The 50,795-nt window shown below is 31.0% G+C and carries 43 protein-coding genes and 4 other annotated features; of the genes, 39 read left to right on the top strand and 4 right to left on the bottom strand.

The window, feature by feature from the left end:
- Positions 1-67 precede the first annotated feature (67 nt).
- The 8 genes from BFN48_RS11040 (at position 68) to BFN48_RS11005 (ending at position 8,271) form a co-directional block, all read left to right on the top strand.
- Entirely contained in the window at positions 68-1,414 is a 1,347-nt protein-coding gene (locus BFN48_RS11040; protein WP_069650966.1) for a hypothetical protein, read from the top strand.
- A gap of 86 nt (positions 1,415-1,500) precedes the next feature.
- Positions 1,501-2,001, top strand: coding sequence for a hypothetical protein (locus tag BFN48_RS11035; protein ID WP_069650965.1), 501 nt, complete (start codon positions 1,501-1,503; stop codon positions 1,999-2,001).
- Positions 2,002-2,182: 181 nt separating this feature from the next.
- Positions 2,183-2,599 (top strand): hypothetical protein, encoded by a 417-nt coding sequence (locus BFN48_RS11030; protein WP_069650964.1) that lies wholly within the window; start codon positions 2,183-2,185, stop codon positions 2,597-2,599.
- A gap of 69 nt (positions 2,600-2,668) precedes the next feature.
- Positions 2,669-2,878 carry a hypothetical protein gene (locus BFN48_RS11025; protein ID WP_069650963.1) on the top strand — a complete coding sequence of 70 codons (210 nt, stop codon included), beginning with the start codon at positions 2,669-2,671 and terminating at the stop codon, positions 2,876-2,878.
- 138 nt (positions 2,879-3,016) lie between these two features.
- Positions 3,017-3,234, top strand: a binding site (T-box leader).
- A 112-nt stretch (positions 3,235-3,346) separates the two neighbouring features.
- Positions 3,347-5,257, top strand: coding sequence for a threonine--tRNA ligase (gene thrS / locus BFN48_RS11020; protein WP_069650962.1), 1,911 nt, complete (start codon positions 3,347-3,349; stop codon positions 5,255-5,257).
- 293 nt (positions 5,258-5,550) lie between these two features.
- A complete protein-coding gene (locus BFN48_RS11015) occupies positions 5,551-7,500 on the top strand; it encodes an OPT family oligopeptide transporter (RefSeq protein ID WP_069650961.1) in 1,950 nt (649 codons plus the stop codon).
- 59 nt (positions 7,501-7,559) lie between these two features.
- A complete protein-coding gene (locus BFN48_RS11010; protein ID WP_069650960.1) occupies positions 7,560-7,907 on the top strand; it encodes a PqqD family protein in 348 nt (115 codons plus the stop codon).
- A gap of 1 nt (position 7,908) precedes the next feature.
- Positions 7,909-8,271, top strand: coding sequence for a hypothetical protein (locus BFN48_RS11005; RefSeq protein ID WP_069650959.1), 363 nt, complete (start codon positions 7,909-7,911; stop codon positions 8,269-8,271).
- Between the two features lie 5 nt (positions 8,272-8,276).
- Here the strand turns inward: BFN48_RS11005 and ftsH are convergent, their stop codons facing one another.
- Complete coding sequence (gene ftsH, locus BFN48_RS11000; protein ID WP_069650958.1) at positions 8,277-9,836, bottom strand: ATP-dependent zinc metalloprotease FtsH; 1,560 nt, start codon at positions 9,834-9,836, stop codon at positions 8,277-8,279.
- 202 nt (positions 9,837-10,038) lie between these two features.
- Between ftsH and pepV the strand changes: the two genes are divergently transcribed.
- From pepV to BFN48_RS10885, 23 genes are all read left to right on the top strand, one after another.
- Complete coding sequence (pepV, locus tag BFN48_RS10995; protein WP_069650957.1) at positions 10,039-11,439, top strand: dipeptidase PepV; 1,401 nt, start codon at positions 10,039-10,041, stop codon at positions 11,437-11,439.
- 622 nt (positions 11,440-12,061) lie between these two features.
- Positions 12,062-12,652 (top strand): TetR/AcrR family transcriptional regulator, encoded by a 591-nt coding sequence (locus BFN48_RS10990; RefSeq protein ID WP_069650956.1) that lies wholly within the window; start codon positions 12,062-12,064, stop codon positions 12,650-12,652.
- 244 nt (positions 12,653-12,896) lie between these two features.
- Positions 12,897-15,581, top strand: a complete 2,685-nt coding sequence (gene ppsA / locus BFN48_RS10985) for a phosphoenolpyruvate synthase (RefSeq protein ID WP_069650955.1) — start codon at positions 12,897-12,899, stop codon at positions 15,579-15,581.
- Entirely contained in the window at positions 15,574-16,962 is a 1,389-nt protein-coding gene (locus BFN48_RS10980; protein WP_069650954.1) for an MFS transporter, read from the top strand. The genes ppsA and BFN48_RS10980 overlap by 8 nt, the downstream gene beginning before the upstream one ends.
- Before the next feature lie 825 nt (positions 16,963-17,787).
- Positions 17,788-17,919: a sequence feature (ribosomal protein L20 leader region), on the top strand.
- Between the two features lie 28 nt (positions 17,920-17,947).
- Positions 17,948-18,454, top strand: coding sequence for a translation initiation factor IF-3 (infC, locus tag BFN48_RS10975; protein ID WP_069650953.1), 507 nt, complete (start codon positions 17,948-17,950; stop codon positions 18,452-18,454).
- Positions 18,455-18,476: 22 nt separating this feature from the next.
- A complete protein-coding gene (gene rpmI, locus BFN48_RS10970) occupies positions 18,477-18,671 on the top strand; it encodes a 50S ribosomal protein L35 (protein WP_069650952.1) in 195 nt (64 codons plus the stop codon).
- A 32-nt stretch (positions 18,672-18,703) separates the two neighbouring features.
- Positions 18,704-19,060, top strand: coding sequence for a 50S ribosomal protein L20 (rplT, locus tag BFN48_RS10965; RefSeq protein ID WP_069650951.1), 357 nt, complete (start codon positions 18,704-18,706; stop codon positions 19,058-19,060).
- A 167-nt stretch (positions 19,061-19,227) separates the two neighbouring features.
- On the top strand, positions 19,228-20,544 hold the full coding sequence (locus BFN48_RS10960) for a TrkH family potassium uptake protein (RefSeq protein ID WP_278287342.1): 1,317 nt from the start codon (positions 19,228-19,230) through the stop codon (positions 20,542-20,544).
- Positions 20,545-20,557: 13 nt separating this feature from the next.
- Positions 20,558-21,208 (top strand): potassium channel family protein, encoded by a 651-nt coding sequence (locus BFN48_RS10955; protein WP_069650949.1) that lies wholly within the window; start codon positions 20,558-20,560, stop codon positions 21,206-21,208.
- A 13-nt stretch (positions 21,209-21,221) separates the two neighbouring features.
- Positions 21,222-22,034, top strand: coding sequence for a 23S rRNA (guanosine(2251)-2'-O)-methyltransferase RlmB (rlmB, locus tag BFN48_RS10950; protein ID WP_069650948.1), 813 nt, complete (start codon positions 21,222-21,224; stop codon positions 22,032-22,034).
- 253 nt (positions 22,035-22,287) lie between these two features.
- Positions 22,288-22,502: a binding site (T-box leader), on the top strand.
- Positions 22,503-22,558: 56 nt separating this feature from the next.
- Positions 22,559-22,738 carry a hypothetical protein gene (locus BFN48_RS10945; protein ID WP_069650947.1) on the top strand — a complete coding sequence of 60 codons (180 nt, stop codon included), beginning with the start codon at positions 22,559-22,561 and terminating at the stop codon, positions 22,736-22,738.
- Between the two features lie 16 nt (positions 22,739-22,754).
- A complete protein-coding gene (gene pheS / locus BFN48_RS10940) occupies positions 22,755-23,777 on the top strand; it encodes a phenylalanine--tRNA ligase subunit alpha (RefSeq protein WP_069650946.1) in 1,023 nt (340 codons plus the stop codon).
- A gap of 58 nt (positions 23,778-23,835) precedes the next feature.
- On the top strand, positions 23,836-26,229 hold the full coding sequence (gene pheT / locus BFN48_RS10935) for a phenylalanine--tRNA ligase subunit beta (RefSeq protein WP_069650945.1): 2,394 nt from the start codon (positions 23,836-23,838) through the stop codon (positions 26,227-26,229).
- Between the two features lie 164 nt (positions 26,230-26,393).
- Positions 26,394-26,936, top strand: coding sequence for a cell division protein ZapA (locus BFN48_RS10930; RefSeq protein ID WP_069650944.1), 543 nt, complete (start codon positions 26,394-26,396; stop codon positions 26,934-26,936).
- A gap of 67 nt (positions 26,937-27,003) precedes the next feature.
- Positions 27,004-27,630, top strand: coding sequence for a DUF421 domain-containing protein (locus BFN48_RS10925; RefSeq protein ID WP_069650943.1), 627 nt, complete (start codon positions 27,004-27,006; stop codon positions 27,628-27,630).
- A 59-nt stretch (positions 27,631-27,689) separates the two neighbouring features.
- The gene (locus BFN48_RS10920) at positions 27,690-30,161 is read left to right on the top strand and encodes a U32 family peptidase (RefSeq protein WP_242863269.1); all 2,472 of its coding nucleotides are present in this window, start codon (positions 27,690-27,692) and stop codon (positions 30,159-30,161) included.
- A 53-nt stretch (positions 30,162-30,214) separates the two neighbouring features.
- On the top strand, positions 30,215-32,593 hold the full coding sequence (locus BFN48_RS10915) for an endonuclease MutS2 (RefSeq protein ID WP_069650941.1): 2,379 nt from the start codon (positions 30,215-30,217) through the stop codon (positions 32,591-32,593).
- A gap of 9 nt (positions 32,594-32,602) precedes the next feature.
- Entirely contained in the window at positions 32,603-33,046 is a 444-nt protein-coding gene (locus tag BFN48_RS10910) for a 2-thiouracil desulfurase family protein (protein ID WP_069650940.1), read from the top strand.
- 32 nt (positions 33,047-33,078) lie between these two features.
- Positions 33,079-33,666 carry a GerMN domain-containing protein gene (locus BFN48_RS10905; protein WP_069650939.1) on the top strand — a complete coding sequence of 196 codons (588 nt, stop codon included), beginning with the start codon at positions 33,079-33,081 and terminating at the stop codon, positions 33,664-33,666.
- Positions 33,667-33,707: 41 nt separating this feature from the next.
- Positions 33,708-34,724 (top strand): alpha-hydroxy-acid oxidizing protein, encoded by a 1,017-nt coding sequence (locus BFN48_RS10900; RefSeq protein ID WP_069650938.1) that lies wholly within the window; start codon positions 33,708-33,710, stop codon positions 34,722-34,724.
- A 163-nt stretch (positions 34,725-34,887) separates the two neighbouring features.
- Positions 34,888-35,096: a binding site (T-box leader), on the top strand.
- A gap of 63 nt (positions 35,097-35,159) precedes the next feature.
- Positions 35,160-36,860, top strand: coding sequence for an arginine--tRNA ligase (gene argS / locus BFN48_RS10895; RefSeq protein WP_069650937.1), 1,701 nt, complete (start codon positions 35,160-35,162; stop codon positions 36,858-36,860).
- A 470-nt stretch (positions 36,861-37,330) separates the two neighbouring features.
- Positions 37,331-37,969: a lytic transglycosylase domain-containing protein gene (locus BFN48_RS10890; RefSeq protein WP_069650936.1), complete on the top strand. Its 639-nt coding sequence runs from the start codon at positions 37,331-37,333 to the stop codon at positions 37,967-37,969.
- Positions 37,970-38,066: 97 nt separating this feature from the next.
- Entirely contained in the window at positions 38,067-39,116 is a 1,050-nt protein-coding gene (locus tag BFN48_RS10885; protein ID WP_069650935.1) for a hypothetical protein, read from the top strand.
- Positions 39,117-39,130: 14 nt separating this feature from the next.
- Here BFN48_RS10885 and BFN48_RS10880 read toward each other — a convergent pair whose 3' ends face one another.
- Together BFN48_RS10880 and BFN48_RS10875 are read right to left on the bottom strand one after the other, a co-directional pair.
- Positions 39,131-39,394, bottom strand: a complete 264-nt coding sequence (locus BFN48_RS10880) for a hypothetical protein (RefSeq protein WP_242863268.1) — start codon at positions 39,392-39,394, stop codon at positions 39,131-39,133.
- A gap of 40 nt (positions 39,395-39,434) precedes the next feature.
- Positions 39,435-39,920 carry a hypothetical protein gene (locus BFN48_RS10875; protein WP_069650934.1) on the bottom strand — a complete coding sequence of 162 codons (486 nt, stop codon included), beginning with the start codon at positions 39,918-39,920 and terminating at the stop codon, positions 39,435-39,437.
- Between the two features lie 115 nt (positions 39,921-40,035).
- Here BFN48_RS10875 and BFN48_RS10870 point away from each other — a divergent pair, with 115 nt between their 5' ends.
- On the top strand, positions 40,036-41,379 hold the full coding sequence (locus tag BFN48_RS10870; protein ID WP_069650933.1) for an MATE family efflux transporter: 1,344 nt from the start codon (positions 40,036-40,038) through the stop codon (positions 41,377-41,379).
- 50 nt (positions 41,380-41,429) lie between these two features.
- Here the strand turns inward: BFN48_RS10870 and BFN48_RS10865 are convergent, their stop codons facing one another.
- Entirely contained in the window at positions 41,430-42,290 is an 861-nt protein-coding gene (locus BFN48_RS10865) for a hypothetical protein (protein WP_069650932.1), read from the bottom strand.
- 118 nt (positions 42,291-42,408) lie between these two features.
- Here BFN48_RS10865 and BFN48_RS10860 point away from each other — a divergent pair, with 118 nt between their 5' ends.
- From BFN48_RS10860 to BFN48_RS10830, 7 genes are all read left to right on the top strand, one after another.
- Positions 42,409-43,140 (top strand): GNAT family N-acetyltransferase, encoded by a 732-nt coding sequence (locus tag BFN48_RS10860; protein ID WP_069650931.1) that lies wholly within the window; start codon positions 42,409-42,411, stop codon positions 43,138-43,140.
- 149 nt (positions 43,141-43,289) lie between these two features.
- Positions 43,290-45,095: a B12-binding domain-containing radical SAM protein gene (locus BFN48_RS10855; RefSeq protein ID WP_069650930.1), complete on the top strand. Its 1,806-nt coding sequence runs from the start codon at positions 43,290-43,292 to the stop codon at positions 45,093-45,095.
- Positions 45,079-45,843 (top strand): hypothetical protein, encoded by a 765-nt coding sequence (locus BFN48_RS10850; protein ID WP_069650929.1) that lies wholly within the window; start codon positions 45,079-45,081, stop codon positions 45,841-45,843. Before BFN48_RS10855 ends, BFN48_RS10850 begins: the two co-directional genes overlap by 17 nt.
- Positions 45,844-45,868: 25 nt before the next feature.
- Entirely contained in the window at positions 45,869-47,008 is a 1,140-nt protein-coding gene (locus BFN48_RS10845) for a tetratricopeptide repeat protein (RefSeq protein WP_069650928.1), read from the top strand.
- A gap of 268 nt (positions 47,009-47,276) precedes the next feature.
- Complete coding sequence (locus tag BFN48_RS10840; RefSeq protein WP_069650927.1) at positions 47,277-48,185, top strand: bifunctional enoyl-CoA hydratase/phosphate acetyltransferase; 909 nt, start codon at positions 47,277-47,279, stop codon at positions 48,183-48,185.
- A gap of 22 nt (positions 48,186-48,207) precedes the next feature.
- Positions 48,208-49,983 (top strand): indolepyruvate ferredoxin oxidoreductase subunit alpha, encoded by a 1,776-nt coding sequence (gene iorA / locus BFN48_RS10835; protein WP_069650926.1) that lies wholly within the window; start codon positions 48,208-48,210, stop codon positions 49,981-49,983.
- A gap of 1 nt (position 49,984) precedes the next feature.
- The gene (locus BFN48_RS10830; protein WP_069650925.1) at positions 49,985-50,560 is read left to right on the top strand and encodes an indolepyruvate oxidoreductase subunit beta; all 576 of its coding nucleotides are present in this window, start codon (positions 49,985-49,987) and stop codon (positions 50,558-50,560) included.
- Positions 50,561-50,795 lie beyond the last annotated feature (235 nt).

Genomic DNA, 50,795 nt, shown 5'->3' with positions numbered 1-50,795 from the left:
TCAATGTTTGGGTGTCAAATTTGCTCTAAACTTTTGACACTACGTACAAGGAAGAAGAGGGTGTTATATGAAAAAAATACTTACAACAATATTAGTAATATTACTATCAATTACAAATTTTCAAGTTTTAGTTTGTGCAGATAACAATATAGAAAAATATCATATTAATTTAAAAATAGATAATACAGAAAGAGCAAAAGAAATTTATTCAAATCCTAATTTTAAAAAAGGAAATAAGTTCTTTTTAGACTATTATATTGATAAGAGTAAAAATGTTTTTCTAAATATAAATGTGTTTTTTAATAAAAGTACTTTGAAATCTAATGGCGAAGGAGTATTAAAAGTTGAAGGTAGAACATTTCCTTTAAAGTTTGAAGGGAAGTTATATAAATATAAACTTAAGAATGGGAAAGAGATATACTATGGGCCTCAAAATGTAGATATAAAGATAAGGGGTAAAAAAGAAAAATCAGCTATTGCATTATTTATAAATCCTCAAGACAATGATTATTTAGCTAGTATATCTATAGGTGAAATATATGGAAAAAACGGAACTGGATTTTTATTCTTTGGGAAACCAACAGAAGAATACATTGAATTGATAAATATGTTCAAAAACGAAGTTGAAAAAATAGAAGATAAAAACTTAAATAACTCAAGCGATACAAATAGAGTTACTGTACAAGCAGAAACTAACTATAAATATGTAGGAGAGTCATATTCAACTCAGTTATATCATGATATATATGGTCAAGAACAAAGAGAATATACTGAAAATTGGGTAGGTTATATTCATGTTCATGACAGAGGACCTGAATTAAATGTAAATGGTTCAGGTACTACACAAGTTAGAGTTTTTTCAAATACAAATGAAGTAGAATATTTTGCGTCTTCAAAAAGCGGTAATCCTGCTACTTCAATTGTAGAATCAATAACTGTTAGATTTGGCTTTAATGACTCACAACCTACTGGTGCTATTAATATTACTAATAATTCTCCAAAAGATGATGGAAAAATCGAATCGTGGGGTTATTTGTCTTATATGCCTAAAATTGGAGATTTGATTCAGTTATGGGCTAATATGTCTGCAGATTTAAAAAATTCTAACCCTGATATATCAAGTACTAACTTAAGAACTGAGTTAGGAAGAGTTGTTGAAATAGAAAAAGTAGTAGATCATATTTGGAATACTTCAACAGATTACGATAGTAGTAGATACACTATTCCTCAAGCAGAAGATGATTCAGGTAAAGGTTTAACATTCCAATTTGATTGGTCAGAGTATGCTGATGGATATGGTTATATGTATGCCGAAACAGAAATATTATATTATGTAAGTGCTGGGGATTCTATTTACACAGGGTATTTTTGGACACATCCGATAGTAGTTATATGGCAAGAGAATTTTTTATAATTAGTTTAATAAAACAAAAAAAGTATAAAGGGGTGTTTCCCCTTTGTACTTTTTATTTAGTAAAACTTTTAAGAGGGGGATTTGTGTTGAAAAAAATAGTTTTTTTTCTTATTTTTATTATGATTAGTTCATTAGTTTTAAATATATATTTTTATATGCAAATTAAAGAATTACATTCAATTACTTATAATCTGTTAACAAGAAGTTTTGATATAATAGGTCCGTTTCTTAAACCTGATAAAATGCCTTCTAAATTATGTTTAATTGGCATATCATACATAGATTTTTTGATGAGTAATAATAATACTTATAGTCTAATTAAAGAATTATATCCCGGACCTAATTGGAGTTTAGTTGCTGAAAGTATATATGAATTTAATTTGAACAAAAATAAGATGACAAATATGGATATAAACTATTTGAAAAAGCAAAGTGAAATTTTTGATAAATTGCATAAACTTTTCATTAGCAACAATTATAAAACAATTAACAAATCTGAAGCTAAGGAATTATTCAAGAATCTGGTAGAAAATGCAAGAGAATATTTTTATAATAAATATTTTTATAATAAAATGAATAAACATTAATTTCTATAACAAACAAGGGCACACGTACTTTGTCTATTAGAGAATGATGTGACCAGGCTTCAAATATTTCCTTTCCTAAATAGAAAATTAAACATGAAAATATTAACTACAGAATAAAGATAAGAAGGTAATGAAAGATAAAAAAGTAGAAAAGTAATAATGAAGATTTTGGAGGGGTGGTATGCGCAGAATTTTTTTAAATGAACAAGACTTTTACATAAAGTTAGAAGATGTAATTAGTGAGCATAAATGTTTGAGGTTAAAGCGAGATGGGAATGAGTATGAAATAATGACTGTACGCAAGCTAGGATTCTCAAAAAATAGATTATTGCATCCGATTTTAATTTATGCTGATTCATGCAAATTAAAAACTGAAAAAACATCAGAAGGAGTTATTGTGAATTTCAGTTTAAGTTTTAGACGTTTAAAAGTTTTCTATGTTATTTTGGGAATAATTTTATCTACGATTTTTTTAACTTTTAATAAATCATTTGTTGCTCCTTTAGTTTTAGTCGGTATTTTGCTGATTAATTATGCTGTTATTAGAAATAAATCTATTAGAACATTTGAACAGTTTTTATTAAATAAATTTATGTAATCTAATATAGATGACAAAGTAGTAACAGGACATTTTGTTTGTTACCTAAAATATACAGAGGTGATATTAATGGAAATTAAAAATATATTAAAGAAATTAGCCTATATATGTATTTTTTTAGCTGTTATTACTTTGATTTATGGTTTTGTAGAATTATCAATATTTAAGCATTATTTAATATTGATACTAATAGTTACTCTTTTTATTGCTGTTTCGTTTATATTATTAGCTCTTAGTGAAATATTAGAGTGGTTACATTTTTTGACAAAGCAAAAATAATTCTGATAGAGAATATTAATTAAGTTTTGAAATAAGAGATTTTTATTGATGTGACATTATCATAAAAAAATCACATAAAATACATATTTTTCTTGACAAAACTATAAAATATATTTATAATTTATTAAAAATTCATATGCTAAAGCTGTGAAGGGAAGAGTAAACTAGAAACAGTCTTAAAGAGAGGGGAGTACCGTAGGCTGAGAGTCTCCCTAAGATATGACTAGTTGAAAACTACCCCTGAGTTGTATCCGAAACCTAATTTTAGGGTAAGGATTTCCGTTGACTGCGTTAAAGTCCTTAAGAGGGTTTGTACCAATTAGGGTGGAACCGCGGGAATATCTCCCGTCCCTAGCTATATGCTGGGGATGGGAGTTTTTATTTTTCTTAAATGACATAGTAAAATGACACTAAATATCTAGTACCAAGTATCCAGCACCAAGTACTAAAAAATTAGGAGGGATGTAGATGGCTAAAATTAAAATTACTTTACCAGATGGTTCTGTAAGAGAGTATGAAAAAGGTGTTAGTGTATTTGATGTGGCTAATGATATAAGTAGTGGATTAGCTAGAGCGGCTGTAGGAGCTAAAATAAATGGAAAGGTAGTAGGATTAAATCATATAATTGAAGAAGATGCTTCTATGAGTATATTGAAATTTAGTGATGATGAAGGAGCAGATATTTTTAGGCATACAAGTGCTCATATTCTTGCACAAGCTGTTAAAAGATTATATCCGAATACTAAATTAGCAATAGGACCTGCCATCGAAAATGGTTTTTACTATGATTTTGATTCAGAGCATAAATTCACACCAGAAGATTTAGAGAAGATTGAAGCAGAGATGAAAAAGATTGTTAAGGAACAACTTGATATAGAAAGGTTTGAACTACCAAGAGAAGAAGCGATAAAATTCTTAAAAGATAAAGGTGAAGATTATAAAGTTGAATTAGTAATGGATTTACCTGAGGATGCAGTAATATCTTTTTACAAACAAGGTGAATTTGTTGATTTATGTGCCGGGCCACACTTGCCAAATACAAAAAAGGTTAAAGCAATAAAATTATTAAGTATAGCCGGGGCATATTGGCGTGGTGATGAAAACAATAAGATGCTTCAGAGAATATATGGAACTTCTTTTGAAAAGAAAAAGGATTTAGATGAATATCTGCATAGACTTGAAGAAGCTAAGAAAAGAGATCATAGGAAGTTAGGTAAGGAATTAGATTTATTTAGTATACAAGAAGAAGGTCCAGGCTTCCCGTTCTTCCATCCGAAAGGAATGGTTATCAGAAATATTTTAGAAGATTTTTGGAGAAAAGAACATATTAAAAGAGGTTATGGAGAGGTAAAAACACCTATTATATTAAATGAAGAATTATGGCATAGATCTGGACACTGGGATCATTATAAAGAAAATATGTATTTTACAAATATTGATTCTGTTGACTATGCTATAAAGCCAATGAACTGCCCAGGAGCAATGCTGCTTTATAAGAGAAAGATGTACAGTTATAGAGATTTCCCTATTAGAATGTGTGAATTAGGCTTAGTGCACAGACATGAATTATCTGGAGTATTGCATGGGCTTATGAGAGTTAGATCATTTACTCAAGATGATGCTCATATTTTCATGCTACCAGAACAAGTAAAAGACGAGATAAAGGGTGTAATTGATTTTGTTGACTATGTTTATAATATATTTGGTTTCAAGTATCATATAGAGCTTTCAACAAGACCAGAAAATTCGATGGGAACTGATGAAGAATGGGAATTAGCGACAAATGCGCTTAGAGAAGCTTTAGAAGAAAAAGGGCTTGAGTTTAAGGTTAATGAAGGAGATGGAGCTTTTTACGGTCCGAAAATAGATATTCACCTAGAGGATGCTATAGGCAGGACATGGCAGTGCGGAACAATACAGTTAGATTTCCAAATGCCACAGAGATTTGATCTAACATACGTAGGAAGTGATGGTAATAAGCATAGACCAATAATGCTTCATAGAGTTATTTTCGGAAGTATTGAAAGATTTATTGGAATTTTAATAGAACATTATGCAGGTAAATTCCCTGTTTGGTTAGCGCCTGTACAAGTAAGCATATTGCCTATTTCTGACAAATTTAATGAATATGCATTTGAAGTTAAGAAAATATTAGAAGAAAAAGATATAAGAGTTGAAGTTGATACAAGAGCAGAAAAAATAGGATATAAAATCAGAGAAGCACAGCTTAATAAAGTTCCTTATATGCTTATTGTAGGAGAAAAAGAAGCAGAAAATAAAACAGTTTCTGTGAGAGCAAGAGGCGAAGGAGATATAGGAGCATTTGATATTGAAGGATTTCTTAATAGAATATTGGATGAAATAAAGAATAAGAAGTAATTAATAGCACCTATCGAAAGATAGGTGTTATTTTTTTTGAAAAATATTTTTTAAAAAAATAATTTGAGAAGGAATTTTGTGAGAAATATAGAATATATTCTTAATAGTGATAATTGGCAACATTCTGAAAATTCCCAAGAATCAAACATATTCAAGTGGGAGAGTTTTGCAATCTCTAAAATCTCCATAAATTAATTGGGGATTTTATGGAAATAAAACAAAGTAGGAAGGGGGGAGAATGGAGAAATTAGCTTATTATTTAATAAAAAATTATATAAAAGGGGGAAATATTAATGTCAGAAGTAAAAAGAGGTTTGTCTGACGCTGCTTATAATCCAAAGGCAGGAGAAGAGTATGTTCCATTTATACCTGCCAACAAAGTGATGCCTGAATTTACAGCTACAGCAATCATCATAGGTATTCTTATGGCTATTGTGTTTGGTGCAGCAAATGCTTACCTAGGATTAAGAGTAGGTATGACTATTAGTGCATCAATACCAGCAGCAGTTATTTCAATGGGTATCATAAGAGGTATAATGAAAAAAGAATCAATACTTGAAAACAACATGGTTCAAACTATAGGATCAGCCGGTGAATCACTTGCAGCAGGTGCTATATTTACATTACCAGCACTTTTCATTTGGTCTCAAGAATTAGGAATGGATGCTCCAAGTTTATTTAGAATAATAGTTGTATCACTTATAGGTGGTATACTAGGTGTATTATTAATGGTTCCTTTAAGAAAAGCGCTTATTGTTAACGAGCATGGTAAACTTCCATATCCTGAAGGAACTGCTTGTGCTGAGGTTCTTGTAGCAGGGGAAGTTGGAGGAGCTAAAGCAAAAACTGTATTTATGGGATTAGGAGTAGGTGCACTTTATAAGTTTATAGCTGACGGAATTAAGTTGTTCCCAAGCGAAATTGAATGGGAAATAACAGGATATAAAGGTGCAGCAATAGGTGGAGACGTACTACCTGCACTATTAGGTGTTGGTTTCATTATAGGACCTAGAATTTCTGCTTATATGCTAGGTGGTGCTGTTCTAGGTTGGTTAGCTATAATACCTTTGATCTCACATCTTGGCGAATTTATAACAACACCTATATATCCAGCACCTGTGCCAATTAAAGAATTAGGATATTGGGGAATTTGGAATTTCTATATCCGTTATGTAGGTGCAGGAGCTGTTGCATTTGGTGGTATTATTAGCTTGATTAAATCTTTACCACTTATAGCTAGAACATTTAAAGAAGCTCTTGGTGGATTTAAAGCAGGCTTTGAAAATGAAGGCAGCTTAAGAACTGATCAAGATATGTCTATGACATTAGTTGTTGTAGGAGTAGTTGTATTAGTACTTATAATGATGTTTACAGATATTGTTCCAGTAGGCATTACAGGAGCTATATTAATAGCAATATTTGGTTTCTTCTTTGCAACAGTTTCATCAAGATTAGTAGGTTTGGTTGGAAGTTCATCAAACCCAGTATCAGGTATGACAATTGCTACATTATTAATTACATCTATCATATTCAAAGCTATAGGTTTTGATGGACCTGCAGGAATGATAGGTGCACTTTCTGTTGGTGCTGTAATTTGTATAGTTGCAGCAATAGCAGGTGACACATCTCAGGACTTAAAAACTGGTTTCTTAGTAGGTGCAACTCCTAAGAAGCAACAGTATGGTGAGCTTATTGGTGTTATCGCTTCAGGTTTAGTAATAGGTTTTGTATTGTTATTATTAAATAATGCTTGGGGATTCGGTTCAGCTGAATTACCAGCTCCACAAGCTACATTGATGAGATTAGTTATTGAAGGTGTTATGCAAGGTAACTTACCATGGGCACTTGTATTTACAGGTGTAGGTATTGGTATAGTTATAGAATTAATGGGTATTCCAGTATTACCAGTTGCAGTTGGTTTGTACTTACCTATCCACTTAAGTACACCAATTATGGTTGGTGGTTTATTAAGAGGAATATTAGAAAAGAGAAAAGAAGCAGAATCAGTTATTAAAGAAAAGATTGAAAGTGGTGTACTATATTCATCAGGATTAATTGCGGGAGAAGGTTTATTAGGTATTTTATTAGCTATATTTGCTGTAATACCAGTAGGTGCTAAGAAACTTGGAGATGTAATTGCATTTGGTAATGGTGTATTGGGCAAATATGGCGCATTGATTGTATTTATATTGTTGGTATTAACATTGATGAAATACTCATTCTGGAAAAAAGTAGAAGAGTAAACTAATGAAAGGGGATAATTATTATCCCCTTTCAATAATAACTTCACTTAGGAGGTCATATGAAAAAGAAAAATGAAAATTTCTTAGAGTTTGTTCCAATAAGGTCTGAGAAGGTAGATTGGGAGATAAAAGGAGAAAATGTAGTTCTTATAGTGTATAGAAATTCTTTTATTGATAAATTAGTAAGAAAGTTTTTTAATACGCCAGAAAAGATGACTATTGATTTAGATGAAATCGGCAGTACTGTTTGGCAGGCGATCGATGGTAAAAGAGATATATATGAAATATCACAAATTGTTAAGGATAAATTTGGTAAAAATGCAGAGCCGCTGTTAGATAGATTAATAACTTATATTAATATTTTGAAGAATAACGATTTTATTAAATTATTGAAAAAGAAGGGATAGTATGATTAATTACATATTAGGAATTGTGTTTTTTGCTTTAGCAACAATGTTTATATATTCATGGGGATATGTAAAAGAACAGAGGATGGATACAGAATTAAAAATTAAATTGACTAAAAAAGCCCAAAGAAAAGTAATAAGTGCTTTAAAAAGAAATGGTGCAATGACTAAAAAGGAATTAGGAAATATATTATCCAATCTTAGGGTTTCGAATTTTGGTAGCAAAAGAAAGCTTATAATAAAGAATACAGAAGATTTTACTAAATCTTTATTACAAGAGATGGTTAGAAAAGGTATGTTAGAGATTGATTATAAAAGTAAACCTAAAAAATATTATTTAAAAGAAAAAAATGCCACAAATTAGTGGCATTAAGTGGCAGTTTTTAAAGGAACTTTATACTTAGAAAATATGTTATCTAATTCATTACCTTCGATTGTTTCATATTCAAGAAGATAATTTGCGATATCTATAAGGATTATTTTATTTTCTTCAATTAGCTCTAAAGTTTTTTTATAGCAATCATCTATTATCATTTTTATTTCTTTTTCTATTTTATCTATATTATATTTTATATATTGTTCTTTAATAGCTATATTTCCTAACGAACTCATGCCGTAGCTACACACCATTTCTTGAGCAATTTCAGTGGCCTTAGCCAAGTCATCTTTTGCACCGGTTGTTATTTCACTAAAAATTATTTCTTCAGCGGCTCTTCCTCCTAAAAGAACCATAATTTTAGAAATAAGTTCTTTTTTGGTGTGTAAATATCTATCCTCATCAGGAAATTTTAATACATATCCTAAAGCCTGACCTCTAGGCACTATAGAGATTTTTTGAATCATATCAACCTTTAGTAGTTTACCTATAAGCGCATGGCCTGCTTCGTGATGAGCAACTATATTTTTTTCCTTGAATAAAATAGATGGATGTTTTAGTTCTAAACCAGCAATTACTCTTTCTATAGCAGAGTTAAAATCTTCAATGTCTATTAGAGTTTTATTCTTTCTTACAGCTATTATAGCAGCTTCATTGGCTATATTAGCTAATTGAGCTCCAGAAAATCCATGAGTTTTTTTTGCTATTTCTTCAATTTTGACACTTGAGTCTAGAGGTTTATTTTTAGTGTGAACCTTTAATATTTCTTCTCTGGCTTTTACATTAGGGTTACCAACATATATATGCCTATCGAATCTTCCTGGTCTAAGTAGAGCTTCGTCTAATAGATCAAGTCTATTTGTTGCACCAATTACAATGATAGTTTGATTTTTATTAAAACCGTCCATTTCAATTAGCAACTGATTCAATGTTTGGTCTTTTTCGTTATTACTATCTAGGTTTCTCTTTGAACCTATTGCATCAATTTCATCAATAAATATTATACTAGGAGCTTCTTTTTTTGCTTTTTCAAATAAAGTCCTTATTCTTTTGGCTCCGACACCTACATATTTTTCTACGAATTCTGAACCACTAGCATAGAAAAATGATGAATTAGTTTCACCTGCTACGGCTTTAGCTAGAAGAGTTTTGCCAGTACCAGGTGGTCCATAAAAAAGTATGCCATTTGGAATTTTAGCTCCCATTTTGTTATATTTTTCGGAGTTATTGATAAAATCAATAACTTCTTGAAGTTCTTCTTTTATTTCATCTAATCCTGCAACATCATTAAATGAGACTTTTGGCTTGTTATTATCTTTTGAGCCATCTTCCTTTTTTTTCTTTTCACTAGTAATAGCTGCAGGAACTAGCTGAGGTTTACTGTCGAGTTTTAGATAATATATTAATAAACATAAAGATATGATCCAAATAAGGAAACTATCACCTAATGTAAAGTTATTAAGTGATAGAAAAGTTAAATATTTATCATGAAGTAAAAGTGTAGATATTGTTAAACTGATTATAGTTAATGCGAATACTATTCTCTTTTTCAATATAGAATCACCCTTTATTAATGTGATATTTTTAAGTCAGATTATTAATTTTTTTCGTTTAGTTTTATTATTAGTTTAACCAAATGGATATGTAATATTTAATAGATATAGAAGTTATAGAGGAAAAATAAATAGTATATAGAATAGTTATAATGACTATATTAAATTTTAAATTTCAGTTTTTGAAAAAGGAGGTTTTGTTATGGATTTTGAAAAAATAATAGATAGTTACAAAGATGACATTATTAAATCGACTCAAGAACTTATAAGAATAAAGAGTGTTGAAGGTGAGCCAAAATCAGGCATGCCATTTGGCGAAGGACCAAATGAAGCACTTGAATATGCATTGAAATTAGCTGAAAGTATGGGTTTTGAAACTTTAAATGTTGATGGATATGCAGGACATGCAGATTTAGGAGAAGGAGACGAAGTTGTAGGAGTATTAGTACATTTAGATGTTGTTCCAGAAGGTGATGGCTGGACTTATCCACCTTATGCTGCTGAAATACATGACGGAAAAATATATGGTAGAGGTGCTATTGATGATAAGGGACCTACAGTAGCTGCTTTATATGCTATGAAGTCTATAAAAGAGTCGGGAGCTAAACTTAATAAAAAAATCAGAATAATATTTGGAACTAATGAAGAATCTGGATGGGGCGGTATTAATTATTATCTTAAGAAAGTAAAGGCTCCAGATTTAGCTTTTACACCAGATGCAGACTTTCCAGTTATACATGGTGAAATGGGTATATTAATTTTTAATATTGAGAAAAAATTTGAAAAGAAATGTAATTGTGCAGTTAAGATAAACTATATAAAAGGTGGTAATAGACCTAATATGGTTCCAGACTATTGTGAGGCAATGCTTGAAGTAGTTGATGAAAAGAAAGGTTTTGTTAAAGAGAAATTTGATAAATTTGTAGAAAGAACAGGATATAAACTTTCATTAGAGGATAAAGGAAAGCAGGTAATAATTAAGTCTTATGGTATATCTGCACATGGTAGTACTCCACAGGCAGGGAAAAACGCTATTTCTCAGTTGATTGCATTTTTAGGAGAAGTAGTTGAATGTGATTGTGATGCAAGTGAATTTGTTAAGTTATACAATAAAAAAATAGGTATGGAATATAATGGTCAATCTATAGGCTGTGGATTTGAAGATAGTGTGTCTGGTAAATTAGTATTTAATGTTGGTGTTATAAATATGAATGAAGATGAGGTTAAAGTTTTAGTGAATATAAGATATCCGATAGAATATAAGAGTGAAGATGTTTATAAGGGAATGGAGGAAGAATTGAAAGGTACGGGAGTAAAAATAGTACATATAGAACATTTACCACCTATATATGTTCCAAGTGAAGATACACTTGTTCAAAAATTAATGAGTGTGTATAGGGAAGTTACTGGTGACCATGAAAGTAAGCCTATAACAATAGGTGGGGGAACTTATGCAAGAGCTATGAAAAATGCTGTGGCATTTGGACCATTATTCCCTGGTCAAGAAGAATTAGCTCATCAAAAAGATGAATATATAGCTATAGATGATTTGATTAAAATAACAAAATTATATGCAAAAGCTTTATATGAGCTTGCAAGATAGTATTTTACTGATTTATTGGCTAACAGCTATTATCTTTGCTGTTAGCCTTTTTTGAAAACTATAACAAAGCAAGATAAAGCTATATATTACTAAAAATAAGGTGTTCTAATTGAAATATAAACTGTTTGTAAATATAAGTCAAATAAAAGGAATTTTAAGTAATAAAATTAATCGCTTAATGGAGGTGTTTAAATATAGAACAGTCAAATATAATATTATCACTGCAGTCTTCGATTAAAGAAAATAAAATTGTATCAGTTTTTTCTAATATAAATTAACTTGATAAATGTTCAGTTGGTATTGTTGAAAAGATTCCTTCTGAGCAAATATGTATGAAACATAGGTTACTATGAAGCTGGTAGTGCTATAAATGAAGTTGATGAAGAGGGGTTTACTTCTACCATATGGGCAGTACATGAAGGTTATTTGTAGCTAGTTAAATATTTAATAACAACAAATCCGTATGCAGTTAAAAACGATTTGTTCCACATATTAAGAATCGGCGATGCGTCTCGAAAAAAATTTGTTGACGAACATATTAATGTGATTTATAATCTACCTTAGAAACTGTAGATACATTTTTGGTTTCCTTGGTTTTCTTAAAACTGATTGGAGGTGTTTTATGGAAGATAATCGCTTGCGTATTGTTCAGGCGGCCCATGATTTGTTTAATGCTCGGGGGTATAAGAGCGTAACTATTAGTGATTTGGCCGATCGATTGGGAATGAGTAAAAAGACGATTTACCAATATTTTTCCGGGAAAGAGGAAATAGCAGCTGCTGTAATAGAAGGTGCGCTAGGTCGGGTAAATGAAATTATCGATATGGCGGAATCCCAACAGTCCGACCCTCTGCATGCTCTTCAGGATGCGTTAATACAAGTGAAGGATCAAATTACTCTTCTTGGACCTTTGTTTTTAGAGGATGTACAAAAATATCTTCCTGACTTATGGAAACGAATCGAACAACATAGGGCTGAAAAAATCAAATTCATTGAGCGTTTGTTACAGCGGGCTCAGGATGCCGGGTTGGTAAAAGATATTGAGCCGCGTCTGGCAATGGTGATTTTTTTTGAGGCAGGACAGGCTTTAATCAGACCCGATTCTCTTTCTCGACATGGGTTCTCAATGGTGGACGTTTTGGATGCTTTAATCAAAATCTTCTGTACGGGAATTGTGGAACCAAAGATATTTGAGCCAAACGTCAAGCTCTGATGGATTCTGATTTTTTTGTAACAGATTCCTATTTTGCGAAGTAAACGTGGCAAATATGCAAATTGTTGACTGCCCCCCGCTGATCTGTAGTAGCAGGAGGGGCTATCGCACGTCGTTTGGAAACCGTAAATAATATAAACGTCCCCCTGGTTCCATAAATTCTTTAAAGTGTAGACATGGCTAGATAAAGCTTCTCTGGGTGCCAAATGAATGCAGGGGATAAACGAAGAGGAGGGATGATGAAATGGAGAAATACATATTGTATTTCAAAGAGATCGATAAGACACACTTGCCGTTAGTGGGCGGAAAGGGAGCAAATCTGGGTGAAATGACAAAAGCAGGAATTCCGGTTCCACAAGGTTTTTGCGTGACGACTTTGGCCTATCGTAAATTTATCGAAACAAGTCAAGAGATGGGTGAACTTTTCAACCAGCTCGATAGGGTAAGTCCGGACTCTTTAAAAGAAATCCGTATATTGGGAAAACGTATTCGGGAACACCTGCAATCCATTTCCATGCCTGATGATATTCAATCTGCGATTCTGCAGGCATGGGAACGTACCGGAGATGGAAAATCGTATGCGGTCCGTTCCAGTGCGACGGCGGAAGACTTGCCAACAGCCTCTTTTGCGGGGCAACAAGAAACGTATTTGAATGTACGAGGGCAAGAGCAACTGCTCCATGCCATACAAAAGTGCTGGGCTTCTCTGTTTACGGATCGTGCTATCTCATATCGGGCGAAAAACGGGTTCGACCATCGTTCTGTATTTCTTTCGGTTGTCGTTCAAGAAATGGTTTTTCCAGAAGTGTCGGGGATCATGTTTACGGCGGACCCCATTTCGGGTAATCGAAAAATCATTTCCATTAATGCCAGTTTTGGTTTGGGCGAAGCGCTTGTATCTGGGCTTGTATCACCCGATTTATATCAAATTCGGTCTGGTGAAATCATCAAAAAACAGATATCCAGAAAGAAAATTGCGATTTACCCTGTGCCAGAAGGTGGAACAATTACAAAGAACATCCCTGCCGAAAAACAAGAAGTCCAAGCGCTGTCTGACCAGAAAATCCTCGAATTGGCGAAAATAGGTCAGAAGATTGAGGAACATTATGGATCGGAACAAGACATTGAATGGTGTTTGGTGGACGGGAAATTTTACATCGTACAGAGCCGACCTATCACCTCTCTCTATCCAGTACCGCATATCACGGATGACAAATTACACGTGTTTTTTTCGTTTGGCCATCAGCAAATGATGACAGACGCGATGAAACCGCTGGCGATTTCGTTTTGGCGCACCATGATCCCTTTCGGGAAAAAAGGTTCGGTCCGTTCCGAGAGCTATGCATTTCTTGAGGCCGGCGGAAGGTTATTTATTGACATTACTGAACTTCTTTGCCTGAAGCCGGTTCGAAAGATTTTGCCTCGCGTTTTGAGCGGCATTGATGAGTTAATCGCCAGTGCGATATCTGAATTAATCGAACGCGGTGACTTTCAATGTAAACCAAACAAACAGATAAAAAGAAAAGTGGTTCGAATAGTTCTTCCGTTTGCCAAGAACGTCATCAAAAACTTGTTTTTCAGGGATCCTTCTCAGGGAATAAAATACGTGAATGATTTTATGCTGCGATCAATTAAAGAATGTGAAAGCTTTGTGAATGGGGCTTCCGGAGCAGAGAGAATCAAACGAATCCAAGAGAGCCTCGGGAATCTGCTACTAACCTCGCCTTATCCGCTCTTGAATGTCGTGCCTTATCCGCTTTCAGGGGTTGTGGCATTGAAGCTGATCGAACGTTTGAGCCAAAAGTGGTTGGGGGATCAGCAAAGCGTTCACTTGTTAAATAAATTAAAGAAATCGTTGCCCGGAAATGTTACAACCGAACTGGGATTGATGATTGGAGATTTGGCTGATGCAGCAAGGCCGTATCCTCAAGTGATCGACTACCTGCAAAGGGCGAAGGATGAGACGTTTTATGAAGGGCTTGGTCGGATTCGGGAAGGAGAGGCGTTTGGGAAGAAGCTGGTTCAATTTATGGATAAATACGGGATGCGCTGTCCCGGTGAAATTGATGTAACCAATCCACGATGGCGAGAAGCACCAACCCTGCTTGTGCCGTCCATTATGAGCCATATCCGAAGTGTTGCTCCCGGTGAACATCGGGAGAAGTTCAGACGGGGAGAGAGGGAAGCTGAACAAGCGGCTAAGGAGATTCTCTCACGTATCGGAAAGACCCGCGGCGGATATCTCAAAAAGAAACTAATGTCCCGCCTTATTACTGTATTTCGTAGTGGAATGGGAATGCGAGAGCATCACAAGTACATTATTATTCAACATTTTGATATTTACAAGCAAGCCATTTTGGATGAAGGACGGGCCCTTGTTGGTAAAGGTATCTTGGAACATGAGCAGGATGTATTCTATCTATCACTGGAAGAACTTCTAGCATTGGAAGAGAATCGTTTTTCCGGCAACATCCGCGAACTTGTTCAATCACGAAAAATAAAATACGAACAATACCAAAAACTCACTCCTCCTCGTGTCATGACAAGCGAAGGAGAAGTGATTACGGGAAGACAACGTGATATTGAAGCCCCAGAAGGTGCATTGATCGGTACGCCGGTTTCTGCAGGGGTTGTAGAAGGAGTTGCACGAGTGGTTTTGAGACCAGAGGAAGCTAAACTCAACCCAGGTGAAATATTGGTTGCACCCTTTACCGATCCGGGATGGACTCCTCTCTTTAATTCAGCAAAAGGCCTGGTTATGGAGGTCGGCGGTATGATGACTCACGGGGCAGTGGTTGCACGCGAATATGGGATTCCTGCAGTTGTAGGCATCGATAGAGCAACCGAGATTATTAAAGACGGCGACTATATTCGCGTGGACGGAACAAAAGGTTACGTCCAAATATTGGAAGGTGATAAAGATGCGTAACCGTATATCTATTCCATTTACAGGGATTCTTTTTGGAACAGCGGCGAATATGTTGATGCAGACAGTCATTGCTACCATCTTACCTCAGATCATGAATGAATATGGAGGTTGGCAATGGTATGGTTGGGTGTTCAGCAGCTTCATAATCGTATCTACCATTACGATTCCTTTGTTTGCAAAGATGGCCGACTTATACGGTTATAAGAAATTCTATATGATCGGAATGACAATCTTTATAGTCGGCTCTTTGCTATGTGGCCTTGCCCCATCTATGACATTTTTGATCGGGGCGCGAATGGTTCAGGGATTGGGTGTGGGGGCTATTGGTCCAGTGACCATAGCTCTGATAAGTAATTTATTTTCTTTGGAAAAGCGCGGTTCTGCTATGGGGATTTATGCTGCCACACAATTACTATCGAATGTGGTCGGGCCGATTTTGGGTGGTTTCATAGCACAAAACTTTGGTTGGCCTTGGGCGTTTTACATGGTCATTCCGGTTGGACTGCTGTCTCTGTTGTTGATTTATCCGCTGCGTTTGCCATCTAATCAAACATCTCACGGTTCAATTCGTCAACTCGACATGATTGGAGCTTTGCTTTTTGGTAGTTTCATTGCCCTTTTCATTCAAGGTTGGACTCGGTTAGGGAAAACGGGGCTAGATCAGATATCTTTGTCTATTTTTGTGGCAAGCCTCGTTTTGTTTGCTCTATTTGTTCTTCATGAAAAACGACATCCATATCCTGTGATTCCACCGGAATTTATTCGTATCAAGAATGTCCGTTTAGCAAATATAACCGCTTTCTTGATTGGATTATTGATGTATGGGGCGATTGCCATATTGCCGCTCTACTCTGAAAAGGTTTTAGGAAATGGTTCTATGAATAGCGGCAAGTTGCTTATTCCGCTCACTGTTGGCATAGGTCTTGGAACCATTCTTAGTGGACGTGCAGTAAAAAAGTATAGCTACAAAGCGTTGGCCCAAATTGGATGGTTAACTTTATTTCTAAGTTTAGCTATATTAACTGCAATGAGCTTCCTGAATGTATTTAATTACTGGATATATGTATTCATCTTTACTATGGGATTTGGAATAGGGACCCTATTACCCACGTTTTTATTACCAGCTCAAAGCGCAGTTTCTAAAAATGAGCAAGCTATAATCGGTGGAATGGTTCAATTGAGCCGAAACAGCGGAGGAGCTATTGGTATTCCAATATTAACAGGCCTTCTTTTTATCTCAGAGCGTTTCGGATTAACATTTAATGGGGGATATTGGCTAATTTTCTTATTTCTTTGTGTATGTACTCTTTTTGGATTATTCGTTGGTATGCAATATAAAGGGTCCATTAAGGAAGAATTAAACGAAACAGAGAGAGTGTGACAGTAAAAGGGTAAGAGATTATTTATTCGGGGTAGATCATGACTTGACAACAAATTTTACAGGAGATCCCTTATCATCACCTTAAAGATCGGGCTAATCAAATATTGGATCAGCTTAAAATTCAATCTGTTCAGGAGTTAAATCTTCGTAAGAACGTTAGGAATTTTAGAATTTCAGAAGCTGTTCAAAAACATTATTCCTACTTTTACGAAAAGCTATTATTTCATCTAAAAGGTTACAAATATCAGCAAAGGAACAATCATTGGGATTAGTTAAACTGCAAATGTAAGTATGTTTCTTGCTTTCGACATCAAAGTCTGCCCAAAACATTTTTCCATTAGCTTTTGGGCAGAGAACTCTACCCTTTTTTGTAACATCTTCAGGAAGTTTGGTATACTCTTAACAATGGTTGTCTTGTAATAATCGAGGGTCTGTTCTTTTCTCTTTCTGTCTATGTAACCAGCATCATAGACATTTGTTCTTGTAATAGTCACGCTAGTATTCTATTGGTGATTTATTCCCAAGTCTGGAATGAAGCCTTTTGCAGTTATAAAAAGTTTCTACATATTCAATTATAAATAGTTTGGCTTCTACTGAACGAGGATAGAAAACACTAAGTCTGCATAAAACTGCGGGTTTTTTTGCTGTTTTTGATACATTTCTATATGTACCGTTATATGGCAAAAATCGAGTATTTTCAAGTATTACGTTGTAAAATTCATATTGATAAATTATGGTCATAGAGAAAGGAGATTATCATAAAATAAATAAATATGTAATAAATTATTGACAAAAAGGATATTTTAGAATATAATGTACTGGAGCAAAATAAAGTAGAAGCTATCCGCTTCTCACCCTATGGCTCGGCTTATAGGGTTAATTATGGCAAAGTTGTACTTTATTTATGCATTTTAGGCGGATAGTATATTCTTTTACTATCCGCTTTTATATATTATAAGGAAAAAATACCAGGAGGTGTCCTAATATTAAAGAACTTCAAATTAATGAACAAATCAGGGATAAGGAAGTAAGATTAATAGACGTAGATGGTAGTCAGCTTGGAGTAATGCCAGTAAAGAAAGCACAACAAATAGCAAGAGAAAGAAAGCTTGACTTGGTTAAGGTTGCACCTAATGCAAATCCACCAGTATGCCGTATAATGGATTATGGCAAGTACAAGTACGAGCAAGCTAAAAAGGCTAAAGAAGCAAAGAAAAATCAAAAGGTGATTAATGTTAAGGAAATTAGGTTAACACCTAACATTGAAGAACATGATTTGAACGTAAAGGCTAAAAAAGCTGTTAAATTTTTGAAAAATGGTGATAGAGTTAAAGTAACAGTAAGATTTAGAGGTAGAGAATTGGGCTATACTGATAAAGGTGAAGAAGTATTGATGAAGTTTGCAGAATTAACAAAAGAAGTTGGTAATATAGATAAAAAGCCTAAACTTGAAGGAAGAAATATGACTATGATTTTAAGTCCTATAAATTAATTAACTGAGGGGAGGAATTCAGATGCCAAAAATGAAAACTCATAGAGGAGCTGCTAAAAGATTTAAGAAAACAGGCAAAGGACAACTTAAAAGATATAAGGCTTATAAGAGCCATATATTAACTAAAAAGACTGCAAAGAGAAAGAGAAATCTTAGAAAATCCTCATTAGTTAGTGCAGCTGACTATAAGAGAGTTGGTAAGTTACTACCATACTAAAATAATGATATACGTAAAGGAGGTAGCATAGAATGGCAAGGGTAAAAAAAGCATTAAATGCTAGAAAAAAGCATAAAAAGATATTAAAACTTGCAAAAGGTTATTATGGAGCAAAAAGTAAGCAGTTCAGACCAGCAAATGAAGCTGTAATGAGATCACTTAGATTTGCTTATATAGGTAGAAAGTTAAGAAAGAGAGATTTTAGAAAGCTTTGGATAAGCAGAATAAATGCTGCTGCTAGACTAAATGGAATGTCATACAGCAGATTTATAAATGGACTTAAAAAAGCTAATATAGAAATAAATAGAAAAATGTTATCAGAAATGGCTATACATGATCCAGAAGGATTCAAAAAACTTGTTGAAGTTGCAAAAAGTAGTTTAAACTAATATAAAAATAAAAGTTCCGGTTACGGGACTTTTATTTTTTCAAACATAACTTTTAATAATAGGTATAAAATGGTATAATAAAAATAATTTAAGTTGTAATAATACACAATAATATTTACTAGGGGATGATTACAATAGAGCTAAGACGTCGACTAAATCAACTTAAATTGAATCCCGCTCAAGTTTTAGTTTTAGGCTTTGCTGGACTAATATTAATAGGTGCAACATTACTTAATCTGCCAATTGCATCTCAAGATGGTAAGAGTATCGGATTTGTAAATGCTCTATTCACAGCAGCTTCAGCTGTTTGTGTTACAGGGCTGGTAGTTGTGAATACTGCTACTCATTGGACAATATTTGGTAAAGTAGTTATACTGATATTATTGCAAATTGGCGGTTTAGGTTTTATGACTTTAGCTACTTTAGTAGCTTTGCTGCTAGGTAGAAGAATAACTCTTAAAGAAAGACTTATAATACAAGAAGAGTTAAATCAGTTTACGTTATCAGGTCTTGTAAAATTGACTAGATATGTAATAATATCGACAATAATGATTGAAGGTCTGGGAGCGCTACTGTTATCAATAAGATTTATTCCAACATATGGTTTTATTAAAGGAGTAAGTTTTTCGATATTCCATTCAATATCAGCTTTTTGTAATGCAGGTTTTGATTTAACTGGAGAAAGTATGGTACCTTTTGTTGATGATGTTATTGTAAATCTAACTGTTATCTTTTTAGTTATAGTTGGTGGTTTGGGTTATACAGTATATATGGATATTTCACAGAATAAAAAGTTTAAGAAGTTTTCATTACATACTAAGTTAGTTCTAATTATTTCGGCTTTATTGTTACTATTTAGTTTTTTAGTTATTTTCATAGTTGAATATAATAATCCTGCTACATTAGGGAAGTTAAGCTTTAAAGGTAAGATATTGGCTTCAGCTTTTCAGGCTATGACACCTAGAACTGCTGGATTCAATAGTATAGATACAGGTGCAGTTACCAATACTACAGCTTTTCTAACAATAATACTAATGTTTATAGGAGGGTCTCCAGGTTCTACTGCTGGAGGAATTAAGACAACTACAGTTGGTGCTATAGTATTGGCTATAATTTCTGTAATAAGAGGTACTAATGATGTTGAGGTCTATAGAAAGAGAATACCACATGATTTAGTTTATAGAGCATTGGCTGTTGTAGGTATCGGTTTAGCTTTAATTATTTTTGTAACTATGATATTATCATTAACAGAGAAAGAAGCATCATTTTTAGATATATTCTTTGAAACGACATCTGCTTTTGGAACAGTAGGTTTAAGCAGAGGACTTACACCGAATTTATCTGTATTAGGCAGATTAATTATTACTCTTACAATGTTTGCAGGTAGAGTAGGACCACTTACGATGGCGTTTGCATTTGCAAAGAAACAAAGAGAATATAAGGGAACTTATAGATATCCAGAAGAGAGGATTTTGGTAGGTTAGGAAGGTGAAAAATATGAGACAGTTTGTTGTTATAGGCTGTGGTAGATTTGGAGCAAGTGTGGCTAAAACTCTTTACAGTCTAGGATATGATGTGCTTGCAATCGATAAAAATGAAGAGAGAATTCAAGAAATATCTGATTCTGTAACTCATGCAGTTCAAGCTGATGCAATAGATGAGAATGCACTAAGAACATTGGGATTAAGAAACTTTGATGTGGCAATTGTAAGTATTGGTTCAGATATACAAGCATCAATTATGGCAACGCTTATTGCGAAAGAACTAGGCATCAAGACAGTAATTGCAAAAGCTCAAGGGGAATTACATGGTAAAGTACTTTATAAAATAGGTGCTGATAGAGTTATTTTCCCAGAAAGAGATATGGGTGTGAGAGTTGCTCATAATCTAGTTTCATCTAATATACTTGACTATATAGAGTTAGCTCCAGATTACAGTATAGTAGAAATTGCTACTATGGAAGAATGGGCAGGAAAGACTTTAAGAGAGTTAAAATTACCAACAAGATATGGAATAAATGTTATGGCAATCAAGCGCGGCAAAGAGATTAATATTTCTCCTTATGCAGATGATGTGATAAATGCAGATGATGTGTTGATAGTAATTGGAAATAATGAGGACTTAAGAAAACTAGAGAAGAAGAGCTAGTTGAGGTGTTTTCATGGAAGCTAATATAACAAGTTTGTCAAATCCACTAATTAAAAGCGTTAGGGCACTTCATAAGAAAAAAGATAGATGGAAGCAGAGAAAATTTTTTGTAGAAGGTGTAAGAGCAGTAGAAGAGGCTGTTAAATCTGATGTTAAAATTGATTCGATTTTATATACAGAGTCGCTATTTGATACTTTTGGAGGGCAACAACTGTTTAACTTGATAAATAAAAAAGGATATAGATTGTTTAAAATAACAGAGAAGATATTAAAAACTGTTTCAGATACAGAGAATCCTCAAGGCATTATAGCTATAATAGAATTTAATTTAGTAAATTTAGATGATATTTTTATTAAAGAAGGAAACTTTATTATAATATTGGATAAAATACAGGATCCAGGCAATTTAGGTACAATAATCAGAACAGCAGATGCTTTCGGAGCAAATGGCATTGTATTGACAAGAGGTTGTGTTGATGTATTCAATCCTAAGACTATTAGGTCTACAATGGGTTCATTGTTTCATTTGCCTGTATCATATGAAGATAGCATAGAAAAAGTCATAACAAAATTTAAAGAGATTGGCATAAAAATAATAGCTACCTCATTAGATGCTGAACAATTTTGTTATGATATAGATTTAACACAAGATTTCGCGTTGATTATAGGGAACGAGGCGTCTGGAGTTTCGAAGGAAGCTATCGAATTATCAGATCATAAAATAAAAATACCGATAGAGAAAAGGACAGAATCTTTAAATGCTGCTATAGCATCTGGAGTTATAATGTATGAAACTTACAGGCAAAGAATAGCCCTATATACTTAAGTTTAGCCATCTTGTTATGTACAATAATAACATGATATAATAAAATAGAAATCTAGGTACTTGGTGCTAGATCAAAGATGTAAAATTGAAAAAGTAAAATGTAAAATTAGTTGATAGTCGATAGTCAGTAATTTACAGATTAATTACTAACGACTATTGACTAAAAACTAATAACTAATAACTAATGATTGTTAGATAGCTTTTTATAAAAACAAATATTTTGTTAATAAATTCAGTATAAAAATAAATATAGACAATAGTGATGAGGGAGAGAGTAGGTATCTGATGCCTTAAGAGAGGAAATGCCTTTGGCTGGAAGCATTTCTAGGTGAGAGGATGCTGAAGTTCACTCCTGAACTGCTAAGTTGAAATAGTAGTAGACTTATGCCGGCTATGCCGTTATATAAAGGAGAGGCTTGTTATTAACAAGCAATAAGGGTGGTACCGCGGAGAACCTTCGTCCCTTTGTGGGATGAAGGTTTATTTTTTATTTTAAAAAACATAAAGGGGAGTTGGAATTAGTTATGTTAGTACATTTAGTAAGTACTCTTGTGTTTTTTATAGCATATTTCGCTATAACTTATTTAACAAATAGGTTTAGAAAAAATAGAAGAACTAAAAGAGAAATATTAATAAATTCATTAATTACTAGTGGATTATATTTTTTAGTTATAGCATTAGTTAAGATTATTTCAAGTAAATAATGAAAGGAGAGAAAATATGAAGGAAAGACTTAATGCAATCAAAGAGAGTGCTTTAAATGAAATAAAAAAGGTTACAGATTTAGAAAAATTAGAAGAATTAAGAATAAGATTTTTAGGGAAAAAAGGAGAATTAACACAAGTTCTTAGAGGAATGAAAGACTTAAGTAAAGAAGAAAGACCTATTATTGGGAAGATAGCTAATGAAGTCAGAGAAATGATAGAAGGAGAAATTGAAAAACTAAAGCTAGACCTAAAAGAAAAAATGCAGAGAGAAAAACTAGCTGCTGAAAAAATTGATATATCTATGCCAGGCAGAGAAAAAATAATAGGCCACAGACATCCTCTAATAAGTGTTATGGAAGAATTGGAAAATGTGTTTATGAATATGGGGTTCAGCGTTGTTCAAGGGCCTGAAGTTGAGACAGTATATAACAACTTTGATGCACTAAATTCACCAGAAAATCATCCATCAAGAGACCCTTCAGATACATTTTACATTACAGATGATATACTTTTGAGAACTCATACTTCACCTGTACAAATTAGAGTTATGAAACAAATAAAACCACCGTTAAGGATAGTATCAGCAGGTAGAACTTTTAGATTTGATGATGTTGATGACACACATTCACCAATGTTCCACCAGTTTGAAGGTCTTGTAATAGATAAAAATATAACAATGGCAAATTTAAAAGATACAATATATAAGTTTGTAAGAGAAATATTTGGTGAAGATATGAAAGTAAGGTTTAGACCTCATTACTTCCCATTTACAGAACCAAGTGCAGAAGTAGATGTTTCATGTTTTAAGTGCAAAGGTAAAGGATGTCCAGCTTGTAATGGTACTGGATGGAGTATGGAGATATTAGGTTGTGGGATGGTTCATCCAAAAGTACTAAAAAATTGTGGTATTGACCCTGAAGTATATAGTGGTTTTGCATTCGGTTTAGGTGTAGATAGAATTGCTATGGTTAAGTATGGAATAAACAATATTAGATTGTTGTTTGAAAATGATATGAGATTTTTAGAACAGTTTTAGTATGTATTTAATGAAATTGCGCTATTTAAATATAAGATAGTTTAAGGGAGGAAAGATTATGTTAGTACCAGTTAAATGGCTGAAAGAATATGTTGATATTGATATTGATTCAAAGAAATTAGCTGATAAGTTGACTATGTCTGGTTCACACGTAGATTCTATTGAAAGTGTTGATAAAGGTGTTGAAAAAGTTGTAGTTGGAAAAATTTTAAATATAGAAAAACATCCAAACGCAGATAAACTAGTTATCACTACAATAGATGTAGGAGTAGAGAAATTACAGATAGTGACTGGTGCAACTAATATTAAAGTAGGTGATTATGTACCAGTTGCATTGGTAGGAGCTAAACTTCCTAATGGATTAAAGATAAAAAAATCAAAGCTTAGAGGAATTGAGTCTTATGGTATGTTATGTTCTGCTGAAGAACTTGGAATAGACGAAGACTTAATACCAAAAGAATTGAAGGATGGTATATATATTTTACCAGAACAATATCCTTTAGGCTCAGATATAAAAGAAGTATTAGAATTATACGGTGAAATAATTGAGTTTGAGATAACACCTAACCGCCCAGATTGTTTAAGTATTGTGGGAATGGCTAGGGAAACAGCAGCTACTTTGGGAAAAGAGTTAAAATATCCAGAAATAAAAATAAACAAAGAAGTAGATGATATAGCTAACTATGTAAGCAGCATTGAAGTAAATGATAAGGATTTATGTAAAAGATATTATGCTAGAGTTGTAAAAGATATAAAATTAAAAAGCTCACCTACTTGGATCCAGAGAAGGCTTATAGAAGCAGGTGTTAGACCGATAAATAATATTGTAGATATAACAAACTATGTTATGCTTGAATTAGGTCAGCCTATCCATGCATTTGATCTTGATAAAATTAGTGGAAGAAAAGTTATAGTAAGAAGAGCAAAAGAAGGAGAGAAGATAGTAACTCTAGATGGAGTAGAAAGAGAGTTAAAAGATTCAATGCTTATAATAGCTGATGCGGATAAACCTATTGCAATTGCAGGTGTGATGGGTGGAGAAAATAGTGAAGTTTCAGAAGAGACAACAGCAATTCTTATAGAATCAGCTAACTTTAATGGAAGAAGTGTAAGACTGGCTTCAAAAGGTGTTGGATTGAGAACAGAAGCTTCAGCTAGATTTGAGAAGGATTTAGATCCTAACTTAGTTCATAAGGCTTGCGATAGAGTTTGCCAATTAATTGAGGAGATAGGTGCTGGTACAGTTGTTAAGGGTAGTATTGACATATATGAAGATAAGGTTCATGAAAGAGAAATTACATTAAGACCAGAAAAAGTAAATAATTTACTTGGAATAGAGATAAAAGTAGATGATATGCTAAAGATATTGAACAGTTTAGAGCTTAAAGCTAAATTTGAAAATGAAAAAATTCATGTAACTATCCCAACATTCAGAAAAGATATTGAACTTGAAGCTGATTTGATCGAAGAAATAGGCAGAATTTATGGATTTGACAAAATACAGTCAAAACCTTTGATTGGTACATTAACTAGAGGTGACAAATCTAAGATCAGAAAAATTGAAGATATGACAAAGGATATATTAAAAGGACTTGGATTGAATGAAATAACAACATATTCATTTATAAGTCCAAAGGCTTATGACAAGATAAATTTACCTGAATATAGCATGAAGAGAAGCTGTGTCCGTATTATGAATCCATTAGGTGAAGACTATAGTGTTATGAGAACTACTTTAATTCCCAATATGATAGAAGTATTAACTAGAAACTATAACTATGGCGTAAATAGAGCTTGGGCTTATGAAATAGGAAATATTTTCATACCTAAAAAATTGCCTGTTGAAGAATTGCCATATGAAATAAGAACCCTTTGTATAGGGATGTATGGCTTAGTCGATTTCTTTGATATTAAAGGTGTAGTTGATACAATGCTTAAAAAGTTGGGCATAACTGATTGTGAATATATTAGAGAAGAAAACTATACTACATTCCACCCAGGTAGAACTGCAAACATAATTAAAGGGAATAATGTTCTTGGTGTGATAGGAGAGATTCATCCAGAAGTATTAGAAAACTATGGTATTAAAGAAAGACTGTATATAGCAGAATTAGATTTTGAAATAATAGCATTTTTAACTAATTTAGAGAAGAAATATAAGCCACTTCCTAAATATCCTGCTATAAATCGTGATATAGCGTTAGTAGTTGATAAAGATATTATGGTTAGAGAAATAGAAAAAATAATTTGGGAAAATAGCAGTGGTATAGTTGAAAATGTAAAATTATTCGATGTATATATGGGTAAACAGATACCGCAAGGTAAAAAGAGTGTAGCTTATTCTATAACATATAGGTCTTATGAGAAAACTTTAACTGATGAAGAAGTAACAAAGGTTCATGAAAGAATAGTAAAAGCATTAGAAGTGCAATTGGATGCTTCTTTAAGATAGTTTAAAGCCAGCAATAAAGTTTATACTTTATTGCTGGCTTAATTTTGTAGAAGAAGTTAACATTTTATGTAATAATATAATAGAACTTGATAAAGTTATAGCAGGAAATATTATGTCTAATAAAGAAATATAATATTAGTCATGGTTTAGAGGAGAGGATATTGATGGGTGAAAAAAAGAAAGTTACGGTTAGAATTAGAGGTCAGGAATATACAGTAATAGGTGAAGAGTCTGAAGAATATATTAAGGAATTGGGAAATTATGTAGATAATAAAATTAGAGATATATTAGAAAAAAACAGTAAACTAAATCGAACTATGGCTGCAACTCTTACAGCATTTACTATTGCTGATGAGTTGTATAAAACTAGGAGTTTAGTAGATAATTTAAATAAAATTATAAATGAAAAAGATAAAGAGATAGAAGAAAAGCTTAGTATTATAAAGATAAAGGAAACAGAAATTGAAGATATAAAGTCTCATTATGAAAAGTTAAGCAATGAGTTAAATGATGTAAATAACAACTTAAGTGAATATCAAAAGAAAATAAAGAAATATGAGCAGGCTTTGGATTTGAAGGAAAAAGAATTGCAAAATACACAAAGAATTATTACTGAACTTCAAAATAAGCTTTATGAAAAACAAATAGAGCTAGCTCAGACTAAAAAAGAATTAGAGGAATTCATCAGAACGTTTGATGCAAAATAGATTTTTGCATAAAAAGGATTTATCTCCACAAAATATAATTTGAATTAGAATTTGTGGAGGTATTTTCATGCAGAGTAGTATTTTTGGGTACTTTATATATATGTTAAGGACTACTTTAGGATATTTTTTGGCACTTATCATGGTTCGTTTTATGGGTAAGCGTTCTATCGGAGAGTTGAGTGCTTTTGATATAGTACTTATGACAGGTGTTGGTCATATAATGAGTTCTGTAGCATTAGATAAAGAGTTGCCGCTTATGGAAGGAATACTTATTTTATCTACAATTGCAGTATTAGAAATAGCTTTAGCTTTTATAGCAATCAAAAATAGGAAAATTGCAAATATTGTAAATGGCAAACCTACTTATCTTATTAAAGATGGGAAATTATTGAAGGAAAATATGAAAAAAGAAAAATTTAATATTTATGATTTAAGGCAGGAATTAAGAAAAAAAGGGATTGCTGATGAAAATGATGTAGAAAAAGCTATAATAGAGGCTTGTGGGAAATTTAGTGTTATAAAGAAGTATGCAGAAGAACCATTAAGGAGAAAGGATTTAGGTATATTTAAAGATGGAGACAGCCCTCAATATCTTGAACAAAAGTTTTCAGAATTAAAGAGTGAACTAAATAGATTGAACATGTCTTTAGATAACATTATAATAGAGATTAATAAGCTTAAAAACAAAGAGTAGTAAGCTACTCTTTATTTATTTATATCTGACTTTAAAGATATTATCAGGAGATGGTAAATGTGAAAGAAAAAATAGAACTATTAGCTCCAGTTGGAAGTATTGAGTCACTTTATGCAGCAGTTGAAAATGGAGCAGATGCAGTTTATTTAGGTGGAAAAATGTTTAATGCTAGGCAGTATGCCTCAAATTTTGATAAAGAAGAGTTAAAAAAAGCTATTGAGTATGCACATATAAAAGATGTTAAGGTATATGTTACTGTCAATATCTTATTAAGCGATTCTGAGTTTAAAGAAGCTTTAGAGTATATATCTTTTTTATATAACATAGATGTAGATGCTATAATAATACAAGATTTAGGATTAGCTAATTTAGTGAGAAAATTACTGCCTGATTTTGAGCTTCACGGAAGCACTCAGATGACTATCATCAATCAATACGGAGCAAAGTTTTTAGAAGAGCTTGGTTTTACTAGGGTGGTTTTAGGTAGGGAGTTATCTGTAGAAGAAATTAAATACATTAAAGATAAAACTAATATAGAATTAGAAGGATTTATTCATGGAGCATTATGTATTTCTTATTCTGGTCAGTGTTTAATGAGCAGTATAATAGGTGGTCGTAGTGGTAATAGAGGCAGATGTGCACAACCGTGTAGAATGCCTTATACATTAGTTAATGCAGAAACAGGACAAACAATATCTTCAAAATTAGATAAAAGGTTTTTATTAAGTACTAGAGATTTAAATACTATAGAAGATTTAAATAAAATAGTAAAAGCAGGTATTATATCATTGAAAATAGAAGGAAGGATGAAAAGACCAGAATATGTCGCGGTTATAGTAAATAAATATAAGAAGGAATTAGATAATTTATACAATGGAATTGATAGAGTAATTTCTAAAGAAGATAAGAAAGAATTACTGCAAATTTTCAATAGAGAGTTTACAAAAGGATATATTCTTGGTGATTTTGGTAAAAATTTAGTAGCGATAGATAGACCTGACAATAGAGGAGTATATATTGGCAAAGTTATTGATGTTGATAAAAAGTATATATACATTTTATTAGAAGATAGTATGAATGTAGGGGACGGAATAGAAATAACTGATAATAAGGGTAATAAGAATGGGATTATAGTAAATTCTATCTTTTTGAAAGGAAAACGAGTAGAATCTTGTAGAAAAGGAGAAGTAGCTAAGATAAAGAAAATTGGTAATATAAAGAAAGATAGCAAGGTATATAAGACTTCTGATGTACTTTTATTAGAAAAAGCAAGAAAATCATTTACTGAAAGAGATAAATTAAAGAAGATAGATGTTTATATGGAAGTTGAAATAAAGATAGGCCATCCTATTAAGATGCATTTATGGGATGATAGAGGTAATTATGTTACAATTGAAAGTGAAGAAAAGGTGCAAGAAGGAACAAATATATTTCTTACAGAAGAGAAAGTAATAAAACAATTAAGCAAACTAGGTGGAACTCATTACGTTCTTAAAGATATAAATATAAGCCTGCAAAATAATTCTATGATTCCTGTCAGTGTATTGAATAAGTTAAGAAGAGAAGCTATAGAAGAATTAAATAAAAAAAGAGCTATAATAAATAAAAGAATTGAGATAAGTGAAAAAGATATTTTAAATAAAATGAAGGATATTATAGAAAAAAGTAAACCTTACGTTAAAACAAGGAATAAGTTGCTAAGTATTAGTATACAGTCATATAAGCAGTTTAAAAAAATTGATTTGAATAAGTTAGACAGAGTGTATATTAGTTATTGTGAAGGAATTAATGAATGTATTGAAGAAATAAAAAAATATGATAAAGAGGTTTATTTACAGACTGAGAAAATCTTAACAAACTCAGATTTTGAAACTTTAAATTGTCAAATTAAAAGTATTGGTATCGAAAATATTGATGGAATAAGTGTTTCTAACTTGGGAACTTTGAAATATATTAAAGAGAATTTCGATACTAATATACATTGTGATGTAGGTATTAATGCATTCAATAGCTTTACTCTCAAGTTTCTTGAAGAATATGGTGTAAAAAGCGTTACTTTATCACCAGAGTTGAAACTAAATCAGATAAAAAATATTTGCTTAAATACTAATTTAATGTGCGAAACTATAGGGTACGGTTATTTACCTGTCATGATAAGCAAATATTGTCCATTTTCCATTATTAAAGGGTGTTTATCAGATAAAGAATGTGATAGATGTAAGTTTAGATATGGTTATGGATTAAAAGATAGATTAGGTAAAGTTTTTAGGACTATTAGAAAAAGAGGGACTACTATAATATATAACAGTCAACCATTGGTAGTTATTGAAAACTTAAAAGAAATTTATAACAGTAATGTAGATATGGTTAGGTTAGATTTTACATTTGAAGATGATATAAAAGAAGTACAAACAATGTATTATGATTTAGCTAACAACAATATAGATGAAAAGAATATTGTAGAGTTTATTAATAAAATTAAAAAGAGTAGAGGTTTAACTAAAGGACATTACTATAGAGGGGTTCTTTAGAAAAAATCAAAGCAGAAAGACACTAAACAATGTAGAGGAAGTAGGTGGATAAATTGAATGAAAAGACATTAAGGGTTCTTGAGTATGACAAAATAATAGACAAGTTGTTAGAAAAAGCTGAATCTTCTTTAGGTAAAGAATTAATAAATAAACTTAAACCAAGTAATGATTTTTATGAAGTAGAAAAGATATTAGAAGAAACAGATGAAGCTGTTAAATTAATAATCAAAAGAGGAAGACCTCCTTTAGCTGGCATTCATAATGTATATGCTGAATTAAAAAGAGCACAGATAGGAGCTTCGCTTAGTCCAGGAAGTTTGTTAAAAATTGCAGATACTTTAAGGGCAGCTAGGAGAATGAGTACATTTGTTAAGAAAAGTAAAGAAGATAAAAAATCCAGTTATCCAATAATAGAAGATATGGTAGATTTACTGACAACATTTAAAGAACTAGAAGAAAGAATTTTTGAGTCAATTATTAGTGAAGAAGAAATATCTGATAATGCTAGTCAAACGTTAAGAAATATAAGAAGGCAAATAGAATCTAAAAATGAATCAATTAGAAACAAACTAAATTCAATAATTAATTCATCAACTTATAGAAAGTACCTACAAGAATCAATTATTACAATAAGGCAAGATAGGTATGTGGTGCCTGTAAAACAAGAGTATAGAGGTAATTTTCCAGGTTTAGTACATGACCAGTCTTCTAGTGGGGCAACCTTATTTATTGAACCAATGGCAGTAGTTGAATTAAATAATCAGTTAAAAGAGCTTAAGTTAAAAGAGAAAATTGAAATTGAAAGAATTTTAGCTGAATTGACAAGTTTAGTAGCCGAAAAAGCAGATAATATAAAAATAAATATAGATATATTGGCGAAATTAGATTTTATATTTGCTAAAGCAAAATTAGCGCTAGAAATGGATGGGGTTAAGCCTGAGCTTAATAAAGAAGGTTATATTAACATTAAAAAAGGCAGACATCCATTAATAGATAAAGATAAAGTTGTACCTATAGATATTCACATAGGAAAAGATTTTGATACCTTAGTAATTACAGGGCCAAATACAGGTGGTAAAACTGTTACATTAAAAACAGTTGGATTACTTTCATTAATGGGGCAGTCAGGGCTTTTTGTACCAGCAGATTTTCATAGTCAGATTGCTGTATTTGATAAAATTTTTGCAGATATTGGTGATGAGCAAAGTATAGAACAGAGTTTAAGTACATTTTCCTCCCATATGACAAATATAGTAGAAATCTTAAAAGATGCTCAAACTAATAATCTTATTTTGTTTGATGAATTAGGAGCAGGTACTGATCCTACAGAAGGTGCTGCTTTGGCAATGTCTATATTAAGCTACCTTCATAGTATAGGAGCGAAGACAATTGCAACTACTCACTACAGTGAATTAAAAGTTTATGCATTGACAACTGAAGGTGTAGAAAATGCTTCAGTTGAGTTTGATGTAGAAACGTTAAGTCCGACATATAGGTTATTAATCGGTGTACCTGGAAAATCAAATGCTTTTGAAATATCAAAAAGGTTAGGACTTCAAGACTTTATTATTGAAAGAGCTAAAGACTTTATTTCCAGGGAAAACATTGAATTTGAAGATGTTTTAGCAAAGATTGAGAGAGATAGAAGAATAATAGAGCAAAATAGAGAAGAATCTGAGAAACTGAAAAGAGATATAGATAGATTAAAGCAGGAATTAGATGAGAAGAAAATAAAATTAAGTAACCAGAGAGAAAAACTATTATTTGAAGCTAAGCAGGAAGCAAAAAAGATTATTAAAGAAGCAAAGGAAGAAGCAGATAATATTATAAAACAACTTAGAGAGATTTCTATAGAGATAGATAAAGAGAGAAATAAAAAGATTCAAGAAGCAAAGGACAAATTAAAAAATAAACTTGATAATTTAGAAGCTGAATTAACAGAAAATTTATTGAACAAAAAGAATAGAAAGCCACCGAAAAATCTAAAACCAGGAGATATGGTAACTTTGCTTAATTTAAACCAGACAGGAACAGTAATATCTGAACCGGATAAAGATGGAAATCTAGTTGTACAAGTTGGTATAATGAAGATAAATGTTCATATTAGTAACTTAGCTAGAGCTAAAGATAATGAATCAGCATGTGAAAATTTTGGAACAAGAAAGATAATGACTTCTAAAGCTAAGTATATAAAAACTGAGCTTGACCTGAGGGGTAAAACATTAGAAGAAGCTTTACTTGATACAGACAAGTATCTTGATGATGCATATATAGCAGGGTTAAAACAGGTTACTATTATACACGGAAAGGGTACTGGCGTGTTAAGAGCTGGAATAAAGCAATTGTTAAAATCACACCGTCACGTAAAAGATTTTAGGTTAGGTAATTTTGGTGAAGGTGGTACGGGAGTAACTATAGTTGAGCTAAAGTGAGGTTAGAATATGATTATAATAAGTGCGTGTTTAGTTGGAGTTAACTGTAAATATAATGGAGGAAATAACTTTAATAAAAAAATTTATGAATTATTTAAAAAGAAAAATGCCATATTAGTTTGTCCTGAACAGTTAGGAGGACTTCCTACACCTAGAGTTCCTGCAGAAATAATTATTAAGGATGGTGAAATAAGGGTATTAAATAAAGAGGGAATTGATGTAACAGAAAAATTTTTAAAAGGGGGGTATGAAACGTTAAAAATAGCTAAAGCAGTTGGAGCAAAACTTGCGATATTAAAGTCAAAAAGTCCTTCATGTGGTGTAGGCTATATCTATGATGGTACATTTTCAGGAAGGATAACAGAGGGGAATGGAATTACAGCGCAGTTGCTTATGAAAAATGGTATAAAAGTTTGTACAGAAAATGATTTTTTAAATTATATTTCTGAATAGATTAGATGTATTTCGAATTGGGAGGAGATAATATGAAAAAGTTAATAACAATTTTATTAACAATAACTTTAATAGGTACTTTGTTTGTAGGATGTTCAAAGAAGGACAAAGTAGAACAACCTGACAAATCAAATGATAATGTATCTATAGAAAATACTGAATCTGAAAATACCGAAAAGGAAAAAGTTGAAGAAATAAACTATGTTCTATACTTAAAACAAAAAGCTATGCCGTTTATTTTTGCTGAAAAGTATACAATTAAAGCAGACGACTCAAGATTAAAAGATAAAAATATTGAATGGATAGCATTAGAGCATCTAATAAATTTTAACGGTTTTGAAGATTTTATATCGCCAGTTCCAGAAGGTACAAAGCTTCTAGGATTAACTAAGGAAAATGGTGTTGTATATGTTGATTTATCAAAAGAATTTATAGACAATATGCCAAATGATGAACAATCTACTAAATTGGCTATTGATTCAATAGTAAATACACTAACATTTTTCGATGGAAATGAGAGTGTTATGTTTAAAATAGAAGGACAAGCTATTTCAGAAATAAATGGAGTGGATTTAAGTAAACAGTTCTATTTTAGTAGTGATTTCTTTCCAGATAAATAATATAATTATAATAAATATTTAAGTTTATTAGGGGGTTTAGTATGGATATAAAGCAAATATATGAAACTGCAAGAAAAAGAATGAAAGGATACTGTAGAGTTTGTAACGAGTGCAACGGTGTTGCTTGTGCAGGTGAAGTTCCTGGAATGGGAGGGGCTGGCACTGGTACTTCGTTTAAAAATAATATAGAAGAATTAAAAAAGATACAGCTTAAGATGAGGACAATTCATGATGCTAAAACTCCTGATACTTCTATAGAATTGTTCGGTATAAAATTAGACATTCCTATAATATCTGCTCCTGTAACAGGAAACAGTTTTAATATGGGTGGTGCACTAACAGAAGAGGAGTATGTTGAAGCAGTTCTTAAAGGTAGTATTTCAGCTGGAACAATTGGTATGACAGGAGATACAGCCGATTTATCTATGTATATAACTGGATTAGAAGGAATAAAAAACGTAAATGGAATGGGTATACCAATAATTAAACCTAGAGAAAATAAAAAAATAATAGAAAATATAAGGAAAGCAGAAGCAGTTAAGCCTTTGGCTATTGGTGTTGATATAGATGGTGCTGGACTTATAACTATGGCTCTTAAAGGTCAGCCTGTTGGGCCAAAAACTAAATCTGAATTGAAAGAATTAATTGAATCTACTGATTTACCTTTTATATTAAAAGGTATTATGACACCAGATGAAGCAGAAATAGCTGTCCAAGTTGGGGCAAAAGCTATTGTTGTTTCTAATCATGGAGGAAGAGTTTTAGACCATACTCCGGGTGTAGCTAAAGTACTTCCTGAGATAGTAGATGCTGTTAAGAATAAAATTACCATTTTAGTTGATGGAGGAATACGTTCAGGAGTAGATGTGTTTAAAATGTTAGCTCTAGGAGCAGATGCAGTATTATTGGGTAGACCTATTATTATTGGAGCGTATGGCGGATATGAAGAAGGTGTTTTTGCAGTTTTAAATAAAATGGAAAAAGAATTGCTGCAGGCAATGATATTAACAGGATGTAAAGATATAAAATCAATAGACAGGACTAAGATATTTTCCTAAAGCCCCTTGATTTACAAAAAATAATATGGTATATTATGATAATAACAAAATCTTCGATTTAAATAAATTAAGGAAGATTTTGTTGAAATCCATAAACGGAAATTATATTTTAAATTATCCACAATTCATTAAGGTTGATAATTTCCTATGGATTATAAAATAACCAAATTCGTTGAAGGGGAGAGTAGGATAAGCTGAAGTAATAGCGAGCTAGGGACGGTGGAAGCCTGGCATGGAGGTTTATCTGAAGCGCACCCTGGAGAAGCTGTCTGAATTTAGTAGGATAAGACGTATCCCTGCGTTAAAGGGTTAGAGTGGGCAAGTAGACTTGCCAATAAGAGTGGTAACACGGGATTAACTCTCGTCTCTTCAGGAGATGAGAGTTTTTTTGTTTACTGGAAAATAATACATAAATCATATAAAGGAGGTTTTAAAATGATAGATTTCAAAAAAGAGATTGCGCGAATCGTTAGTGAAAAGGTAGAATCTTTAAGTCAAGAAGATGTTGAAGCATTAATAGAAATTCCCCCAAGCCATGACATGGGAGACTATGCTATGCCATGTTTTAAGTTGGCAAAAGCGTTTAGAAAAGCTCCAAATCTAATAGCTCAAGAGATAGTTGAAATTTTAGATAGTAAAGATTATTTTGAAAAAATTGAGAATGTTGGACCATATGTAAATTTCTTTATTGACAAAAAAGTTTTGGCTAAAACTGTATTAGAAGAAATTTTTTCAAAAAAAGAAAACTATGGTTCATCAGATTTGGGGAGCGGCAAGAATATAGTTATAGATTTTTCATCACCTAACATCGCAAAACCGTTCCACGTAGGACATTTGCGTTCTACTGTAATAGGAAATGCTTTGTATAAAATATATGAGTTTCTTGGATATAATTGTATTGGTATAAACCATTTAGGCGATTGGGGTACACAATTCGGAAAATTAATTACTGCATATAAAAAGTGGGGAAATAAAGAAGAAATAGAAAAAGAACCTATTAAGACTTTATTAAAGCTTTATGTAAAGTTCCATGATGAAGCAGAATTAAATCCTGAATTAGAGGAAGAAGGAAGAAGATGGTTCAAAAAACTTGAAGATGGCGATGAAGAGGCTAGAAAGTTATGGAATTGGTTTGTTGATTTAAGTTTAAAGGAATTTAATAAAATTTATGATTTATTAAAAGTTAAATTTGATTATTTTACAGGTGAAAGTTTTTACAATGACAAAATGGATAGAGTAATAGAGTTACTAAAAGAAAAAAATCTGCTTAAAGAAAGTAAGGGTGCATATGTAGTTGATTTAGAAAAGTTCGATATGCCTCCTTGCTTAGTGTTAAAGAGTGATGGTGCTACTTTATATCCAACAAGAGATATAACAGCAGCTATTTATAGAAAGGAGACATTCAATTTTGAAAAGGCACTTTATGTAACAGATTATTCACAGAATTTACATTTTGCCCAATGGTTCAAAGTTATTGAACTAATGGGATTTGAATGGGCAGATAAATTAGAACATGTACCTTTTGGACGTGTAAGTACAGAAGAAGGTAGAATGCAAACTAGAAAAGGTAATGTAATTTTATTAGAAGAATTATTAAACAAAGCGATTGACAAGGTAAGAGAAATAATTGAAGAAAAGAATCCTAACTTAGATAATAAAGATGAAGTAGCTAGACAAGTTGGTATAGGAGCAGTAATTTTTAACGATTTAAGTAACAATAAGATAAAAGATATTGTATTTAATTGGGACAGAATGTTAAGTTTTGATGGAGAAACAGGTCCTTATGTGCAATATACTCATGCAAGAGCAAATAGTGTACTTAATAAAAAACAATATGATATTACTAACGATGTTGATTATTCAATATTAACTAATCAGGAAGCAGTTGATGTTATAAGATTGCTTCAATCATTCCCTGAAGCTGTAGTAAATGCTATGGAAAAGAATGAGCCTTCTATAATTACAAGACATATAGTAGATATAGCACAGGCGTTTAATAAGTTCTATCACGAATGCCCTATAATTGTAGAAGATGAGAATATACAAAAAGCAAGGCTATTACTTGTATTTGCTGCAAAAACTGTATTAAAAACTGGTTTAGGGCTACTAGGTATTGATGCACCAGATAAGATGTAAAATTTAAAATTAAATTTGCTTAAAAAAGAGGGATAAAATCCCTCTTTTTTATTTGTTTACAAAGTAAAATATTTATGAAAATAACGCTCATGCGAAAAAATTTAGAAAAAACTAAAGGTTCAAATTTTTAGAAAATCCTAACGCACCTAATCAAGACGTCCTGTCTTGTAGGATGCTGGCTTAACGTCCTGTTAAGCCTACGGATTTTCTTCAAAATGTTCGCCTAGTTTTTTAACTAAATTCTTTCAAGCATTCGCTTTTATTTTCATAGTTATTTAAAAAGATAAGTTTGCCAACAGTCTGAGGAATAAAGTTCCTATTTTTGTATTTTTTGATCGCAAAGATTTAAAAAGAGTCGATTTAGGGTACAAATTACCATAATAGGATTATTTAAGAAAATGTAATAATTTTGACTGAGGTACACTTAATTTATATAATAACCTCTGTGCTATTAAGAAAGGAGGGTAAAAATGAAAGGTAAACTAATGTTATCAACTATACTTGTAGTTACTTTAATATTTGGAAGTACAGTATATGCAATAATGTTAAATAATAATGATTATAATGTTTTAAACTTAAGTGTTGTAAATAACAATAAAGTAATTGAGAATATAGAAATAAAGAAGCACATTGAAAATTATGAGCTTATAGAATATATAAAAAATAAAACACATTTAACAGAAGAAGAAAGTGCATTTCTTTTAAAACAATGTAATGAAAAAGGTTTGAATATTTTTATAGTGTTGGGGTTAATGAAATTAGAAAGTAATTTTGATCCTAATTGCGTTGGTATTTTCGGAGAAAGAGGATTAGGGCAGCTGATGGAAAGTACAGCGCGTCAGATTGCATTTAACATGAAGAAAGAATTCAAACCTGAATTATTGTTTGATCCTAAATATAATATTGAATTATTCACAACACAGCTTAAATATTTAAAAGTAATTTTTAACGGTGATATACATAAAGTACTTACAGCGTATAATAGAGGAGAATATGGATTAAAAAGATATATGGCGTCTAGGAGTGGGACAAGCAATCCTGCAAAAAGTACTTATTCTGAGAGAGTACTTAAATATGCAGCTATGTTTCAAAAAGAATATCAGAATTAAACGGGAAATGAAGGGGCTAGCTTTAAGCTAGTTCCTATTTCTTTTATATATAAACTTTGTTATACTATACATATCGAGTGTAAGGAGTGTTGGTAAATTGGAGGATAAGATTAGATATTTTATAAATAATGCTGTATATGGCGATAGCTTAAGATATTCAAATATTAATCATATATTAGAAAAGAAAAAAATAAAAGGGCAATGGTCGTATATAGTTGAGATGTTTATAATTACAGTAAAGTCTTTAATTCCTTCAATGGATGTAGAAGGAACAACTATCGAATATACAAGATTTAAAGAAGAAATAAAGTTATGGACAAGTTATAGGCATGGCAGCAATAAACCACTAATAAATTCTGTAAATATATTTGATGACAAAACTTACTGGGTTGAAGTTGATGATAGTGTTTATGCAAGAATATTTCCGATTGTAGCTGCAAACACTCAATGGAATGTTATATTGTCAGAGGTTATAAAAAATATTTTATTTACGACTGGTAATATATTTACTTTACAAGAATGTATATTGTTATCTAAAGTACTATATCTGATATTAAATGGTCAAAAAGATTATGATAAAATTATAAGCAGTTTGAAAGAGGAAATAATACAATTATCTCAGAAAGAGTTAATTAGTAAATATAATAAATATTATAAAGCAGATATTGCAGCTTTTCCTGGAAATTTTGTAATAGATTTTGAGAAGGCTAGGATTGAATTACTAAATTTGCTTAATGGAAAATCAATAAAGAATAATTTCTATATATTAAGGAGAGTATTAGACATTTTAAGAGGCGATATAAAAGAGTTTGGTCAAATACACTATAATTTCTTTTTATATGGAGTTTTGGGTTTAACTATTCAAAATAACAATGAGCTTATAGAATATAAGGATAAGAATTTTATACAAAATTTAGCAGGCTATTTGCTAAGACTTAGAAAAAGTAGAATAAATCCAGAAAGTCTTTATATAAAGAAATATCATATGCCTGATATTTTTAAATATAATGTCCAAGAAGAATTTAGTCATTCACTTTTAAATAAATGTAAAGTAGTCAATAAAGAAGAGACAGAAAAACTATTTATCACATATATTAAGACAAAAACAGGAATTTACAGATTTTTTAAATTTAAAAACCCCGTTTAATTACGGGGTAAAAATTATTTCTTTAAATATTGTATAAATTCATCTTCAGTACTGTCAGCAAGTTCACTAAGTTCTTTTATAATGTTGTTTCTAAGTTTTAAGAAAGAGTCAATATTTGTATTCTTACCAGTGTATTCAAGAGCTTCAATAATCATAAGCATATCTTTCTTTGATATTTCAGCGATTGATATTTTATCAAATTCCTGCATTTTAACTCTCCTTCCTTTAGAACGTATATTACTTAATATATTTCTACAAAAATCTACAGATACCTTCAAAAACTGTTAGAAAAGCTTTAATCCAGTAAATAGTTGTATTTTAGAAACTTTCTGGGTCTTTTTTGAAAAATACTCTATTACTTCTATCTTTAACTTCTCTTAATAATTTCATGACATTATTAATTTCCTTTTTTATAAGTTCTGTATCTTCTTTTGAAATATTGTAATATAGGTATAAATCTTCAAATGCTCTAACAGCTTTTGAAAGTTCAGTATCTACTTCAATAAAAGCTTTGAAATTTTTACTGTGTTTTGCATTCTTGAACTGTTCAATATCTATTATTATAGCGTTAACAACTTTATCTTCTGATTCCATTATACCTGCCGAAACTACATAAGGCTTTATTCTTTCTAGATAATATGTATTATCAGGATTAATATGATACATATATTCGATTTTTAATTCATCTAAGGTATATTTGACGTAGAACATAACACCTTGAATTGATACAACTTGGCATCCTAATTCTCGTAGTTTATTTAGACACATTTCATGTCTTATTTGCCGAATTGTCATATAAGACATACACATACCTCCATAATTTATTTAAATATATTATATCATATTGTTAAAGGTAAAATTTAGATAATTTTGAAAATGTGTTAAAATAAATATATTAGACTTATGAAAAGGTGATTATATGATTTTCGAAAATAATAGTAAGTTAAAGATAATATGGAATTTGGCCTGGCCTGTTATGGTGAGTCAGATTCTTCAAACATTTTTAGAGATAATAGATATGTATTTTGTTTCAAATATAGGTGTTAATGAAGCTGCTGCAGCTGGTATTGGTACTTCAGTTATTGGTGTTATTATTGTAGTAACTCAGTTAATTGCTACAGGAACGATAGCTTTAATTTCTAGAAAAACCGGTGAGAATGATGAAAAAGGAACCTTAGAAGTAACAGGACAAGCTTTAATACTTTCAGTTGCAGTAGGAATATTAATATCTGCATTAAGTTTTAGTTTGTCTGCCTCTATAATAAATTTATTTGGGGTAGAGGTAGAAGTTGCAAAAAACTCGATTAATTATTTGAAGATTGTTTCGTTAAGTATACCTTTTGTATTTTTCAATTTAACAGGGAGAGCTATATTACAGGCCAAAGGAGATACTAAGACTCCAATGTTGATTTTTGGACTTATGAATTTAGTAAATATTATTCTTGATCCTATATTAATATACGGATTATTTTATTTACCAAAGCTTATGTTTGTAGGAGCTCCATTAGCAACAGCTATATCGAATGTGTTTGCTTCGGTTTTGATGTTTAAAACGATTTTAAGAAAAATATTTAATAATGAGTTAAAAAAATACTTACAAGTTTTAAGTGTTAAAATAAGTTTGATAGGTAAGATATTGAAAATAGGATCATATTCTGCACTGCAGGCTATTTCTAGACCTATAACTGGACTTGTGATGTATAAGATAGCAAATTATTCTGGCACAAAAGCAGTTGCAGCTTTTACTATAGGAGGTAGGATGTTTAATTTGGTATTTATTTTTTTAGCAGGATTAAATTTATCTATTTCTGTTCTTGTAGGCCAAAACCTTGGGAAAAAAGATATAAAATCAGCTGAAGCGATAGTCAAAGATGGAATAAAATTAGCACTGATTAATATGATAATATTTTCACTTCCTTATTTTGTGTTGGCTAAATATTTAATGTTTATTTTTACTAAAGATATTGAAGTGATTAATATAGGTGTAAATTATCTAAGAATAGTTTATATTGGTGTAATTTTTGTTATTTATCCAGTTGTATATGGTGGAGCTTTTATTGGAGCTGGAGATACAGCACCACCTATGATTGCGTCATTAATAGCAAATTTATGTTTTAAACTACCAATGGCATACATATTGAGTAAAGTATTTAATATGGGTGCAAATGGTGTTTGGATAGCAATTAGCTTGTCTGTTTTGCTTGAAGCTGCAATAATAATATACTATTTCAAATTAGAAAAATGGAAGTACAAAAAAGTTTAAAATATAAAGCAGTTGGAATTAAAATCCAACTGCTTATGAATGTTATTTTTTCAATTTTTTCTATCAAATAAAAAGTTAAAATCATTATTAAAATTATTTTTTAGAAGAATATAAATCAATTTACTTTTCGTAGCTTTATCAATAGATTTAAAATCTTCAGCTATAATATTTTTCATTTCTTGTGGAAATTCTCCTTGAAAGTTCTTTATAAGCAAAGCTCTTACTATATCATTTGCAAATTTTTTACCTTCTTTTGTTTCACCTAACAATGACAAAATATTTTTAAAAGTTTCTTTGTGTTCGCTATCTATAAACTTGTCTATGATAGAATTATTGTTTGTCACAAAATCAATAGATATTTTATTTTCATCTATCGAAAGTTCTTTTATTTTTACATAATTAAGAAACTCTTTACTATTATCAATATAATAAATATCTTGAATTTCTGAATTAGAAATTTTTTCGATTAATGATAGTGGTAGAGGTAACTTTCCTAAGTATAACCCATTTAATTTTGCACCTATCGCATCATCATTAATGATAGGCGATATATTTGCATTTACACCAATTGGTAGAAAACCTATTTTTAAAGATGATTTTAACATTATGCTATTTGGCTTAAGGTCAAAATAGAATCCATTAAACTCTACAAAAGAAGGTAATTCTTGTGTGTTAATTTGTTTAGTAATTTGAGGCACTAGGACTGAATTTAATTCAGCTTCTTCTAATAAAATTTTATTTTCGCCAAATATGTTGATTTTAGAATTATTTATCAAATCGATGATAAATAAATTTGGATCAGTTTCGTTAAAAGTCTTTATACTATCTGGACGAATTAAAACAAGAGATACAGCAATAAGAATAAATAAAGTAAGTATTAGTCCTAAAAAAACTTTTTTAAATATTTTCATAAAATCACCCCTTAATTGATTATATCAAATTTATATAGCTGTAGACAGTATTAAAAAGATTGAAACCTTTATGCCCTGTGGTATAATATAGTCAGCAGATGAAGGGAGAGTGGCTGTAATGCATTCTATATCTAATATAGAATCAATAAAGCATTTGCTAAATTATGATAAAATAGCTACAATAAATGCTTTAGGCAAAATGAGATTTACAAAGAATTGGGGGATTATTGTAGACAACATAAGTAAACCTAGAGGATTTATATTAAAGTCGGATAAATGGAATATAATATATTCTCCAGAAGATGAAGTAGCTAGAAAGATGCTAGAGAATATAAACTTGAAAGGACAAAGATTTGCAGGTGTGTTAAAGAAATATTATGATTTAGTAAAAAATAGTGAGGAAATTGAGTGGGAAGAACCATGTTATTTGTATTATATGGACAAAAATAATCTAGATTTGACTAGAATTAGACATGAAGTGAAAGAGTTGAGAGTTGAAGATGCAGTAGTTGTAAATGAATATTATACATATAAAAGTGAAAATTCTCTAGAATATATAACTAATTGTATTAAAAATAGACCTTCATCAGCTATTTTTGATAAAAATGGTAATCCCATTTCTTGGGCTGTAGTTAGAGAAGACGGTTCAATGGGTATAATGTATACAAAGGAAGAATATAGAGGTAAGGGGTTAGCTGTATCTGTTAGTATTGACCTTGCAAAAAAAGTATTTGACATTGGCTGGACTCCTTATGTTCATATTGTAGTTAACAATACACCTTCAATAAAATTAGCAGAGTCGATTGGTTTTAAAAGGTATGGTGAAATTGTCTGGTTTGGAGTAAAATAAATAGATAAAGGATAAACTTTTATTAAGCAGCTTTGTGCTGCTTTTAGACTTTTGACAAACTTATTTTCATAAATATTTTACTTTGTAAACAAGTTCTAAACAGTTTAGTGCTGCTTTTCTATATGAATATAAGAAGGAAGGTACGATAAATGAATATAGTAATATCTACGCTAAATTCAAAATATATTCACTCTTCTTTGTCAATCAGATATCTAAAGAGTTACTGTAAAGATTCATTTAACAATATTAAACTTATGGAGTTTACAATTAATCAGAATAGTGAGTATATTACAGGAGAAATTTTCAAACAAGCTCCTGATGTTTTAGCTTTTTCATGTTATATCTGGAATATTGAAAAGACTTTAGAAATTTGTGAAAGATTGAAAATTGTAAGACCACAAACTAAGATTATCTTAGGTGGACCAGAGGTTTCTTTTGATGGAGATAAAATTTTAAGAAAATATGATTTTATTGACTTTATAATATATGGAGAAGGAGAAGAAACATTTAAGGAATTATTGAAACACCTAGATGAAGGTATAGAGAATTATGATAATATAAAAGGACTAATATTTAGAGAAGATGAAAGAATAATTGTAAATAGCCCTAGACCTTTGATTTCTAATCTTGATATGATTCCCTCTCCATATGAAGATGATTTAAGTGAATTTAAGGACAAAATTGTCTATTTTGAAAGTTCTAGAGGATGTCCTTTTAATTGTCAATTTTGTTTATCATCAACTATAAAAGGAGTAAGATATTTTACTATTGATAGAGTAAAAGAAGATTTGCTAAAACTTATCAAAGCAGGAGTAAAACAGGTAAAATTTGTAGATAGGACTTTTAATGCAAAAAAGGCCTATGCTCTGGAAATTATGAAATTTATAATGGCACAAAATGTAAAGAATATAAATTTTCATTTTGAAGTTACAGCACATCTTTTAGATGATGAGATGTTAGATTTTCTTAAATGTGTGCCAGAAGGTTTATTTCAGTTTGAAATAGGAGTTCAGTCAACTAATGATAAAACGTTAGAAGCTATTAGTAGAAAAACTAATTTTGATAGATTAAGTAAGGTTGTAAAAAAAATAAAAAGTTATGAAAATATTCATCAGCATCTAGATTTAATAGCCGGTTTACCATATGAAGACTATATTAGTTTCAAAAAATCATTTAATGATGTGTATAATTTGCAACCAGATATGCTGCAATTAGGCTTTTTAAAGCTTCTTAAAGGTTCTGGGCTAAGAAGAGAATGTGACAAATATGGGTTTAAGTTTTTAGATAAACCACCTTATGAGGTACTTAAAAATAATTATATAACTTATGAAGAAATGCTAAAACTAAAGTCTATTGAAGATTTGCTAGAAAAATATTCAAACAGCAGAAGCTTTGAAAATAGTTTAAACTATGTTATTAAAAATTATTATGAAACACCTTTTGATTTTTTCGAAGATTTTAGTAGCTATTGGGAACAGCATAGACTTGATTCGATTTCTCATAGTAAGGCTAGTTTATATAAAATATTCTATAATTACTATTTTGATAGGATAAATAGTAATATAGAGGTATTCAGAGAATTATTAAAATATGACTTTTTACTTAATAATAAAACTTCTAATTTGCCTGAGTTTATGAAGTCAAGCAAGAAAATTGATGATAGAAATATTGTTCATAAATTTCTGCAAAATGAATCGTATGTTAATAAATACATGAAAGAATTTACAGATATTCCAGCTAAAAAAATAATTAATAAGGTTCATTTTGAAGTATTTATACTGGATATATTAGATTTTATAAAAAATGATTTTGATGTAGATAAAATATTGTATAAAGAAAGTATTGTGCTTTTTAAATATAATGAAGATAAAAAAGTATTTAAAAAAGTAGAAGTATATGATATAACTGAAGAAATGAAAAAAATAAGGAGTGAAAGTGTTGGAAATAATAAATGATTTAATTTATATTAATAAAACTACATTAAAGAAGTCATATAATCTTATATTGAAAAATTGGCTATTAATCTTTACAGGATTTGTTTACGCAATTCTTAATTTTGCGTTGTTTGCATTAATAGGAATATTATTTAGGGGAGTTTTGTCAATAATTGCTGGGGTTGTTCTGGCATTAGCTTTAAGTTCATTTATATCTAACTATTTATATCTTTTATACAACGTAATTAGATATGGAAAATTTACTTTATTTGATTTTAAGTATGGTTTTAAAGCTTTCATTTGGAAAATATATGGGATACTTTTCATAGGATGGATGGCAAATTATATTTTAAGTTTATTTATTACACCTATTTTATCAAGTTTTATTCCTTATACAGTTATTGGTTTTATTATTAATTTATTAATTTTTGTATTTTTAAATTCACTACCTGAAACTATCTATTTAAAAGATTTATCACCTTGGGATTCTATACAGTATTCTTATTATTTTATTAAGGAAAATTTTATCCAGTGGTTTGTATCAAACTCAATATTTATTTTAATAACTTACTTTTTAACAGGAAAAATTTTGAGTAATGTATTCATGATACATATAGGATTAAGTGTAAATCCATCTTTAGGAAGTATTTTAATGTATTTAATTGGACAAGTGGTATTTACTTATATGATGATTTATAGAGGTGTATTGTTCGATATATTGAGTACAAGTACAATAAGAAAGAGAAAATTTATGAGGGATTTATATTAATTAAGTTTAGAAAAGGTGATGAAGAATGAAGGAGATTGAGAAGTTTTTTAAACAAAAAACTGAGAACTTAACTTTTATTGAATTAAAGCCAGGTACAAAAACTAAATTTAATAGATTTATAATAGATTCAAATATACCTTTACCTATTTTAGTTGATGAGTTGATTACAGAGATAAAGGAAAGAAGAGCTCAAGATGAAATAAAGATTTCTTCAATAATTAGAGGTATGATATATACAATTGGTGTTGATTCTAATTTTCCCTATATTGATAAATATAAGGATATTTTGTACAGTTTTGATGAAAAAATTGAAGATTTTATACTATATAATGGTGTGAAATTTATTAAAGAAGGTTTACTTGATGACGGTTTAATATATTTGAGATCATTGATAACATTAAATAAAGAAAATGTGGATGGTTTATATAATTATGGAGTAGCTTTAGAAGAAAAAGCTAAAAAATATTTAGAATTAAGAAATGAAAAAAAAGCTAATTTATTTATAAATGAGTCAACAAGACAATTTGAGAATATACTTGAAATAGATACTGCTTATTCTCTAGCATATTACAAACTTGGCTATCATTATAAATTAAACAAGCAATTTATTAAATGTAAGATTATGTGGGAAAAGTTTTTGACACTAAGTGAAAATGAAGAACTAAAAGAAGAAATAAAACTAAGTCTTTTAGAAATACAGGATGATATAATTTATGAAGAAGGATATAACGAAATATTTACTGGAAACCCTGTAAAAGGGCTTGAAAAGCTATTACCTCTGAAAGAAAAATATTCAGATTGGTGGAATTTATTATTTATAATAGGTTTAGGGTATAGACAGATAGGTGATTTTGTTAAAGCAAAGGAAGAATTTGAAAGTGTACTGAGTATAGTACCAGGGCAAGTAGATGCATTAAATGAATTAGGCCTTTGCTTAGCAAATTTAGGACAATTTGAAGAAGCTATTGAAAGATTTACAGAAGCCTACAAAAAAAGACCTAAAGACTATGAAATATTATGTAATAGAGGTATGACATATCTTCAAATGGGTATTATAGATAAAGCTAAAGAAGACATACAAAAAGCATATGATGAAAATCCTTTAGATGAAATAACTATAGCGTGTATGAAGGAAATTGAAAGGATAGAGGAAATGACTCGATAGTCATTTCTTTTTTTTATAATCCATAGGAAATTATATTCTTTATTAAACTGTGGATAATTTTCTATATAAATTCCGTTTTTGGATTTCAACAAAATCTTCCTTATAATATTTAAATCGAAGATTTTGTTCTATAAATTATTAAAACAGTTTAAATATTAAAATAATTTAACAGTTAATATATAAGAATAAAATAAAAATATAGTAAAACTATGATAAAATATAAATAAGTTTTGTTTACGGGAAAACGATATCATAAGGGGTGAAGACTATGATAAAGAGTCTAAAAGAATTGTTGAGTATGGCTAAAGAGCAAAAAACAATGAAGCTTGCTGTAGCGGCTTCTCAAGATTATGAAGTTTTGAAGGCTGTATGCGATGCAGCTAAAGAGGGAATTGTAGAACCAATTCTTATTGGAGATATTGAAGAAACAACAAACATAGCTAGTAAATATGGTTTAGATATTGAAAAGTTTGAGAAAGTTGATGTAAAAGACTTAGCTGAGACAGCTAAAACTGCAGTAATGTATGTAAATGATGGAAAAGCGGATTTTGTAATGAAAGGGCTAATTGATACATCTATTCTACTTAAAGAAGTTTTAAATAAGGAATATGGTTTAAGAACAGATAGTCTATTAAGTCATGTTATGGTATATGAAGTACCAACTTATCATAAATTGCTTTTCTTGACTGATGGTGGTATGAATATTGCACCAGGATTAGAAGAAAAGGTTAAAATTGCAAAAAATGCAATTAAAGCTTGTAAAGCTTTAGGATATGAAACTGTAAAAATAGCTGTATTAGCAGCAAAAGAAAAAGTTTCACCTAAAATGCCAGCTACTGTTGATGCTAATAGTTTAAAAGAATTAGGAGAAAACAAAGAATTTGGTGAAGGAGTAATTATTGAAGGTCCTTTGGCATTAGATTTAGCTATATCTAAAGAAGCAGCAAGAATTAAAAAGTTTGAAAGCGAAGTTGCAGGAGATGCAGATGTGTTACTTATGCCAAATATTGAGATGGGTAATGGTGTAGGTAAGAGCTTAACTTATTTTGCTAAAGCTCAATCAGCAGGAATTATTATGGGAGCTAAAGTACCAGTTGTATTAGTTTCAAGAGCAGATACTCATGAAGCTAAATTGAATTCAATAGCTTTAGGTAGTGTAATAGCTGCAAATAGATAAAAAATGTAAAGGGGTGTAAAAAATGAAAAGACTATTAACTGGTAATGAAGCTGTAGCTCGTGGTGCATATGAAGCAGGGGTTACTGTGGCTTCAGCTTATCCTGGTACTCCTAGTACGGAGATACTAGAAAACATAGCAAAATATAAAGAAATTTATTCTGAATGGGCACCAAACGAAAAAGTTGCTTTAGAAGTAGCAATAGGTGCATCAATAGCGGGAGCAAGAGCAATTGCAGCTATGAAACACGTGGGTGTTAATGTAGCAGCAGATCCTTTATTCACTTTTGCATACACTGGAGTAAATGGAGGATGTATTTTAGTAACTGCAGATGATCCAGGAATGCACAGTTCACAAAACGAACAAGATAACAGATATTATGCAAAATCAGCAAAATTAGTTATGCTTGAGCCAAGTGATAGCCAAGAAGCTAAAGATTTTGTTAAATTAGGTTATGAAATAAGTGAAATGTTTGATGTTCCAATTCTTTTAAGATTAACTACAAGAATATGCCATAGTAAAACATTAGTTGAATTAGAAGAAAGACAAGAAGTAGAAATTAAAGAATATAATAAAAATATTGCTAAATATGTAGCTACACCAGCTAATGGTAGGATACTACATGTAAAATTAGAAGAAAAGTTAAAGAAACTAGAAGAATACAGTAATAATACACCAATAAATAAAGTTGAATTTAATGATAAGAGTATAGGTATCATTACATCAGGTGTTGCTTATCAATATGCTAAAGAAGTTTTTGGAGATAATGCTTCTTACTTAAAACTAGGCATGACATTCCCACTACCAAAGCAAAAAATTAGAGAGTTTGCTGAACAGGTAGATAAATTGTATGTAATTGAAGAATTAGAACCATATTTAGAAACTGAAATCAAAGCTATGGGTATAGATGTTATCGGAAAAGAACTTATACCAAATATCGGTGAGCTTAATCCTGACATAATTAGAGAAGCTTTATTAGGTGAAAAGAAAGAAATTATTGAAATGAATAGTGAAAAAATTGTTTCTAGACCGCCTACAATGTGTGCAGGTTGTCCGCATAGAGGATTATTTTATGTGTTAAGTAAGAAGAAGAACGTTGTAATAACTGGAGATATAGGTTGTTATACTCTTGGTTCAGCTCCACCATTAGAAACTATGGATACTTGTATTTGTATGGGTGCGAGTGTTAGTGCAGGACATGGGTTTAGTAAAGCATTTGAAGTTAATGGAAAAGAGGCTAAAGTATTTGGGGTTATTGGAGACTCTACATTCTTCCATTCAGGTATTACTGGGCTTATAGATATTGTATACAATAAAGGTAATGCAGCAACTATTATACTTGATAATAGAATAACAGGAATGACTGGACATCAAGAGAATCCAGGTACTGGTTATACATTGATGGGTGAAGTTACAGAACAGATAGATTTAGTAAAAATCTGTGAGGCAATAGGGGTTAAACATATTGAAGTTATTAATCCATTAGACTTAGAAGAAACTGAAAAAGCTATAGATAAGGCAATTAATACTGATGAACCTGTAGTTATTATAACTAAGTGGCCATGTGTTCTTAAAAAGTCACCAAAAGAAGAAATTGAAGAATATGGATTAGATCAGAGAAAAATATGTACAGTAGAATCAGATAAGTGTAAGCAATGTAAACTTTGCTTAAAAGTAGGATGCCCTGCTATATCATTTGAAGAAGGCATTGGAGCAATTATTGATGATACAATGTGTGTAGGCTGTGATGTATGTCTTCAGGTATGTCCATTCAATGCAATAGTAAAGGTGGGTGAGTAATATGTCAGAGACTAAGAACATATTGTTAGTTGGAGTTGGTGGACAAGGTATAATTCTTGCAAGTAAAGTACTTTCTAAAGGTTTAGTTGATGCTGGCTTCGATGTAAAAATGTCAGAAGTCCACGGTATGGCACAAAGAGGAGGTAGCGTTACTACTCAAGTTCGTTACGGTGAGAAGGTGTATTCTCCTATAATTGGAAAAGGTCAAGCTGATATTTTAGTAGCTTTTGAAAAAATGGAAGCTATGAGATGGATTGAATATCTTAAACCAAATGGAAAGCTTGTTATAAATAATTATTCTATTCCTTCAGTTCCTGTATTGACTGGTCAAGTTAAATATCCTGAGAATATTATTGAGGAATTAAAAGAAAAAGTAGATACAACTGTAATAGATGCAGCAAATGCAGCTAGAGAATTAGGAAATATTAGAACTCAAAATATAATTATGTTAGGTGCTTTAGTAAAAGCATTAAATATTACTGAAGTGAATTGGGAAGAAGCAATTAGAGAAACAGTTAAAGAAAAATATATAGATATAAACTTAAAGGCGTTTAATAGGGGTATGGAGTTAGTTTAGGGTAGGTATCAACCTACCCTTTCATTTTTTTAGTCTGGTATATTAGTAAAATAGAGAGATATTTAATGGATAAGAGAGAAAACACATATTATTTAAAAATAATTAGACATTTTGAGTATAAAATTAGATTGAAGTGAAATAATAAATATGCTATATTACTACTTGTCGTTGCGAAAGCGCGAAAAGTTAAGAACAAATAAGAGTAAAAAAGTTCTTGACATGATAAAACAAATCT

The sequence above is a fragment of the Caloranaerobacter ferrireducens genome (genome assembly GCF_001730685.1).
GTDB lineage: Bacteria > Bacillota > Clostridia > Tissierellales > Thermohalobacteraceae > Caloranaerobacter > Caloranaerobacter ferrireducens.
The sequence above is the reverse complement of the archived record's forward strand: the minus strand, read 5'-3'. Positions and strand labels throughout refer to the sequence as shown.

Coding starts and splice junctions, on each gene's coding strand:
- BFN48_RS11040 (WP_069650966.1), top strand. CDS start 68: ATGAAAAAAATACTTACAACAATATTAGTAATATTACTATCAATTACA.
- BFN48_RS11030 (WP_069650964.1), top strand. CDS start 2,183: ATGCGCAGAATTTTTTTAAATGAACAAGACTTTTACATAAAGTTAGAA.
- BFN48_RS11025 (WP_069650963.1), top strand. CDS start 2,669: ATGGAAATTAAAAATATATTAAAGAAATTAGCCTATATATGTATTTTT.
- thrS (WP_069650962.1), top strand. CDS start 3,347: ATGGCTAAAATTAAAATTACTTTACCAGATGGTTCTGTAAGAGAGTAT.
- BFN48_RS11015 (WP_069650961.1), top strand. CDS start 5,551: ATGTCAGAAGTAAAAAGAGGTTTGTCTGACGCTGCTTATAATCCAAAG.
- BFN48_RS11010 (WP_069650960.1), top strand. CDS start 7,560: ATGAAAAAGAAAAATGAAAATTTCTTAGAGTTTGTTCCAATAAGGTCT.
- BFN48_RS11005 (WP_069650959.1), top strand. CDS start 7,909: ATGATTAATTACATATTAGGAATTGTGTTTTTTGCTTTAGCAACAATG.
- pepV (WP_069650957.1), top strand. CDS start 10,039: ATGGATTTTGAAAAAATAATAGATAGTTACAAAGATGACATTATTAAA.
- BFN48_RS10990 (WP_069650956.1), top strand. CDS start 12,062: ATGGAAGATAATCGCTTGCGTATTGTTCAGGCGGCCCATGATTTGTTT.
- ppsA (WP_069650955.1), top strand. CDS start 12,897: ATGGAGAAATACATATTGTATTTCAAAGAGATCGATAAGACACACTTG.
- BFN48_RS10980 (WP_069650954.1), top strand. CDS start 15,574: ATGCGTAACCGTATATCTATTCCATTTACAGGGATTCTTTTTGGAACA.
- rpmI (WP_069650952.1), top strand. CDS start 18,477: ATGCCAAAAATGAAAACTCATAGAGGAGCTGCTAAAAGATTTAAGAAA.
- rplT (WP_069650951.1), top strand. CDS start 18,704: ATGGCAAGGGTAAAAAAAGCATTAAATGCTAGAAAAAAGCATAAAAAG.
- BFN48_RS10955 (WP_069650949.1), top strand. CDS start 20,558: ATGAGACAGTTTGTTGTTATAGGCTGTGGTAGATTTGGAGCAAGTGTG.
- rlmB (WP_069650948.1), top strand. CDS start 21,222: ATGGAAGCTAATATAACAAGTTTGTCAAATCCACTAATTAAAAGCGTT.
- BFN48_RS10945 (WP_069650947.1), top strand. CDS start 22,559: ATGTTAGTACATTTAGTAAGTACTCTTGTGTTTTTTATAGCATATTTC.
- pheS (WP_069650946.1), top strand. CDS start 22,755: ATGAAGGAAAGACTTAATGCAATCAAAGAGAGTGCTTTAAATGAAATA.
- pheT (WP_069650945.1), top strand. CDS start 23,836: ATGTTAGTACCAGTTAAATGGCTGAAAGAATATGTTGATATTGATATT.
- BFN48_RS10930 (WP_069650944.1), top strand. CDS start 26,394: ATGGGTGAAAAAAAGAAAGTTACGGTTAGAATTAGAGGTCAGGAATAT.
- BFN48_RS10925 (WP_069650943.1), top strand. CDS start 27,004: ATGCAGAGTAGTATTTTTGGGTACTTTATATATATGTTAAGGACTACT.
- BFN48_RS10910 (WP_069650940.1), top strand. CDS start 32,603: ATGATTATAATAAGTGCGTGTTTAGTTGGAGTTAACTGTAAATATAAT.
- BFN48_RS10905 (WP_069650939.1), top strand. CDS start 33,079: ATGAAAAAGTTAATAACAATTTTATTAACAATAACTTTAATAGGTACT.
- BFN48_RS10900 (WP_069650938.1), top strand. CDS start 33,708: ATGGATATAAAGCAAATATATGAAACTGCAAGAAAAAGAATGAAAGGA.
- argS (WP_069650937.1), top strand. CDS start 35,160: ATGATAGATTTCAAAAAAGAGATTGCGCGAATCGTTAGTGAAAAGGTA.
- BFN48_RS10890 (WP_069650936.1), top strand. CDS start 37,331: ATGAAAGGTAAACTAATGTTATCAACTATACTTGTAGTTACTTTAATA.
- BFN48_RS10875 (WP_069650934.1), bottom strand. CDS start 39,920: ATGTCTTATATGACAATTCGGCAAATAAGACATGAAATGTGTCTAAAT.
- BFN48_RS10870 (WP_069650933.1), top strand. CDS start 40,036: ATGATTTTCGAAAATAATAGTAAGTTAAAGATAATATGGAATTTGGCC.
- BFN48_RS10865 (WP_069650932.1), bottom strand. CDS start 42,290: ATGAAAATATTTAAAAAAGTTTTTTTAGGACTAATACTTACTTTATTT.
- BFN48_RS10860 (WP_069650931.1), top strand. CDS start 42,409: ATGCATTCTATATCTAATATAGAATCAATAAAGCATTTGCTAAATTAT.
- BFN48_RS10855 (WP_069650930.1), top strand. CDS start 43,290: ATGAATATAGTAATATCTACGCTAAATTCAAAATATATTCACTCTTCT.
- BFN48_RS10845 (WP_069650928.1), top strand. CDS start 45,869: ATGAAGGAGATTGAGAAGTTTTTTAAACAAAAAACTGAGAACTTAACT.
- BFN48_RS10840 (WP_069650927.1), top strand. CDS start 47,277: ATGATAAAGAGTCTAAAAGAATTGTTGAGTATGGCTAAAGAGCAAAAA.
- iorA (WP_069650926.1), top strand. CDS start 48,208: ATGAAAAGACTATTAACTGGTAATGAAGCTGTAGCTCGTGGTGCATAT.
- BFN48_RS10830 (WP_069650925.1), top strand. CDS start 49,985: ATGTCAGAGACTAAGAACATATTGTTAGTTGGAGTTGGTGGACAAGGT.